This window comes from Bartonella sp. CL100XZDX (genome assembly GCF_042195375.1).
In the GTDB taxonomy this organism is placed as follows: Bacteria; Pseudomonadota; Alphaproteobacteria; order Rhizobiales; family Rhizobiaceae; genus Bartonella.
The window spans coordinates 1-57,592 of sequence record NZ_JBHIOH010000041.1 but is presented as its reverse complement, the minus strand read 5'-3'; the positions used below and the strand labels follow the sequence as shown (position 1 = coordinate 57,592).

Genomic DNA, 57,592 nt, shown 5'->3' with positions numbered 1-57,592 from the left:
GAGGTCTTCCCATGATCAACGTGACCAATCGTACCAATATTAACATGCGGTTTTGTTCGTTCAAACTTGCTCTTCGCCATTGCTATTAATCTCTTGTTTTATTCCCTATTTTTGTTAGCACCTAGGGTCAGTCCTGCAAAAATGAGTCTGACCAGACTGTAAACAGCCCAATAACCAAAACTCTTAGAGGCAAAACCCCACCCAATCTATAAATGGAATATCCTCCATCATACCTATTTGCCCAATCATCAACAACCATTTGGAGCGGGTAGCGGGAATCGAACCCGCATATTCAGCTTGGAAGGCTGCTGCTCTACCATTGAGCTATACCCGCATGACCCACTTACTAACTCTCCTTCGATGAATGGTGGAGGGGGTTGGATTCGAACCAACGTAGCATACGCAACGGATTTACAGTCCGCCCCCTTTAACCACTCGGGCACCCCTCCATTACACCGATAAAGTCACGCAATGAGACATCACGACAACCATCTTGAATACCCATTCAATTCAATCTGATTGCGAAGTGGTTATGACGATTACTATTGTATCTGTCAACAGAATAAATACAGTTCTGTACAAATTTCCTGCTCATAATTTTAAATCATAGATTTTTTTCTCTCTATTTTTCTTATTAACACGCTATAAAGAAGCTATGAAAGAAAAAACATCACAAAATTCTCATTATGCTCGTTTGCGTCGCCGATATCGCGATACAAAAGGCTCTCCTTCTCGATCTTTTACACACCCAAAGAAGAAAGCTGCTTCTTTACAGCAAGGGATCATCTATCTTTATGGTATTCATTCTGTTCAGGCTGCTTTAGAAAACCCAAAAAGAATTTTAAAATGTCTTTACGTTACACAAAATGCCTTAAAACGATTAAATATATCCGAATCAGATTATCCTTGCTCTGTTACATTATGCACCCCCAAATATCTTGATTCGCTTGTTGGAAGTGAGGCTGTTCATCAAGGTATTGTTCTGGAAACTCTCCCCCTCAAACCATGCAAACTGTCGGAACTAACCAATACTGATCTGGTCATTGTCATGGATCAAATTACCGATCCACATAATGTTGGCGCTATTATGCGCTCTGCAGTTGCATTGAAAGCTAAAGCACTTATTACAACTTGCCGTCACTCTCCCCACGAAAGCGGTGTTCTTGCGAAAGCGGCATCTGGAGCTCTGGAAATGATTCATTATATTACCGTACGAAACCTCGCTGAAGCTCTTCAAGAACTTCATCAAACAGGTTTTACAAGCTTTGGTCTCGATTCAGAAGGTGACCAACCTCTAGAAACAGCATTAACAGGGAATAAAATTGCTCTTGTTTTAGGAGCAGAAGGTAAAGGTTTACGTAAAAAAACACGCGAAACCGTTTGCGCTTTAACACGCCTTGATATGCCTGGAAATATTAAATCATTAAATGTTTCAAATGCAGCAACAATAGCACTTTATGTGGCACATCAATATCTTAGATCCTAGTTTTTAATTTTTTGTGAAACATCAAAAAAACCAACCAACAAAAAACCCGCAAAAAACCCGCCAATATGAGCTTCCCATGCTATTGAGATGCCATTTTCTTCAAACAAAATAGAAGAAATACCTATGATAAAATCAGTCGCTAGCCATACACTCATATAAACAAGCACCCCCTTAGAACACAGAGCTTTTTTGACAGACAATAAAGGTCCAAAAAGTTTTTCGTTCTGCGCATTGACAGCTAGATTCCCACTAGGAAAACCGTAACGTGCAATAGCACCCATCATTCCAGATACGGCACCTGACGCCCCAATAAGTGATATGGTACTTTCTTGATGAAATGTAAAATAAGTCAAAACAGAAATAACTGCCGTTAACACCCAAAAAATTAAAAAACGTAAAACACCAAAATGCCTTGCTAAAGGAGAGCCAAAAACCAAAAGCCAAACCATATTAAGAGCAACATGTTTAAAACTACTATGCATAAATGAATAACTCACCATGGTATAACAAAATGCTACAGGATCCCTCTTAAACAATGCTGGTATAAATGAAAAAAACTCAAGGCTTTCAACATAAAACTGATGAGAAAAAAAATACTGAGAAATGCAATAAAGACAAAAACAAAATGCTATCAAAACAACTATAATAAATGGAACATTCAATAAGGGTTCTTTAGGTTGTTTCGGCAATCGGGAAACATCATTATGGTGGTGACTAGAAACTTTCATTGTATAAAATCTCGTATTTTTCAGAAAATGGGTTATTCTTTATACAAAAGAAATATACCACTCCCAGTGAGGCAAAATCTTTTTAACGCCTCTTCGAGGCCTCTTTTAAAATTTTCAATAGCTCTACATGAAAACACGTGTATTTTATACAAAAGATTTTAAAAAACATGGATACCAAGAATATGATTTACAAACTTAATGGTATTCTGCTTACTTAAATGTGAAGTTATCATGCAATATACAAGAACTTACAAATAGACAAACTCACTTATGAGTGTGGTATATAATAAAAATATATAAACATTGTTTTCTTACTAGAAATATATTGATCACTGCATTTTTTAACCAAGCTATACTTCGATTGATAAACTTTAAATAATCTTAAATCTCAATTTTTCCATTAATAGAGATTGCATTGCTTCTACTCTTTGAATAAAAAACGACATCTCTATGAGAAAAAATACCAATACAGCGTTCTCTAGATATACTGATTGGTGTTTCATGATGAATTACTTACTTGATAGTCTGTTTCCCTCATAAATGCAAAAGCGTCAGTTCATCTCTTTAACAAATATAAACAAGCCTTTCATTTCAACCTTTTACAGATATAATTCAAGAACTGTCTCTTATGAAACACTGAAAAAATATGTTTATTCTAATGATGCATCTTTGAATTTAAACAGTTCATGACGGAGTTTTTTATTCCTTTCTTAGACAGTCTTATTTACACATCCGTCACTTTTAACGCGCAAGAGAATAGTTTGGATCAATTCAATATAAAAAATTTTAAATGAGGTAATCATAGGAATTTGAACCTCCTATTAAGTTGTAAAATGATAAATAACTATTATAAATCAATGTATTATAAATAGATAATACACTAATCATTGAAGAGGAAGATCTTGAGAATTCTGCTTGCAATCCTTTAACCATACATCATAAATAGGATGCTCAACAGCGTTCAAACCAGGACTATCTGCAAACATCCATCCTGTAAAAATACGCCGTATTTTTTTATCTAATGTCACTTCATTGACTTCAACAAAACCTGTTGTACGCGTGGGTTCATCTTTAGAGCTCGTATAACACGCACGTGGAGTTACCTGTAATGCACCGTACTGATAAATTTTACCAAGAGTAACTTCAAAACGTGTAGTCCGCCCCGTGATTTTGTCAAGACCCGCAAAAACAGCAATTCCATTGCTAATACGCTCAGCCCGCACTCCACTATTTAAGGATAAAAACACTAAAATTCCCATTAAAAAAATATAAAAAAAATGCCTCACCCCTAACAATAAAAAAAATCTCATCATATCAAAATCAATCGCACCTTAAAAAAATAATTCTTTTCATAACATAGAGTCAAATAAGACAAAAATACACACGCACATTAAAACATGTTATTTTTTAGGTGACCACGCATCATAATCTTCATGCACACAAGAACGCTCTCCATTGGAAGTGATAGCCCCCTTTGGTCGATAGTCCTCACTTGTTCCTGTCATATTTGCAACATGAGGCTTTTCCCATTCATAAGGATGATAATCCTCCTGTGTTGGTGGACACTCACAGCGATGATGAATCCAGCCGTGCCAACCTGGTGGAATAGTAGAGGCCTCAGAATAGTCTTTATAGATAACCCAACGGTGCGGATAACCATCCTTATGAAGTCCTCCTTCATAATATATATTTCCAAATTGATCTTCCCCTATCCGCTTACCTTTGCGCCATGTGAAAAAACGCGTACCAATGGTATTGCCATTCCACCATGTGAAGATTTGCTTAAAAAAACGAGCCATCTGCTATTCCATTCATTTAGTGCGCTCATGAAATTAATCGTTGGAATAAAATTATTAACGATTGAAATTATCGAAAAAGTTACTCGTAAATTCAACTACAATTCCAATTGATAGGTTAACGTGCTATCCTTTAATTTCAAGAAGATATCATATGTATGGCTTCTTCTCCACCCCATAAAAATTTAATCTATGCCAAGTTTCATCTTAACCAATTCATTAACAGCTTGGGGATTTGCCTTACCACCTGTTGCTTTCATTACCTGTCCAACAAACCAACCAGCTAAAGCAGGTTTGTGCTTTGCTTGCGCAACTTTATCAGAATTATTAGCAACGATCTCATCAACAGCTCTTTCAATAGCCTTTGTATCCGTTACCTGCTTCATATTTCGCTCTTCTACAATTTGGCGTGCATCACCCCCCTCATTCCAAATAATCTCAAAAAGATCTTTGGCAATTTTTCCAGAAATAACTCCTTCTTTTATGAGATCAATAATACTTCCCAATTGATTTGGCGATACTGGAGACTCTTCAATCTCACGATTATCTTTATTTAAAGCCCCTAAAAGGTCGTTAATCACCCAATTAGCAACTATTTTTCCATCACGCCCACGCGCTACCTCTTCAAAATAATCAGCAATAGCCTTTTCTGTCACAAGAATGGAAGCATCATACACTGTCAATCCCATTTCCTTAATAAAACGTGCTTTTATAGCGTCAGGCAATTCTGGTAAGTCTGCTGCCAAAGCATCCACAAATGCTTGATCAAATTCTAATGGTAAAAGATCAGGGTCAGGAAAATAACGATAGTCATGCGCTTCTTCCTTTGAGCGCATAGAACGCGTTTCACCTTTAGCGGCATCAAAAAGCCGAGTCTCTTGATCTATGACGCCTCCATCTTCTAAAATTGCGATCTGACGACGCGCTTCATACTCAATTGCTTGACCAATAAAGCGAATAGAATTAACATTTTTAATTTCACAGCGCGTTCCAAAATCTTCACCAGGACGACGAACAGATACATTGACATCTGCACGCATAGAACCTTCATCCATATTGCCATCGCAAGTGCCCAAATAACGAACAATCGTACGCAATTTTGTCATATAGGCTTTAGCTTCATCTGATGAGCGCATATCAGGTTTGGAAACAATTTCCATAAGAGCAACACCAGAACGATTAAGATCTACAAAAGACATCGTTGGATGTTGATCGTGCATCGATTTTCCAGCATCCTGTTCAAGATGCAACCTCTCAATTCCCACTTCAATATCCTCAAATTGGCCATTCGAATCTGGACCAACAGATATGATAATCTTTCCCTCTCCCACAATGGGATAGCGAAATTGAGAAATCTGATACCCCTGCGGTAAATCTGGATAAAAATAATTTTTGCGATCAAAAACAGACTTTAAATTAATATGCGCCTTTAATCCTAACCCCGTTCGAACCGCTTGACGAACACATTCTTGATTAAGAACAGGCAACATACCTGGCATGGCTGCATCAATAAGTGATACATGATTGTTCGGCTCTGCACCAAATTTTGTTGATGCTCCTGAAAAAAGTTTTGAATTTGATATGATTTGCGCATGAACTTCCATGCCAATGATGACTTCCCAATCACCTGTAACTCCAGAAATAAAACGCTTAGAATCAGGAGTACGCGTATCAATGATGCTCATTGCCAATCCACTACCAATATTTTAAAATATACTCATGGCTTATCTAAAACCATTCTCTCAGTGTAACCCCAGGATATAAATCTTACAACACAAGCCCGATTCTATCGGGCTTTTTCTGTTTGCATAAATATTAAGCTTTTTTAGGAGCTTTTTTCTTAGCTGATGTTTTCTCTGTAGACGTTTCTTTCACTGCAGATTTTTTCTTTGCCGGCTTTTCTTCAGGGACATCTGATTCGTCATATTCTTTCATTAACTCTTCAACCGTCACTTCTTTATCTGTAACTTTTATCTGTGTTAACAAATGATCAATGACCTTTTCTTCAAAAATTGGAGCACGTAGATTTTCAACAGCTTCCGGAGTCCTACGGAAAAAATCCATAATCTCTTTCTCTTGTCCAGGATACTGGCGAACCTGATCAAAAACGGCTGCTTTTAGCTCATCCTCACTAACTTTAACACCAACCTTCATTCCAATTTCAGAAAGCACCAAACCAAGACGCACACGACGTTGCGCAAGGACACGATATTCCTCCCGTGCCTTTTCTTCTGTAATACCTTCATCTTCAAAACTGCGCCCAGCCTTTTTCAAATCATCATTAACCTGAGCCCATATATTGTTAAACTCAATCTCTAAAAGTTCTTCAGGAATCTCAAAATTATAATCAGCATCTAAAGCATCAAGAATTTGACGCTTAACTTTTTGACGTGTCACTGAACCATACTGGCTTTCAATCTGCCCACGAACGACCTCACGTAAGCGATCTAGAGACTCTAAACCAACCTTTTGCGCTGCTTCATCATCAATTTTTAATTCATCTGGTTTAAAGACAGCTTTGACAGTAATATCAAACTCTGCTTCCCGTCCCGCCAAATGTGCCGCACTGTAATTATCAGGAAATTTAACAAAAATCGTTTTTGCATCCCCAGCTTTCACACCAACCAATTGCTCTTCAAAACCAGGAATAAATTGTTTTGACCCAAGAATCAGTTGTGCATCATTATCTGCCCCACCTTCAAATGGAACGCCTTCAAGCTTACCTTGATAATCTATGGTAATACGATCACCTTCTTCAGAAGCCCCCTCTTTTAGGGAATAATTACGCGTAGAAGAAAGGACGCGATTGATTTGATCATTAATATCCTGTTCAGGAATAATTGCAATTTCACGGATAACCTTAATATGTTCAAAATCTTTAATTTCAATTTTTGGTAAAACTTCATACTTTAAACTAAAAGTAAAATCAGCTTTGCCATCTAGAATTTTTTCATCTTCATCTATATCAATTTTTGGCTGCATCGCTGCACGTTCATTGCGATCTGCTAAAATAGATCGAGGTGCATCACTGAGTATCTCATTGAGAATCTCCGCCATAAAGGATTTACCATACATTTTTCGCAAATGCCCACTAGGCACTTTACCGGGACGAAAACCATTAAGCTTGATTTTTCCCTTGGTATCATCCAATCGTTCATTCAACTTTTCTTCTAAATCTTTCGCTGGAACCACGATCTTAATTTCGCGCTTCAGTCCTTCATTAAGCGTCTCGGTAACCTGCATTAAACACCTTCATTTTCCTAAGGAGAGGGATAAACCCACTCTAATAATCATTACATTCTAACACTTCGAGTGTTACATTTACCATGAAGCGGAATTTCAGACACGTAGAAATCCGTAGCACTTAAGGGATCGCTTTGGTGCGGATGGAGGGACTCGAACCCCCACGGTCTCCCGCCAGAACCTAAATCTGGTGCGTCTACCAATTTCGCCACATCCGCTCAAACTTACAAGCTAATAACCTTATACAAGCGGCGTCTCTATACCATTAATTACGAGAAAAAAGCAAACAAATATATTTAAAAAAACAAAATCTATGCTTTTCATACATAACTGCTTACGCTAAAAGTCAATTATGTTAAAGAGATTTGATATCCCAATTCATATCATCGGTGGCGGCCTTGCGGGGTGTGAAGCCAGCTGGCAAATCGCACAATCAGGAATTCCTGTTGTTTTGCATGAAATGCGACCCGAAAAAAAATCAGATGCCCATAAAACCGATAATTTGGCAGAACTGGTTTGTTCAAATTCATTCCGTTCTGATGATTCATTAACAAATGCCGTAGGGCTTTTACATGCTGAAATGCGATTAGCGAAATCGTTAATTATGAAAGCTGCTGATGCCAACAAAGTTCCCGCAGGTAGTGCCCTTGCTGTTGACCGTGATGGATTTTCAAAAACCGTTACGACAGCACTCGAAAACCACCCTCTTATAACAATCAAACGTGAAGAAGTTCAAGAAATTCCTAAAGCTTGGAAACATGTTGTCATTGCAACAGGCCCCCTTACATCGCCTGCACTTGCTCAAGAATTACAAGCAATAACCGGTATAAAAGCTCTTTCTTTTTTTGATGCGATTGCGCCTATTATACATACCGATAGTATTGATATCAACATTTGTTGGTATCAGTCTCGCTATGATAAAATTGGTCCTGAGGGAACAGGAAAAGATTATCTTAATTGTCCCCTCAGCAAAGAACAATATGAAACATTCGTTGAAGCGTTAAAAAATGCTGAAAAAACAGAGTTTCGTGACTTTGAAAAAACACCCTATTTTGATGGATGCCTCCCCATTGAAATTATGGCTGAGCGCGGACTTGAAACGTTAAGACACGGTCCTATGAAACCTATGGGCTTAACCAATGCCCATAACCCTACAGTTAAACCTTATGCTGTCGTTCAATTACGCCAAGATAATAAACTTGGAACGCTTTATAATATGGTCGGCTTTCAGACAAAACTGAAATATGGTGAACAAATTCGCATTTTTAGAATGATTCCCGGTCTTGAAAAAGCAGAGTTTGCGCGTCTTGGTGGTCTTCACCGCAATACTTACCTCAACTCACCAATTATTCTTGATCAAACCCTTCGTTTAAAACACAAAAAACAACTACGCTTTGCAGGGCAAATTACCGGATGTGAAGGTTATGTAGAATCAGCAGCAATAGGGCTTCTTTCTGGACGTTTTGCTGCTGCCGAATATCATTATATTTCCCCTTGCCTACCCCCGCAAACTACAGCATTTGGAGCTCTTTTGAATCATATTACAGGGGGACACATCATAGATGAAAAAGCAGAAACACAATCTTTTCAGCCAATGAATATCAATTTCGGACTCTTTCCCCCTATTGCTTCTATTAAACATTCAGGAAAACGCTTACCAAGTAAAGAAAAAAAACTAGTGAAAAAACAAGCCATAACAGCGAGAGCTCTCAATGATTGTACTCAGTGGTTAGCAGATAAAGAATCAAAGAGTCTCTGTTTATAAAAAACACACGATTCGCTTCTCATCTACTGATATGACTCTCGTGAAAAAATCATTTTAAAGCCTTTTAATGACTGTCTCCCCCAATCAATAAATACTACCTACGTTTCATCATTTATTCAATTATGTAAGTGCTGTAAAATAACTTTTGGCTATAAAAAACTTTTACCGCTATCAACAATTTAATATGATTTAATGATTAAAAATAAAACAATCATATAAATATAATTATGAATAATCAAAAAAATTAAATAGATGGAAAATACACAAGCAATACTGTATTATCTTCATTAATAATTTTTATCTTACGTAATGTATATTATTTTATAAGAGTAATTTTACTATTTTTTAACTTCCTCCCTCAAAATTTGTGACATTCTCTCATTTTAACTCTTGTGTGATGAAGAAAAAACGCTCGCTTGCATATCACAAGTAAAATAAAGATATGGAAAAAATATTTGTAGATAGAGCAGAATCTATCTCTCCCCTCTTAAATGCCAAAAAAATCATAACATTGAAAGCGAAGTCTGTATATCATAAGGTTCTTTCATTTCAGACCCTCTAATAAATCACTAAAAATTATCTTCTTGGTGCGTCACAAGCAAGGTTAGCGTATAAAAAGAATAAAACTATCCCTTATGCACTCGTCTTAGATATCGAGGGCTAGTAGTAACATTATAGGAACTAGAAAAATGATAGGACTGTGGCACAAACACGCGCTTTTATTAAGCGTAAATAGTGGTATATAATAACTTTTATAGACTTTACAGAGTTTTTTGCCTCATACTATTTACGGATCTTGTTTTAAAATAAACACCGTAAAACTTCAGCGTAATAAAAGTTAACATTACATTTAATAAGCCATGCGAATACTTCATTAATACAGCGCAATATTTTACTGAAAAGGCTAAAAACAATATATTTTAAGCTGACAGTATTTTATACAACACTTAAAATCATTTTCAAGAATACCAGCAATACATGAAAATAAAAAATACTGCAAAGATCTCAAAGTCTTATATGAAAAACGCGCATAATACATGTGTAAAAAAAAACCCGCTTATAAATAAATCGGGTTTTTTTTATGTCGCTTAAATTATTTTTTATTAACTGCTTCTTTAAGGTTTTTTCCTGCAGAAAATTTGGGTACAGAACGTGCTGGAATATCGATTTCAGCACCAGTTGAAGGATTACGCCCCTTTGTTGCAGCACGATGAGAAACTTCAAAAGTGCCAAAACCTGGAAGACGAACATCTCCCCCTGAAGCTAAAGCTTCTGTTACAGAAGCCATAAAAGCATCAACAACAGCACCAGCTTGCGCTTTCGAAACACCTGCCTTTTCAGCAACGGAGCTAACCAATTCACTTTTATTCATAAAATATTTCCTTTCCCTATATTACCTGAACATGACTTAATCATGTTATTGGTCAGTTTATTGAAAAGTACAGCAAACAGAAGTCTTATTTTTATCCAAAACATTGTTTTTTTAGCAATAATCACAGTTATTCACGGAATTTTTCACTTTTTCCAACAAAAAACAAAATAATAACCTCAACAACGCCTTCTGCCACCTAAAAAATGCCGTTATAAATGAGATAAGTGAATCAGTGCGCAATCTGTATTCCTTCACTATCACTGCTCTCTGACCGGATTGGGACAGCCACTGTAGAGGGTTCTTTCCATTCAATAGTATCTGGAAAACGAACCAAAGCGTGTTTCAAAACTTCACTCACATGATTTACCGGAATAATTTCCATATTATTTTTGACATCATCAGGAATATCAACCAAATCTTTTGCGTTTTCTTCAGGAATAAGTACTTTTTTTATCCCTCCTCGAAGAGCTGCTAAGAGTTTTTCTTTTAATCCACCTATTGGTAAAACGCGTCCACGTAAAGTAATTTCACCAGTCATTGCAATATCTTTATGCACAGCTACTCCTGTAAGGACCGACACAATTGCTGTCACCATTGCAATCCCAGCAGAGGGACCATCTTTTGGTGTCGCACCCTCTGGAACATGAACATGGATATCGCGTTTTTCAAAAAGTGGAGGTTCAATACCAAAATCAACAGCACGAGAACGTACATAAGATGCTGCCGCTGAAATGGACTCTTTCATAATATCACGTAAATTTCCAGTTACAGTCATCTTCCCTTTGCCGGGCATCATAACTCCTTCAATGGTCAATAACTCTCCACCGACTTCTGTCCACGCAAGACCTGTTACAACACCAACTTGATTTTCTCCTTCAATCTGATTGTAATGATAACGTTTAACACCCAAGAAATCATGAATATTACTTTCTGTAACTTTTACAGATTTTTGATGTGTTTTGAGAATTTTTGTAACGGATTTGCGGGAAATTTTCATGAGTTCACGTTCAAGGTTACGAACGCCTGCCTCACGTGTATAAAACTGAATAATTGACCTTAGTGCTCCATCAGAAATACTGAGTTCTTTTTTAGACAAACAGTGATCTTTTAGTGCCTTTGGTAAAAGATGCTGTTTAACAATTTCCATTTTCTCACATTCAGTATAACCAGCGATACGAATAATTTCCATACGATCCATTAACGGACCTGGAATATTAAGCGTATTGGCAGTTGTGATAAACATGACATCAGAAAGATCATATTCAACTTCCAAATAGTGATCAATGAATGTACCATTTTGTTCAGGATCAAGAACTTCTAATAAAGCGGATGAAGGATCACCACGAAAATCTTGGCCCATTTTATCAATTTCATCAAGCAAGAAAAGCGGATTAGATTTTTTTGCTTTTTTCATAGACTGGATAATTTTTCCAGGCATCGATCCAATATATGTTCGGCGATGTCCACGAATTTCTGCTTCATCTCGGACACCTCCCAATGAGATACGAACATACTCACGCCCCGTTGCCTTTGCAATAGAGCGCGCTAATGATGTTTTCCCAACACCTGGAGGACCTAACAAACAAATAATGGGGCCTTTTATCTTTGACGCGCGACTTTGTACGGCCAAATATTCAATAATTCGCTCCTTAACTTTTTCAAGACCAAAATGTTCATTATTCATGACCTTTTCAGCAAAATCTAAATTGTTTTTAATCTTAGATTTTTTCCCCCAAGGCATTGCTAATAACCAATCAAGATAGTTACGTACAACTGTCGCTTCTGCAGACATAGGAGACATATTCCGTAATTTTCTCAATTCTGCTCCAGCTTTTTCCTGCGCTTCCTTGGATAGTTTTGTATTCTTGATACGTTCTTCTAATTCAGAGAGTTCATCTCGGCTATCATCACCTGCTCCTAACTCTTTTTGAATAGCCTTCATCTGCTCATTAAGATAATATTCTCGTTGGTTTTTTTCCATTTGCCGTTTAACATGCGAACGAATACGTTTTTCAACCTGCAAAACAGAAATTTCTCCTTCCATGAAGGACAAAACACGTTCAAGACGGGCCCGCACAGGTAAGAGCTCTAATATTTCCTGCTTTTCTGCAAGTTTAATCATCAAATGAGAAGCAATCGTATCGGCAAGCTTAGAAGGATTATCAAGCTGGCCAATCGCATTCACAACTTCAGGAGAGATTTTTTTATTAAGCTTTACATAGTTTTCAAAATAAGCAATCACTGACCTTGAAAGAGCTTCAATCTCAACATCACTCTCTCTAGGTTCTTCTGTAACAGTTGCAAAAGCCTGATGATAACCTTCACTTAAAGCAAATTGACTAATTTTTGCACGTGCAGTTCCTTCAACCAAAACCTTTACAGTACCATCAGGAAGCTTTAAAAGTTGAAGAATATTAGCAAATGTACCAATATGATAAATATCCTCTGATTTTGGATCGTCATCAGAAGCATTTTTTTGTGTCACCAATAGTATTTGCTTATCAACCGCCATCGTTTCTTCAAGAGCACGAATTGATTTTTCGCGGCCCACAAAAAGTGGAACAATCATATGGGGGAAGACAACAATATCACGAAGAGGTAAAACAGCATAAACCCCATCTCTTACTTCATCTGTCTTTTCATCAATATATTGCATAACTCTCCTTTCTGGAGCCTATGAGCTATCTACAACAACCAGCCCACCTTTAGAAAACCTCAGCTCTTCACTGTACATGAAGTGGTAATTACTCATACATAAATCAAGCATTATAATGATATTATTAGAAACACCCATCAAATACCATTCATTACCACCTTTTATATTGTGCATCGCACAATGTCATGCTGATACATTTTCTTTATCTTCTGCACGTTCTGAGTAAATATAAAGAGGACGCGCTTTCCCATCAACGACATCACTCGAAATAACCACTTTTTGAACGCCTTCAAGAGCCGGTAGCTCAAACATCGTCTCAAGAAGGATCTTCTCCATAATTGAACGTAAACCACGAGCACCAGTTTTACGTTCAATTGCTTTCTTTGCAATAACACGTAAAGCATCTTCATGAAATGCTAACTCGACATTCTCCATTTCAAAAAGACGCTGATATTGCTTTACTAATGCATTTTTAGGTTGTGATAAAATTTGCATGAGGGCGTTAACATCTAAATCCTCTAAGGTAGCGACTATAGGAAGGCGTCCAATAAATTCTGGTATTAAACCAAATTTTATAAGATCTTCAGGCTCTAAATCACGAAAAATTTCACCGACACAACGCTCATCAGGAGCCTTAACGGTCGCAGAAAAACCAATAGAAGTTTTTTCACCACGCCCTGAAATAATCCGTTCTAAACCTGCAAAAGCTCCCCCACAAATGAATAAGATGTTTGTGGTGTCAACCTGAAGAAACTCTTGTTGCGGATGCTTACGTCCACCTTGAGGAGGAACAGAAGCAATCGTTCCTTCCATAATTTTTAATAACGCTTGCTGAACTCCTTCCCCCGAAACATCTCTTGTAATAGAAGGATTATCTGCTTTACGAGAAATCTTATCAACCTCATCGATATAAACAATACCACGCTGTGCACGTTCAACATTATAATCTGCTGCTTGAAGGAGCTTAAGAATAATATTTTCAACATCTTCCCCCACATAACCTGCTTCAGTCAAAGTGGTCGCATCCGCCATCGTAAAAGGTACATCAATAATACGTGCTAATGTTTGTGCGAGATAAGTTTTACCGCAGCCCGTTGGACCAACAAGAAGAATATTTGATTTTGCCAACTCAATATCATTGCTTTTAGACTGATGCGCCAACCGTTTATAATGATTATGCACAGCAACAGAAAGAACACGCTTCGCATGCTGCTGACCAATAACATAATCATCAAGAACTGTTATAATTTCCTGTGGCGTGGGAACACCATCACGCACCTTAACCCCAGAAGACTTATTTTCTTCCCGAATAATATCCATGCAAAGCTCTACACATTCATCACAGATAAATACAGTAGGCCCCGCAATGAGCTTACGCACCTCATGCTGACTCTTGCCGCAGAACGAGCAATAGAGAGTATTTTTTGATTCGTTCCCGCTATTGCTAATTTTGCTCATTTTTCTTTCCTTTCACCACGATATATGAACACTTTGCCTTTTCAAAGGAAGCTTTTCATCATGAAAACTAAAAGACATATAGAAAACCATGCATGTCTCAATATTTTTAGGTGTTTCTCTTATTTTGCGATATTTTTTATAAAACTCTTTGATTTAAAGTAGCTGTTTTTTCTATAAAAATTCTTAATCTTTTTCTTCTTTTTCAGTTTCTGCACGATATTGTATAACATCATCAACTAAGCCAAACGCTTTGGCTTCTTCTGCTGTCATAAAATGATCGCGATCGAGAGTTTTCTCTATAACCTCATAATCTTGACCCGTATGTTGGACATAAATTTCATTTAAACGCCGTTTCATCTTTATAATATCTTGCGCATGTCGCTCAATATCTGAAGCTTGACCTTGAAAACCTCCAGATGGTTGATGCACCATAATACGTGCGTTTGGCAATGTAAAACGATGACCTTTTGCTCCAGCTGTTAACAATAAAGACCCCATAGATGCCGCTTGCCCCATGCAAAGCGTAGAAACAGGAGGGCGAATAAACTGCATAGTATCATAAATAGCCATACCAGATGTTACGACACCACCTGGAGAATTAATATAAAGACTAATTTCTTTTTTAGGATTTTCCGCTTCCAAGAAAAGCAATTGTGCACAAACAAGCATTGCCATACCATCTTCAACAGGACCATTAATAAAAATAATCCGCTCCTTTAAAAGACGGGAAAAAATATCATAGGCCCGCTCACCACGATTGGTTTGTTCAATAACCATAGGAACAAGGCTTAATGCTGTTTTCATTGGATCACTCATATTTTTACTTTCCGTTCATATAACAACCGCTCTTTACACATTCAATGTTTTTATCCATATGCTAACATTACTCTCTTGTGCAAGCTACAATCAAGAGATGTATAAGATAGATTAAAATCTCAATAGTTAAAATAGCAATAATAACTCTACCTAAACAAATGATGAACATCAGGAATGCGAGATACCGCCCAATGGTAAAAACTTCCTTCCTGAGGTCTTTTCGTGGTCTTTGTCTTTCTGTGAATATGAAAGCCTATCAAGCGTGAATCTGTAAGCGGCTTTACGCCAAAAGCTGGTTCAAAAATACGTTCAGTTTTTCGCCCAGTCCAATAATAAAAAGTTTCCTTTTCCCTTGCTTCATGAAAAAAACCATATCGTTTTGCTAATCGTGAAATACCATCATTGCCAAATATTGTAACGCCAAGATTTCCCGGTAAAATCGGCATTTTTTTCCTCTTTAACCAGAACGGTCTCCAAACACGACGCTTAAACCCAAGCCAATGAGGAATAATTTCTGTGCCTGCCCAATAATCTTCAAATATTTTTATAACAGGGTTATTGGGCGGAAAATAAAGTGCAGAAACGCCCACTCTTGTATTATTTTCTCTTGCCAACCAAACCTTATCGGCATCTGGATGAAATTGTTTAACAAGGTAAACATCTGTATCTAACCAAACACCTTGTTGATATTTCATCAGCATAACACGAAAAAAATCCGAGAACTGAACAATTGTACACCCTAGTTTATCATCAGAAAAATCGGGATCAAGGCGATAAATTGCTGAGCGTGGTAAAATTGATTCGGCTTCATGCAGCTCAACACCAGCAGGGAGATTATCTATTTTTTTATCATAACTAAAAAGCTTAACGCGCTGTCCAGTTTTAACCATTGAAGACAAACAAAGCCTATCCACCAATCTTAATTGTCCACTATACCAAAAAGTACAAATATCCATAGATAATACATCAAAAATATTCTAAACTTACGCGAAAGAGTTGTTCAACATCACGAACTCTATCAGCAAGAGCAAAAATCACTATTCTATCACCAGACAAAATACGCGTATCTGCCGAAAGCTGTATTATTGTCTTATTGCGATAAATTGCACCAATTCTCAAACCATCTGATAAATTGAGCTCTGATAATGACTTACCAACTAATGAAGATGTTTGCATCACTTCAGCTTCAATAATTTCTGCTCGGCCATTAAAAACTGAATGAACAGAACGAATACGCCCACGGCGCATTTGTTGCAAAATTCTCGATATTGTAACGCTATGGGGATTAAGATATGCATCCACACCAACAGCACGACTAAATTCTTGATAGGCAACATTATTAATCAATACCATATTGGCTTTGCAGCCCAATCTTTTAGCAATAATAGCGCTTAAGAGATTAACCTGATCTTGATTTGTCAATGTAATCATTAAATCGGACTGATCAATTCCCGCATCTTGAAGAATTACTGGATCTAACACATTCCCGTATAAGACTGTCGTTTTTTCAAGCTGATCAGCAATTGTAAGAGCTCTTTCTCTATGCGATTCTATAATCTTCAATTTTAATTTATGGAAACGCTTTTCAATCGCCTGTGCAACATAAAGGCCAATGTGACCACCCCCTGCAATAATCATGCGGTGTGCATCTTGTTCTTTATGACCAAAAAGCCCAACAGCACGACGCATCTGTTCACGAGAAACAACAAGATAGGTTATATCACCAACGCGTAATTGCGTTTCTGAATGTGCAACCAATAATTCCGCGCCACGTTTAATAGCGGTAACCGTCGTATGAAGATCTGGAAAAAGCTCTGTTAATTGACGCAAAGGTGTATTAATAACTGGACAATCTTCCATACATTCCAAGGCTAGCGCAACAATATCATCATTACAAAAATAAAGAACATCTATTGCACCAGGTAAAGCAATACGGCGCAAAACCATTTCCCCAACTTCAACTTCTGGCGAAATAACCACATCAATGGGAATATTCTCTCTGGAAAAAAGCGTCTTATAACGTGGCTCTAAATAAGATTGTGAGCGAATACGAGCAATTTTTGTGGGCACATTAAATAATGAATGTGCTACTTGGCAAGCTACCATATTGACTTCATCAAACAAAGTAACAGCAATCAACATATCAGCTTTGTCTGCATCTGCTGCCAAAAGAACTTCAGGCCGTGAACCGTGACCAACAAAACCTCTCACATCCAATGTATCGCGAATCTTTTCAATTAATCTCGTTTCGATATCAATAACAGTAACATCATGATTTTCAGCAGCAAGACGCTCTGCTATCCCATAACCAACCTGTCCTGCTCCGCAAATAATAACACGCATCGCTTAAGAAACTCCAAGCGCTTTAAGTTTACGGTGCAAAGCTGAACGCTCCATGCCTATAAATTCAGCAGTACGTGATATATTTCCACCCAAACGCCCAATCTGCGCCACTAAATATCTCTTTTCAAACAATTCTCGAGCTTCACGTAACGGCAAATCCATTATACTTTCATCTGAATCCATTTGAAGGCGTGGCAAAGAATCACTTACTTCACTGGGAAGAAAGTCCGCTGTTATAGGACCATCACCATCCCGCACAAGAATAAGAAGACGCTCAATATTATTACGTAATTGCCGCACATTACCCGGCCAAGCGTGCGTTTGCAAAATAGCAATCACATCATCACTGATTGCACGCGGTTTAATCCCAACCTGCTGTGATATTGTTTTTACAAAATGATGTACAAGTTCTGGAATATCTTCACGACGCGCTGAAAGGGGCGGAACAACAATAGGAACAACGGAAAGACGGTGAAAAAGATCCTCCCTAAAGCGCCCATCAGAAATGAGGTTTTCAAGATTTTGCGCTGTCGAAGAAATGATACGGACATCCACCTTAACACGTTTTGTGCCGCCAATTCTCTCAAATGTTTGCCCCGTTAAAACCCGAAGAATCTTCCCTTGAGTCTCACGTGGCATGTCAGCAATTTCATCAAGATATAATATACCGCCATGAGCTTCCTCTAAGGCACCGATTTTACGCTCTCTTCCCTCCATTTCGCTGCCAAACAGCTCTATTTCCATTCTTTCCGGAGTAATCGTTGCAGCATTTATTGTAACAAATGGCCCATTCGAACGCGTTGAGAGCGCATGAATAGTTCGTGCAACAGTCTCTTTTCCTGCCCCTGAAGGACCTGTTATCATGATGCGACTATTGGTTGGTGCTACTTTTTCTATGATTTGACGCAAATTTTTTATAACTGTCGATTTTCCGAGCAACTCTAATGTCTCGTTCGAACGCTTTCGTAATTCTAAAAGCTCACGTTTTAAATTTGAATTTTCAAGTGTTCTCTCTGCAACCAATACAAGTCTATCAGCTTTAAAAGGTTTTTCAATGAAATCATATGCCCCTCGCTTTATAGCGGAAACAGCCGTCTCAATATTACCATGACCAGAGATCATAACGACCGGAAGAGCCGGATATTGTGTTTTAATTTCATCAAGCAGTGCTAAACCATCGAGACGACTACCCTGTAGCCAAATATCCAAAAAAATGAGCTTTGGAATACGCTCACTAATTTGAGCCAATGCTTCATCAGAGTTACAAGCAACGCGCGTTTCATAACCTTCATCCTCTAAAATACCAGCAACAAGCTCACGAATATCTGCTTCATCATCAACAATCAAGATATCTGATACCATACTATTCCCCTATCTTATGATTTATGGCTTGTATAATATTACCCTGCTTACCCCCATCCGCAGGAAATATCAAACGGATCATCGCACCACGACCTTCATAAAAACTCTCCGGTGCATCATGAAGCTCCATGAAACCACCGTGATCTTCAATAACTTTGCGCACAATGGCTAACCCCAGTCCTGTTCCTTTTTCCCGCGTTGTTATATAGGGTTCTAATAACTTTTGTCTTTGCTCTTTAGGAAGTCCTTTCCCGTTATCAACAACATCCACAACCACCCATTCTTTCTGTCGATAAGAACGGACAAGAATATGACCGTGAATATTTTCCTCTCGCATAACTGAATCTATGGATTCGCTCGCGTTTTTGATAACATTGCAGAAAGCCTGTACAATGAGACGGTTATCAAATGCACCCATAAGTGGTAGAGTTCCTAAATCTTGCTCAAAATGAATATCATGTCGCGTCACCTCTATCAAGAAACATGCTTCGCGCAACAATTCTCGTATATCTAAAATATGCATTTTGGGTTTGGGCATACGTGCAAAAGAGGAAAACTCATCAACCATACGCCCAATATCTCCAACCTGCCGAATAATCGTGTCAATACACCGCTCAAAAACCTCTCTATCTTGTGTAATAGCTTTGTTATAACGTTTACGAATGCGTTCAGCGGATAACTGAATAGGTGTAAGAGGATTTTTAATTTCGTGCGCAATACGCCGCGCAATATCCGCCCACGCTGCTGTACGTTGCGCTGCAACAAGGTCAGTAATATCATCAATTGTTAGAACCCAAGATTGCCCCTGTCCATCATCCTCCTCCATCGTAACTTGAACATTACAGACACGCTCTTTTCCTGCAACGTTTAAAGTGACCTGTTCACGATGGTTTTTACGATCTAATGAACGCACAAACTGAAAAACCTGCCAAATTTCAGCGCTTAAAGATAAAAGACTTTGTCCAACAACGTGCTCAGAGCGAATATCAAACATCGCTTCAATAGACCGATTGATAATGGTGATATCACCATTATCATCTATACCTGCTACTCCCGCTGTTACACCCGATAACACAGCTTCAGAAAAACGCCGTCTTTCATCAATTTGATCACGCACTGCAATCAACTCATTACGCCGACTTTTCAATTCACTGACCATGTAATTAAAAGTTTTGGATAATTGCCCAATATCTCCATCTTTTGCTCGTACTGGCACGAAAATTTCCATATTTCCAGAAGCAACATCATCGGCAGCACTAATGAGAAGACGAATAGGACGCACTAAACGATCAGCAACAGCAATAGCAGCCCAAATAGCTGATAAGAATAAACTAAAAAAAAGACACAAATAAAGCATACCAAATGCAATCTGTGTCAGCAGGCGATTTTCATTTAAATCACGATAACGATCTGTATTAACTTCTGTCAAACGCAAAGCAGATAAAACACCTTTATCAACGTCACGCACCAAATATAAAAATGTGTTTGGAATGTTGGTAAATTTTAAAATAATACCAAAATAATCATGAACGCCTGGTTGAAAAGAAAAAGGTCTCGCACTGGTTGCACGTTCAATAAGATGAGAAGGAGGAATTGGCAGTTTATCTTCATCACCAAGAGCACTCGATACAAAAATAGCTCCGCTAGAACTTAACAAAAATGCACCACGCAAATTGCGTCCTATAGCATGACGCGTCAATTGCATCCTATATTCAGCTGGATTACGTTCTAAGAGTTTTTTGTTATCAAGTGCAAATGCCATCGCGTAGGATAAATTTTTTAAATTTTGAAGCATTTCATCTGCATAAGCATTTGCTAAATCAATAGAAGAGCCCACAATTTGCCGCGTTGTTGTATCAAACCATCGATCAAGTCCCAAATTTAGTGCTGGACCCGATACAAGAGCTACAGCAACAGCTGGCATTGTCGCAACAAGTGCAAACAATGAAATAAGGCGCACATGAAGACGCGATCCTGCACGCCTTGAACGCCAAGCACGAATGATCGGAATCATCTCATAAAAAACGATGACGATAAGCCCTAAAACCCAAAAACTATTAATCCCTATAAGAATAAGGGTTACTGTTCTACTGGGAACAACAGGAGTTAATCCAATAAGAATAATAAACGAAACAGAGGCCGTAAGTAAAGCCAATACAATAATTGTAATCCCTAAAAAAATATATACCTTACTTAAACGATACAACTCATCGTTATAAGTATTTTTATCTATGTCTTGAAGATTCGTCACAGATGTTATATTCGTCATGAGCTTACATACCCTTATCCCATTATTCTCATATAACCTTTTGTAGCAAAAATTGACAATACTAATACTACATTTAAAATAGGGCAAATATAGTCAATGAGGAAAAGCTTCTATATTTTGCAAAATATCTTTAAAATAGACTGTGTTCGACGATACTTTACGAAGGAAATGAGATGCGATTAACAAAACAAACAAATTATGCTCTTCGAATGCTCATGTATTGTGCAGATAATCAGGGAACTCTCAGTCGTGTTCCAGAAATTGCTAAAGCATATGCCGTTTCAGAACTTTTTTTATTTAAAATCCTTCAGCTGCTTGTTCAAGCAGGTTTTATACAAACAGTGCGTGGACGCAATGGTGGAGTTAGATTGGCTAAACCCGCAGCAGAGATTTCAGTCGCTGATGTTGTGAAAGTAACAGAAGACAACTTTTCCCTAGCAGAATGTTTCGATACTGCAGAACCAACTTGCCCCTTGTTTGATTTTTGTGGTTTAAATACCGCACTTCAAAAAGCATTAAATGCTTTTTTTGAGGTGTTGTCCATGATATCCCTTGCTGATCTACAACAACCATCCTTTCAAAATCATTTTAAAATTAATGACAAAAAAGAAAACTAAGATTATAATACAAGGAGATTAAGTATTTCTATTGCAGCAATAATATTAGCCGCTGGACGGGGTGAAAGAGCAGGATCTCCCTATAAAATTCCAAAACAATATCGGCTTCTAGGACAAAAGCCGATTATTTATCATACCGTGCATTGTTTTTTGCAGCATCCAGCTATCACAACAATTATCCTTGTTATTCATCCAGAAGATCGTCAAATCTGTGAACAAGCTATTGGCGATTTTAAAGAGCGCCTTATTATCGTTGAAGGAGGCAATACACGTCAAATCTCTACCTTACATGGACTTCAGGCACTTAAAAAATTTTCCCCCCAATATGTGCATATTCATGATGGTGCACGCCCTTTTATTGAAAACAAGCTTTTTAATAACATTCACAACACTATCACGCCTCAAGAAGGTGTTCTTCCTGTTCTGCCCATCTCTGATACCCTTAAACGTATAAATAATCAGCATGTTTTAGAAACAATTCCCCGTACCCATCTTTATAGTGCACAAACTCCACAGTGTTTTCCCTTTGAACATATCTTAGCGGCCCATAAACAAGCAAAACAAGCTTGCAAACAAGAATTCACTGACGATTCTGCAATTGCCGAATGGTTTGGAATTCCTATGCGTACCGTTCCTGGGGATCCTAACAACATAAAAATTACATGGCATGAAGATTTTAATACTGCACATTTATATCTCCAAAAGAAAATGCAAATGTTTCCTGATATCCGTACCGGCAATGGTTATGATGTTCACTCTTTTGAAGATGGTGATTTTCTTATATTATGTGGTATAAAAATCCCTTTTCATAAAAAATTAAATGGACACTCCGATGCGGATGTTGCTCTTCATGCATTAACAGATGCCCTTCTTGCAACTCAAGGTGCTGGAGATATCGGTACACATTTTCCTCCCTCTGATCCTCAATGGAAAAATGTATCATCAGAAATTTTTCTCCGTCATGCTCTCGATATTATAAAACAAGCAGATGGTCGTATCGCCAATGTTGATATCACAATTATCGCTGAAAATCCTAAAATTGGTCCCTATCGTCATGCTATGACAGAAAATCTTATGACAATACTTGCAATGACACCTGATCGAATCTCTATCAAAGCAACAACAAATGAAAAGCTTGGATTTATTGGTCGTGGTGAGGGAATTGCTGCTCTTGCAACAGCGAGCGTTCTTTATTCAGGAGAAATTCCCCAATGACATATCTTTGTGAAAAACAAGCACATGAAGTCCTTAATACCTTTCGCCAAAAAGGTTTACTGTTAACAACTGTAGAGTCTTGTACAGGGGGACTCATTGCTGCAAGCCTCACAAATATTGCAGGATCGTCAGATGTTCTCGACTGTGGATTTGTTGTTTATTCAAATGAATCCAAAACACGCCTTGTTGGCGTTTGTGCTGAACTTATAAGAACCTATGGTGCCGTTTCAAAAGAAGTTGCTCTTGCAATGGCGGAGGGTGGATTAAAACATTCACAAGCTGACATTGCAGTTTCTGTAACAGGGATTGCTGGTCCAGGAGGTGCAAGTCTTGATAAACCTGTAGGACTTGTGCATTGCGCAGTAGCTTATAAAAATCACCCCCCCCTGCACAAAGAAATGCACTTTGCTCATCTTAATCGCAATGCTATCCGCCATGCAACTGTTGAAAATGTTTTTAAAATGATTCTGGAATTACTTCACTGAATTCCCCATACTAATTTCAAAATTCTCTATTCCACATTGAGTCTATAGTCGCCCACAACTTGAAAATGAAAGACCTGAATAGCGTAAAGTTATCTCACTTCAGCCCTGTGTAGGTTGAATTAATTAAATTTATTCACTTGCACGCCACAAGAGAAAAAAACTGTAGTAAATAAAATGATTAAAGAAAGGGACACTTGTACCTCTCTCTCAAGTGCTAAGAGCTGGCGCAACATCTTGAGAGATGGCAAATAAATGGTGCAGGCTGACTTGTTCATAAACGTACAGATGTGGAGTTTATATGCTTTTACGAAGGATCTATACTATTTATTATGAGCACTATTATGAAATGGGTATGACGCAAGCATGTTCTATTTGGGCGTTCTGTTTAACGGATGTGTATCCATTAAAAAAGAGAGAAACAAAAGAGTGAAGCTGTACATCATCTTCATCATTTAAAATGATGTTCCTTCAATATGCTTTTGAAAGCTGAATTAAAAACAAATAGTAAAGATGGAAACCGGTTTTCACCTTCACGCTGTTATAAGCAATACGTATTGTTAAAAAATAACAGAATAGACTATGTGACCGTAGAGCCATAAATCTGATGCGCACGCTTCTCAAAAGCCTCGGTAAATTTACGAAACGCAATATCAAACATTGAGCCCATCACTAATCCAAGCGTTTTACTTTTAAATTCATAATCAATAAAAAACTCTACATTACATGCATTGGTATTTTCAATATCATGAAAGGCCCAACGATTTTCAAGATATTTGAATGGACCATCAATATACTTAACTTCTATAAGACTTTTTTCCGGCTGAAGAAATACTTGAGTCGTAAAAGTTTCACGAATAATCTTATAGCCAACGGTCATATCCGCAAGAAGCAATATTTTTTTTCCATATTCTTTTCGAGAACGTATTATTAAAGACTCACACATTGGTAAAAATTCAGGATAACGCTCAATATCTGAAACCAGATCAAACATTTCACTGGCACTATGGGTGATCTGCCGATGTATTGTAAAAATCGGCATAATTATCTCTGTAAGGAAAATTTTTCATCACGCGCTTTTTGCAAAATGGCAAAATCATCTCCAGCGTGATGAGATGAACGCGTCAGAGGATTGGAAGCCACATGTAAAAATCCTTTTACTTTACCAATCTTGGCAAAAGACTCAAATTCTTCAGGAGGCACAAAACGAACAACTGGATGATGTTTTCGTGTAGGCTGCAAATATTGTCCAATTGTCATAAAGTCAACATCAGCAGCGCGCAAATCATCCATCAATTGCAAAATCTCATTTCGCTCCTCCCCAAGGCCAACCATAATTCCCGATTTTGTAAAAATTGTTGGATCAAGTTCTTTAACGCGTTGTAATAAACGAATTGAATGAAAATAACGCGCCCCTGGACGGACCTTCAAATATTTAGAAGGAACTGTTTCTAAGTTATGATTAAAAACATCAGGCTTAGCAGCAACAACAACTTCTAAAGCGCCATCCTTATGACGAAAATCAGGTGTAAGAACTTCAATTGTTGTTTTAGGAGTTTTTTGACGAATCGCATAAATAACTTTTGCAAAATGCTCAGCACCACCATCAGCAAGATCATCACGATCAACAGATGTAATGACAACATGTTTTAATTCCATCCGTGCAACAGCATCGGCGACACGTTCTGGCTCATTATCATCAACGGCAAGTGGAATACCTGTTGCAACGTTACAAAAAGCACAAGCACGCGTACATATTTCACCTAAAATCATAAAGCTAGCATGCCTCTGGCTCCAACATTCGCCAATATTAGGGCAACCAGCTTCTTCGCATACAGTCACTAACTTATGCGTACGTACAATACCATGTGTTTCCTTATAAATTGGTGATGTTGGCGCTTTTACACGAATCCAATCTGGCTTTTTTTGAACGCTTGTATCAGGACGATGTGCCTTTTCAGGATGACGCAAACGTCTATTTGTAACTCTATCAACAACCGTAACCATTTAAGCCTTTGCCTTATAAATACGAAGTAACAATCAAAAATATAAAATTTTTCATACAATCCAGTCATCAAGCGTTTAAAACTTGACCATAAGCATCTAATACACTTTCTTTCATCATTTCCGATAAGGTCGGATGTGGAAAGACAGTATGCATTAATTCTTCTTCTGTTGTTTCAAGATTCATAGCAATAACAAAACCCTGTATCAATTCTGTTACCTCAGCCCCTACCATATGGGCCCCGAGAAGCTGTCCTGTTTTTTTATCAAAAATCGTTTTTACTAACCCCTGATCTTCACCCAAAGCAATCGCCTTACCATTCGCAGCAAAAGAATAACGACCAATACGTATATCATAACCTGCTTCTTTTGCAGCCGCTTCTGAAAGCCCTACAGAGGCAACCTGCGGTGTACAATATGTACACCCTGGAATTTTTCTTTTATCAAGCGGATGAGCACTCTTCAAACCTGCAAGATGCTCAATACATATCACTCCTTCTTCTTCTGCTTTATGGGCCAACATAGGAGGACCTGCTACATCACCAATAGCATAAATGCCTTCCACCCCCGTCCAACTCCATTCATCAGTTACAATGCACCCGCGATCGGTTTTTATTCCCAAAACTTCTAAACCAAGATTCTCAATATTACCTTGCACCCCTACAGCGGAAATTAACCGGTCAACAGTCATTGTCTCTATTTTACCTTGAACATCAATATGTACAGTCACAGAATCGGAAGACTTTTCAACCTTTGTTACTTTTGCTTGACGAAGAATGCGTAAACCTCTTTTCTCTAACTGTTTACGAGCAAACGTTGAAATTTCAATATCTTCAGCAGGCATGATATGAGGCATCATTTCAACAACAGTTACTGTCGCCCCCATATCACGATAAAAAGAGGCAAATTCAATGCCAATAGCCCCAGACCCTATAACCAAAAGCGATTTTGGCATTGCTGGCGGTATCATAGCTTCAAAATAAGTCCAAATGAGTTTTCCATCTGGCTCAATACCAGGAAGGACACGAGGACGTGCACCTGTTGCAATAATGATATGTTTTGCTTGATAAGTTCCCTTCCCTAACGTCCCTTTAGGGACTGGATTTTGCGGTTGCATAATCGGTTTGGAGGATGAAGAAACCATAATTTCCGCAGGATGGCTTCCCTTTGCTTCTTTAGTAAGCTTTGCTTCACCCCAAATAATATCAATTTTGTTTTTTTTCATTAGAAAATCAACACCAGCATTTAAACGTGCTGAAACACCGCGTGAACGTGCCACAACATCTTTGATTTTTGCCTCAATTGAACCATTAATTTTTAGTCCATAATTTTTTGCATGTTCAGCAAAATGTTTCATTTCCGCTGAACGTAGAAGGGCCTTTGTGGGAATACATCCCCAATTTAAACAGATCCCTCCCAAATGTTCACGTTCAACAATCGCAGTCTTAAAGCCACATTGTGCTGCACGAATTGCGGTTACATATCCGCCTGGACCTGATCCAATCACAATTACATCATAAAGATTTGCCACAGTAATTCCTCCATGGATATATATAAAACGGATATGCACTTTTTGAACTTAAGTCTGTAAAATAACATGACAGAATTATCTTATGTCTTTTGCTTACGTAAATGCTTTACCCAAACCAGAAATAGCAATAACATTGCTCTTCAAACTCGTTAAATTTGCTTTTATTCTCTTAATACACTCTCTCACAATTTACGTGAAGAACTGTTAAACAGTTCAAACCAACATTGCTAATGGATTTTCAATCATCTTCTTAAAAGTCCGCGCGATCTCTGCTGCTAAAGCACCATCGACAGCACGATGATCAGCAGAAATCGTAACTGACATAACTGTCGCAACGACTAATGCATCATTTTTAACAACGGCACGCTGCTCCCCTGCACCAATCGCAAAAATCGTCGCATGCGGTGGATTAAGAATAGCAGAAAAACTTTTTATACCATACATCCCCATATTTGATACAGCTGTTGTTCCACCCTGATATTCTTCCATTTTTAACTTGCCCTCGCGCGCACGCTTTGCAAAATCCTTCATCTCTTTGGAAATAAGTGATAACGGCTTTTCCTCTGCATGGCGAATAATCGGTGTAATTAATCCATTGGGAATAGAAACAGCAACCCCAACATCACAATGTTTATGATGAATCATCCCACCTTCAAGCCAAGAGACATTCGCATCAGGAACCGCTTTCAAAGAAAGTGCGACAGCTTTGATCACCATATCATTAACAGAAAGCTTATAAGTAGGCTGAGTTTCTTCCTGCCTTTTAACCATTGGTGCAGCAGCATTCAGTTGTGTACGCAGTGCTAATAGCGCATCAAGTTCACAATCTACCGTTACATAGAAATGTGGGACTTTCTGTTTTGATTCCACCAAACGTGTCGCGATTGTTTTACGCATATTATTATGGGGAACGAAGCTATATTCATCCTCTTTGAAGAGTTTCAATATCTGTTTGTCTGAAGCACCTGTAGCTGTTAGCTCCCTTATCTGTGATGAATAAGACACTTTAGAAATATCGCTGCTCACAGCTTTTTCCACATCGCGCTTAATAATACGCCCATGCGGACCACTTCCAGAAATAAGGGATAAATCAAGACCTGCCTGAGATGCTAATCGCCGCGCTAAGGGAGAGGCAAAAAGACGAGCTTCTTTTTTATCTTGCTGTATTAATTGCCCAGTTGATGATTCATGAGACATTTTTATTCCCTTTGAGTCCGTCTGTTTCAGAGAATCTGTCTGTTTGATGCCCTCTGATTCTTGTCTTGTAGAAGAAGAGATTTCTTCTGTAACTTTTGCAGCTTCAGCTAAATCTTCACCTTCTTCTGCTAAAACAACAATTAAAGCATTTACTTTAACGCCTTGTGTTCCAGCAGGAACAACAATTTTAGCAACCCTACCTTCATCAACGGCTTCGACTTCCATTGTCGCTTTATCCGTCTCAATTTCAGCAATAACATCACCAGAGGAAACCTTATCTCCCTCCTTAATATTCCATTTTGTTAAATTTCCCTCTTCCATCGTAGGGGAAAGCGCTGGCATTGTAATTTTAATGGGCATTATGCTTTCCTCCGTTATGCTCTGTATGTCACAGCCTTAACGGCCTCAATAATTTCAGCAGTATTAGGCAAAGCCAACTTCTCAAGATTAGCGGCATAAGGCATCGGAACATCTTTGCCAGAAATCGTAGCAATTGGCGCATCAAGATAGTCAAAAGCCTGCTGCATAACACGCGTTGCTATTTCAGTTCCCACGGATGACTGAGGAAATCCCTCTTCAATTGTTACCAAACGACCTGTTTTTTTAACTGACGAAAGAATTGTTGGAAGATCCATAGGGCGAATGGTTCGTAAATCAATCAATTCAACATCAATACCAAGTTTTTCAATTTCTGGTAACGCTTGAACAGCATAATGCATCCCAATTCCACATGCAACAATCGTCACATCTTGTCCAGACTTATGAATACGCGCCTTACCAATAGGCAAAAGAAAATCATCCAGTTGAGGAACATCAAATTGATGCCCATACAAAATCTCATTTTCAAGGAAAATAACAGGATTATCATCACGAATAGCAGCTTTCAGCAAACCTTTTGCATCTGCAGCACTATAAGGCATGACAACTTTCAGACCTGGTACATGACTATACCATGCAGCATAACATTGAGAATGTTGAGCACCAACACGGGCAGCCGCACCATTGGGACCTCGGAAAACCATAGGAGCGGTCATTTGTCCACCAGACATATAACGTGTTTTGGCTGCTGAGTTAATAATTTGGTCCATCGCCTGCATCGCAAAATTAAAGGTCATAAACTCGACAATAGGACGTAACCCACCAAAAGCAGCCCCGACAGCCAGCCCAGCAAAGCCGTGCTCTGTAATTGGGGTATCAATAACTCGGCGTTCTCCGAATTCTTCCAACAAACCTTGACTAACTTTATAGGCACCTTGATATTGCGCGACTTCTTCCCCCATAAGAAAAACTGTTTCATCACGCCGCATTTCTTCAGCCAAAGCCTGATTAAGCGCTTCACGAACTGTCATTGTAACCATTTGTGTTCCCGCTGGAATATCAAAATTAAGAGATGTATCAAAAGTAGGAGCAGCCTGCGGAACTGACAATGGCAGAGAAAGAGCAGATTCCTTAGGTTTTTGTGCTATATCAGTAGGTTGCGAAATATCCTCAGCACGCTCACCTTCTTCTAACAAAATTGCAATAACAGTGTTAACCCTTACGCCTTCTGAACCTTCAGGCACAAAAATTTTACCAAGAGTACCTTCATCAACGGCCTCTACTTCCATTGTAGCCTTATCCGTTTCAATTTCAGCAATAACATCGCCAGAGCTAACCTTATCACCTTCTTTCTTGAGCCATTTAGACAGTTTACCTTCTTCCATAGTTGGTGAAAGCGCCGGCATCAAAATATCAATAGACATACTTGCTTCCCTCGCATCAAACTAAAATATCAGTATAGAGCTCAGAAGCATCTGGCTCTTGATCACTTTGTGCAAAATCTACCGCATCAGCAACAATTGCACGGACCTCTTTCTCAATAGATTTTAAATCGTCTTCGCTCGCCCAATCTTTTTTAAGAATCCGACTTTTTACTTGATCAATCGGATCGTGCTCCTCTTTTATTTTTTGGACTTCTTCCTTTGAACGATATTTTGCTGGGTCAGACATGGAATGACCACGATAGCGATAGGTCTGCATATCAAGAATGATCGGTCCTTTACCTGAGCGTGCCCAAGAAATTGCTTCATCAGCAGCTCCTTTTACTGATCGAACATCCATACCGTCAACAACAATACCTGGAATTTCAAAAGAAAGACCACGTCGGGAAAAATCAGTTTCTGCAGATGCACGTGAAACTGACGTTCCCATAGCATACTGATTGTTTTCAATAATATAAACAACGGGAAGCTTCCAAAGTGAAGCCATATTAAAACTCTCGTAAACCTGCCCCTGATTTGCAGCACCATCACCAAAATAAACCAATGTCACATTATCTTTACCAAGGTACTGATTCGAAAATGCCAAACCTGAACCAATGGGAACCTGCGCACCAACAATACCATGTCCCCCATAAAAGTTCTTTTCTTTAGAGAACATATGCATCGAGCCACCTTTCCCTTTGGAAAAGCCACCTTGGCGCCCCGTTAATTCTGCCATGACACCACGCGGACTCATCCCAACCGCTAACATATGACCATGATCACGGTAAGACGTAATAACCTGATCACCTTCTTTTGCCGCTTTCAGTGTTCCTATAACAACGGCTTCCTGACCAATATAAAGGTGACAAAATCCCCCAATAAGCCCCATACCATAAAGTTGTCCTGCTTTTTCTTCAAAACGGCGAATTAAAAGCATTTCACGATAAGCATCAATTTCTTCTTCTTTTGTAAAATCTGCTATTGGTGCTTTCTTTGTGGTGCTTGATAATGCAGTGCGCGCCGCCGACGCAGAATTTTTTTTAAGTCGTTCTGCCATATTAAACTCCCTTTTATGATTATTTAGGAATAACCTTTACGAACAAAAGTTACAAGCCTTATCAATCGGCTTAAACAATATCATTGCTGATTGTTGTTTAAATTAAGCGATTTTTCATTTACCTTTGGTATCATTTCAAGGTATTAAGATTGTCAATTCATTTGGCTTAGAAAAGTTCAAATTCTTTCGGACATACTCATCCAACATATCTTTTTCTATATGCCCATTGCGTAAAAGAGAAATACGCTTTTCCATGAATATCCGCTCAGCTTCTATTTTATGAAGCTCCTTTTCTAATTCGCTAATATGCTGATTAACTTCACTGCGTGAATACAATCCATACTCACCATGATAAATGTGATAACTGAAATAGCTTAAGACTCCCACCGTCATAAGAGGTAGTACAAAGCGTACTTTGATTGATCGACGTTTCTGCTTTGTCCACATAAAATAGCACAGTCTTTACAGCACAAATTTCTTGATATTTTGCCCAACTATGCATGATTTTGATTAATACCTCATTACCAAATCTACACCAAAATAATTTGTTATTTCAATTTATCCCCCCTTAATACGATCAAAGTAAGCTGAATGCCCCCACTTTTTATATTATAAATATTGGATATCCTCTAAGTTGTGATTTTACACCCATCTTTGTCCTTAAAACTTCCTGTTAAAATGACTGTAAAATCAATCAATACCCAAGGTGTAATTATCAAAAAAATTCCTATAAGCCCTACCGGCATAAATATTACACTTATTATACTTATTACACTTATTATATTTATAAGAAGCATTGCAATGCCCGTTCCAACTTTACCAACCATAAAACGATGAAGTCCTAGTCCACCTAGAAAAAAACAAACGACCGCTAACGTCACTTTTGATTGCTGTGACTGACCTTCAGTCAAGATAGGGAAAATAGATTTAATGGTATCCCCTTCACACACAAAATCAACGACGTCACCAACTTTCGGCGGCGTTTTTCCTGACCAATCCCAATTCGCAAACTGATAGCGCTTACCATCAGCCCCTGAAATGAAATAATCTCCTTGATCATGACCAATAATCTTACCTTTCATCTTAACCACCTATAAAATTGTTATTCATAAAGAAGCTTTTCTTCTAATATGATAATATGTTGAATAAACCTCACTGCATGAATACAATCTGTATTCACCGTGATATATGACAATTTAAAAAGCTAAAAATTCCCTAACAACTTAAAATTCCCGCAATCACAAGTGGTAATACAAAGCACGCTGTTCGATTTGCACCTTTGCTTTTTTTCATATGAAATAGTACAGTCTTTTTCAATAGTTTTATTTAAATATTCATAATTTTCTTTAATATTTCACATTTAAAGACATATATTAAAATAATTTACATTATTAAATTAATATATTGACAACATTAAAAGTAAAGAAAGTGCCTCACTCTTTACTTTTTATATTATTCTAAAATTTCTACCAATTTATAATTTTATCCCCATTTTCATCCCTAAAATATCCGGATAAAATAACTATAAAATCAATGAATGACCAAGGACCAGTTACTAAAAGTATCCCTACCCCAAAAGTAAATGGTATACTTAGTAGGCTTATAAGAAGCATTACAATACCCATTCCAACTTTACCTGCCATAAAGCGATGAATTCCCAACCATCCAAAAAACCAACAAACAAGTGCTATCGCCAATCTTGATTTTTCTGACTGAGTTTTACTCACGAGAGGGAGAACAGATTTAACAACATTATCTTCATATACAAAATCAACGGTATCACCCACTTTTGGTGTTTTTTTTCCTAACCAATCCCAACTCGTAAATTGATAACGCTTACCGTCAGCCCCTGAAACAAAATAATCTCCTTGATCCTGACCAATAATCTTACCTTTTATTCTTGCCCACCTATAAAGCTGCTCCTCATGTGTTATTCATAAAGAGATTATTTCTAATTCGATAATATGCGGATTAACCTCACGGTGTAAATACAATTCGTACTCACCATGATAAACATGAAATTAAAATAGTTCGTAACTCCCCAATAATCTAATATTTCCCCCTGCTATAAGCAGTAACAAAAAACATGCTTTAGTTGATTTATATCTTTGCTTTACCCATATAAAATAGCATTGTCTTTTTCAATACGTTTACTTAGCTGTACATGTTTTTTAATATCTCATATTAAATAAATGTAGTACAATAATTTCGCATGATGCAACTTAATATATTTATAAAAATAAAAAGCGAGCTAAATTACTTTTTTTATTATAAGATTTTCACAAATCTGTAATCTGATTTCCATCTTTATCCGTAAATCTTCCACCAAGAATGACTATAAAATCAACAATTGCCCAAATGCCGGTAATTATCAATCCAAACAATGATAAAGATAGAACTAGCATTAAAGCACCAGTCCTAACTTTACCAACCATAAAGCGATGGACACCAAAGATACCTGCAACCCAACAAAGCAGTGCGAACATTATCTTTGTGTTCTCTGTACCTGATCTCAACAATGGAAAAACAGAACTGACCCCCCCCCCTTCACAGACAAAATCAACAGCATTACCAATCCTTGGTGGATTCTTTCCCAACCAATCCCAAGTCGCAAACTGATAACGTTTACCATCATCACCAGCAACGAGATAAGTTCCTTGATCTTGACTAATAATTATACCTCTCATCTTAATCCCTATAAATTTAAACACTTAAAAATTATTGCGTATATGCCTTTGATAAGAAATCTCAATTTCATAATCTAAATGATCTTATACTTTCATATTTTGTGCTCAGAACTATACACTAAATCACCAGCATAACGCGCTTGGGCTCCTAGCATTTCTTCAATACGAATAAGTTGATTGTATTTGGCTAATCTATCCGAACGTGCAAGAGAACCTGTTTTAATTTGTCCACAATTCGTTGCAACCGCAAGATCTGCAATGAAAGAATCCTCTGTTTCGCCTGAACGATGAGATATAATAGCACGATAACCTGCTTTATGTGCTACTTCTACAGCATCAAGTGTTTCACTCAATGTACCAATTTGATTAACTTTTATGAGAATAGAATTGCCTACCCCCATTTTGATACCATCACGCAAACGTGCTGAATTCGTTACAAACAAATCATCGCCAACAAGCTGACATTTTTCTCCAATTGTGTCAGTGAGTAACTTCCAACCTTCCCAATCATCCTCTGCCATTCCATCTTCAATTGTAATAATAGGATAATTTTTCACAAGATGTGCTAAATAATCTACCTGCTCTTGGATGTCTCGGCATTTCCCCTCACCTTTATAAAAATACGAACCATTTTTATAAAATTCGGTTGAAGCACAGTCTAAACCAATGGCAATTTGTTCACCTGGTTTATAGCCACATATCATGATAGATTCCATAATAAAACCAATTGCTTGATCAGCACTTTTAAATTGAGGTGCAAAACCACCTTCATCACCAACATTGGTATTATAACCCGCATCTTTTAAACGCTTTTTCAATGCATGGAAAATCTCAGCGCCATAACGGATAGCTTCTTTTACAGTAGGAGCTCCTATAGGGATAATCATAAACTCTTGAAAATCAATCAAATTATCAGCATGAACGCCACCATTAATAATATTCATCATGGGGGTTGGAAGAATATGCGCTTGTGTACCACCAATATAACGATACAAAGGTAAATTTAATGAATCCGCAGCTGCTTTTGCAACAGCTAATGAAACACCAAGAAGTGCATTGGCACCAAGACGGGCTTTGTTTGGCGTTCCATCCAAAGCAATCATTGCTTGATCAATAGCAATTTGATTTGTTGCATCCCGCCCACCAAGTTCTTCAAGAATTTCGCCATTAACTGCAGCAACCGCTTTTTCAACACCTTTCCCTTGATAGCGCAAACCACCATCACGAAGCTCTATAGCCTCGTGTGCTCCTGTTGAAGCTCCCGAAGGAACCAGAGCGCGACCAAAAGCTCCATTCTCCAAATGAACATCAACTTCTACCGTTGGATTACCACGGCTATCAAGAACTTCACGCCCAATGATATCGACAATTATAGTCATATGTGTTTCCTTATCCAATAAAAGTCTCGATTCATTTATAATGCCCTATTAATGAAATATTTTTTCTCTTCTCAACTCAACTTTTTTGACAGATAATCAAATTCCATTAAAGTCTCAAGCAATCTTTGTAAATCATCAACTTTAACCATATTGGGTCCATCAGAAGGTGCATTATCTGGATCTTGATGTGTTTCTAAAAAAATGCCAGCTACCCCAACAGAGACAGCTGCACGCGCTAAAATTTCAACAAATTGACGCTGCCCACCAGATGAAGCCCCCTGCCCCCCAGGTTCTTGAACAGAATGCGTTGCATCAAAAATAACAGGAGCACCAAATGAACGTAAAATAGGCAACGAACGCATATCAGAAATAAGTCGGTTGTAACCAAATGACGTGCCTCGCTCACAAAGCATAACATTCGGATTACCACTGTAAACAACCTTTTTTAAAACATTCTCCATGTCCCACGGCGCTAAAAACTGACCTTTTTTAATGTTAATAACACATTCTGTTTTGGCTGCTGCTACCAAAAGATCTGTTTGACGACATAAAAAAGCCGGTATTTGTAAAATATCCACTGTAGAAGAAACAATTGTACATTGCTCTTCTGTATGCACATCAGTTAATATGGGACAACTAAACTCTTTTTTTAAATCAGAAAAAATGGACATTGCTTTTTCAAGACCAATACCACGTGCCGCCCCCAAAGAGGTTCTGTTGGCTTTATCGTAACTTGATTTATAAACAAACCCGATACCAAGCTGATCGGTAATTGTTTTAATACGACCAGCCATTTCAAAAGCATGATCACGACTTTCCATCTGACACGGCCCTGCAATTAATGAAAGAGGCATTTCATTTGAAAAAATCATATTTCCAACTTTCACACGGGCATTTGGTTTAGTCATTTTTCCCTCAAAAGTAAAGTAACCCAATTTATGCATTAAACTAATCGACTTTGTTCTACAGCAGCTTCAATAAAAGAAGAAAAAAGCGGATGTGGATCAAAAGGACGGGATTTTAATTCTGGATGATATTGAACACCAATAAACCATGGATGATCTACATATTCTATCGTTTCTGGTAAAATACCATCAGGAGACATCCCAGAAAAAATCAAACCGCACTGTTCTAACTTATCCTTATAATCAATATTGACCTCATAACGATGACGATGTCGCTCGACAATCTTGGTCATCCCATAAATTTGAGCAATATGACTCTCTTCTTTTAATTCAGCAGCAAAAGCACCAAGGCGCATCGAACCGCCGAGATCACCATTTCTTGTACGTTTTTCAAGGACGTCTCCTTTAAGCCATTCTGTCATTAAACCTACAATTGGATTGTCTGTTTCGCAAAACTCACTCGATGAAGCATTCTCAATCTGTGCAATATTGCGCGCAGCTTCTATACAAGCTAATTGCATCCCAAAACAAATCCCTAAAAATGGAACTTTACGCTCTCGTGCAAATTGAATTGCTCGAATCTTCCCTTCTGCCCCACGTGCCCCAAAAGCACCTGGAACCAAAATTCCATGGGCTTTTTGTAAAGCTGAAACAGAATCTTCTTTTTCAAAAAGTTCCGAATCAATCCACTCAATATTAACTTTCACTCTATTCGCTAAACCACCATGCGCAATCGCTTCAATAAGAGATTTATAAGCATCCTTTAAGCCCGTATATTTTCCTACAATAGCAATCGTGACTTCTCCTTCAGGATTGTGAATACGATGCGTAATATCCTCCCAACGATCCATCTTGGGGGAAGGTGCCGAATCAATTCCAAAAGCGCAAAGAACTTCAGAGTCCAAACCTTCCTTATGGTATGCCATAGGAACATCATAAATCGTTGGCATATCTAATGCCTGAATGACTGCATTGGAGCGAACATTGCAAAAAAGTGATAATTTGCACCGTTCTGTTTCTGGAATAGATCGATCTGCACGTACAAGCAAAATATCAGGAGAAATACCAACTGCTTGCAATTCTTTGACAGAATGTTGTGTTGGTTTCGTTTTTAATTCACCTGCTGAAGGAATATAAGGCATTAATGTGAGATGGACATAAACGACATTTTGTCTCGGTAGCTCATTGCGAAGCTGACGAATCGCTTCTAGAAAAGGCATTGCTTCAATATCACCAACCGTTCCACCTATCTCACATAAAACAAAATCAAATTCTTCATTTCCCATCGTAATGAATCTCTTAATTTCATCCGTAACATGAGGAATAACTTGGACTGTTGCCCCCAAATAATCACCACGCCGCTCTCGTTCAATGATATTGCGATAAATACGCCCTGTTGTAATACTATCTTGGCTATTTGCAGAACGCCCAGTAAAACGCTCATAATGACCAAGATCAAGATCCGTTTCTGCACCATCATCGGTCACAAATACTTCACCATGTTGATAAGGTGACATCGTACCTGGATCAACATTTAAATAAGGATCAAGTTTGCGAAGACGTACGCGATAACCACGAGCCTGTAATAACGCTGCTAACGCCGCCGCTGCGATGCCTTTTCCAAGGGAAGAAACCACACCACCAGTAATAAAAACATAACGTGCCATGGGCTTATGGTGATAAGCAATTTATAATGATTTTTCCAGCAAAAAATGCAAAAAGAAACAATTTTTCTTCTAAAATAAAAAAGGTGAAAAAATCACCTTTTTAAAAAGTCTATATTTTCTTAAAAAACTATTTTGTACTGTTATCCGGAACTGTGTTTTCAAGAACCTGTGGAACTGGACTTTCTGCTTCAGGATTTGTGGACTGTTTCTGTTCCTGCGGAGAATTCGAAGTGCCTCCTAGCTGTTCAAGAACAGAAGGGGAAGACTCATCATTTGATGATGGAACTGAGCCTGAGCCTTTATCGGTAGAATTCTGTTCTGAATTAACCGGTATACGCTTTAAGATATCAGAACTAGAATTTGATATATTACCCACCACGGTAAGTCCAATAGACACAACAAAAAAACAACAGGCTAAAATAGCAGTCAAACGTGTTAAAGGGTTTCGAGATCCACGAGTTTTCATCAACCCTGAGCTATTACTCACACCTAGCCCACCACCTTCTGAAGGTTGAATCAATATAACACCAACCAAAGTAATCACAATCAAAAAATGAATAACTATAAGTACTGTTTGCATAAACCCTGCTCTTCAAATAACTCTTTAATAGCTATTTACACATAAATAACGCACAATCCAAGGGGAAACTCAAATTTCTCTGCTATAGTTTACGACAAACATCGCAAATAGTTAAAAAATCAATCGCTTTTAAGCTTGCTCCACCTATCAAAGCACCATTAACATGAGCAATGCTTAAAAGCTCAAATGCATTGGATGGCTTTACGGATCCACCATAAAGCAAACGAATCTTATTGCCTTCATCACCAAAACGAGAGCGCACCTTATCACGAATGAAATGATGTACTTTTGCAATATCTTCTGGAGTCGCTGTATTGCCGGTGCCTATCGCCCAAACTGGTTCATAAGCGATAATGGTATTCTCTTCTGTTGCATCATCTGGTAAAGATTCTTCAAGCTGCTGCGTGAGAATATCCAGCACTTTATTATTCTTACGCTCCTCCAATGTTTCACCAATACACACAAGAGCCACAAGACCTGCTCGCCACGCAGCTTGTACTTTGGCACAGACAATCGCATCATTTTCTTGGTACACTGTACGACGTTCTGAATGCCCAATAATAACATGACTTGCTCCCGCTTCTTTAAGCATAAAAGCTGAAATATCTCCAGTATAAGGACCATGATCATCAAAGTGACAATTTTGTCCTCCTAAAAGGAGATTTTCACCATTCAGCGTATTAGAAGCACGCGATAAAAGCGTTGCTGGAACACAAATAAGCGCCTCAAAAAGATGACCTAGATCAGAGCTAACGCCTGTAGCAATAGCACGCAACTCTCCAAGCGATTCACTCGTTCCATTCATTTTCCAATTTCCAGCAAGAAAAGGCCGAATATTTTGAGACATATTTTCACCTCAAGAGCTCTTACAATACATTGTTTATCTGTAGTTACCAAATTATAAAATGAAAGCAAGTCTTTAAAGCTTGCATCTTTTATCTCTTTATTGCAAATTCCATTACAGCTTTGATAATAACTCACATTAAAAATGGACCTGAACAATGCTTGACATCATAAGAAATGCTACAAATTCTTGGATTTTTAGAATTTTCCTTGCTATTTTACTCTTATGCTTCATTCTTTTATGGGGGGTACCGCAGTTACACAAAAAAAGTGAAAGAGATCTTATTACTTCTGGAAAATCCACAGTAACTGTCGATGATTATCGTCTTGCACTCGCCGATCAAAGCGCACGTTTAGCATATGCAGCTCATCTTGGACGAATGTTTACAGCAAATGAAATGCAGCAATACCAAATTCCTGCTTTTGTATTTAATCAATTACAACAAAATGTACTTCTTGATGAACAAGCACGTAAAATGAAAATAAGTCTTTCAAAAGATACAATAGCTCATACGATTGGTTCTGATAAGATGTTCCAGGTAAATGGCACTTTTGATAAAAACTTGTTTTATAACTATCTTCAGCATTTACGTATTAGTGAAAGTGCTTTTCTTAATTATTACACCAAACAAGAAAAGCGTAATCAGCTTATTGCTGCTTTACTTTCTGATATGAAGGCACCAAATCTCTTTTATAAAGCACTTGCTCTTTATCAAGAAGAAATGCGTATTGCTGATTATCTTGTTATTGATCTAAAAGAAAAGAAAACAATTGCTGATCCTGATTACGCAACATTACAAAAATGGTTTGAAACACATCAAAGTCAATTTCGTGCTCCAGAATACCGCACTGTCTCTTTGCTATCTATGGAACTTAATGATTTTGTAAAACCTCAAGATATCTCAACAGATGAGGCGAAAGCCTATTATACACAAAATGCTTCACGTTTTGTAACGCCTGAAAAGCGTACATTCGAAGAACTGCGATTCCCCTCACGCGAAGAAGCCGATAATGCAGCAAAAAAAATAGCTGATGGATTGAGTTTTGATGAACTGGTAAAAGCTGAAAAAAAGACTCTTAATGAAATAAAAAAAGGGCCTCTCGCAGAAAATGAACTTCCTAATCATCTGACATCTGAAATTTTTGAACTTCAACAAGGCCAAGTCAGTTCTGTGATAAATGACTTACAAGGACCTGTTATCATTCGCGTCACGCATATTGAACCCTCAAGCTCTCTTCCTTTTGAAAGTGTAGAAGAAAATATTCGCCAAACACTTGCCAAAAATCGTGCTACTGATGATATCCGTAACAATTATGCAGCCATTGAAAATGCTCGTTTTGAGGGTGCTTCTCTCAAAGAGTTAGCTGACCAATACAAGTTATCTTTGCGCACAATTACCATTGATAAAACAGGAAAAACGCTTGAAGGTGCAATACTCACGGATTTACCTCAAAAAGATATTTTACTGAATGCCATCTATCAATCAAACGAAGGAGTCGATCTTGATCCTCTCTCTTTTCAAAATGGTGGATATCTCTGGTACAAGGTCGATAAAATTATTCCTGCCCGTGATAAGACACTTGAAGAGGCTAAGCTAGATGTTCTTTCTCAATGGAAAAATGAGGAAATCCAACGTCTTCTTGATGAAAAAGCCCAAAATGCTCTCAAACAGCTCACGGAAGGAAAAAGTCTTGTTGCTCTTGCTCATACCCTTGGTGTTACAAAACAAACAACACCAACCCTCCGGCGTCAAGACTCATCTGAAACCCTTGGCGTTGAAGGCATTAAAGCATTATTTTCCGCTCCCAAAGGTCATTATGGCATCATAAAAGGTCCGGTTGCAACAAACCGTATCATTTATCAAATAAAGACTGTAACCATGCCTAAAGATATCACGTCTCATACTCTTTCAACTGAAGTCCGCACCAATATAGATATGATGATAAGAGAAGATCTCAAGCTAGAAATGCTACAAGTTGCCAATAAAGAACATCCTTTGGAAATTAATAGCACAAATTATAATCAGATCTTTAACGCTCTCCAATAAAAAGATTTTACATAATTTAAAGAACTTATTTGATAAAGTTTCCGTCAGCTCTTCGTCTATAGTTGAAGAGGTAAGATAGATCTCTTGTTTGCATATCTTAGGATCAAACATTTGTATAATGATTCATTCTCTCGCAAATCAGTGCATGTATGGATTTGCGAGAAAATAGTCAATGGAATGTAGAGTCGTTTTTGCAACGCATTAAAAAATATTATTCATCCAAAGGTTGTAAAGGTTGTCGCCCATTAAGCTATAAATATCATCCCTATCGTCACTCATTTATAGCGCATCATATTACTACTCTTAATATCATTCATAAGGAGCATATTGCTTCTTCCTTAAATGATTTCATTTACACACCAAACTTATAATATACAAAAAAACTATTTTTAAAATTCATTATAAAAATGGAGAAATCTTTTTCTATTCAAGACTCTCATTCAATATGAGAAAAAACAAATTATCATTATAAATCAATATATTCATAAATCATAACAGTCATCAATTATGATGTTATAATTTCTCAAAAATAAGAGTTTTTTATAGACTTATAGACTGCTAAGATAACTTCTCTCATAAAATAGAAATTTTATTTCATTTGCAAATGAGCTACAATCAATACATTCAGAGTACTTAAAAGTTCTTCATCAAACAAACCAATGTATTAAGATTTATCTCATGTTTTTCTTTCTCTGCATCTCACCCATCCAATACACTGTATAAAACATATTAATGATGAAGAAATACACTGTATTTTTAAGATCATAAAATTTCTTATTCTTTTGCGTTCATAACAACCAAAACATCAACATTTTTTATAACAAAAAAATGGTTTGGAATCACAATGGCTCCTTTTATCTTCATATGAGAAAATCAGTCTCCATGTTACGCATTCCAACGTAGTAATATTCTTTTACAGTATCTTTGGAAAATTGCCGCTTATTGCTGCCCTTGTTATCAACCAATAACGATATATCAATGGCAAAGTTGCACTCTCTTGAAAAATTGCTGCCCCCAGCTGTATAGCTTTTTGAAGAGAAGCCGGTACAATGACCAATGGAAGAAAAGCTGGCTTAAGAATTCTAGGTAAAGTACAAGAATACTCGTAAAATTGGGTATAATGATCGCGTGATAATGCTACCATAGCTTCAACAATACGACCCTTTTGTTGATCACTGAGACGATGAGATTCCAAATCTTCCCTATTCACTCCTACAGCCTTTAATATATCAGTAGGTAAATAATATTGATATCGTGATTGCATGAATGATAAAAGACGCAATACACCGCTTAATCCTTGAGAAATCCCTCCATGTTCATAGATATCTGTAAACTCTTGTGCAGTTTCAGGATCTAATATCTGACAAGAAAGCTGTAAAATTATGCCTGCTGTCTCACCACAATAATGCTCTAGATCATGAAGTGTTTCTATTGGATTGTGATAAAGATCTAAAATTTGCGCATCACAATAACGTAAAAAAGCTGTCTTAGGTAAATTAAAAAGAGTCATTGCTTTTAATAAATCATTCAAAATCGGATTGTTTCCACTCGTTTGCATTTCACCATGAGCAATAGCATCATACCACCAACGTAACCGTATTTCTCCTATGAGTGGATCATGTACACTTTCGCGAATACGAGAAATTTCAGCATTAAATACATAAAGAGCAGCCAATGCTTGGCGCTGTTTTTTAGGCGCAAATAAAACCGATATATAGCGATCACGATCTATGGTACGTAAAATATCAAGACAATAAGAAAGAGAGCCTATCATTCTATGAACCTATTAACGTCCCTTTTTTAGCAATTAAATTAATATCCTCTTTTTATTCATATTAAAAAATGAAGGATAAGCAAATACAGTTCAGAAAATAAGATTTTTAAATGTGTCTCTTAACTGTATTGTGAATTAAAGTTTCTTTTCTAGTCACTTTTCGTTTTAGAAAGAAAAAAATTAAATAAATAATTTTTCTGATAAAACTTATCTTATAGGACTTCAAGTTTTCATTTGCAGTAAAAAAGCTAAAAAACAATCGTAACATGCATAGTAAAACTTGAACAACAAACAACGAAAAACACTTTTTCAGTGGATAGATGACAATGTTATTTTATAAAAAATACACTGATCACAAAAACTTCATCAACTCATTGACCTCCTCCCCATCCTAAAAGACAAAGGTTCTTACCAATACCAATTTGTAAAAAGTCCAATTGCTCTCGGTGAGTTTCTGTTACTATCAATACATTTATTTATAATCATAATTTGTTGTTTTGTATGTTAAATTAATAAAAACCATTCCCTTGCACGTCCCAAGCGTAACTGGCTTGTAGGTAACAACTGTATAAGAAAGAATTAAAAATGCCTCTTATGAACTGTCTCAAGTGCCAAGAGTTGATCACTCATGTGATTCATTAGGAACGACGAGCAAGCTTTGTCCTAAATACTTGCCGCTGTATTTAAAAACACTTTAATATGTTAAGTTATGTATATTCTATACCCTTATATCACCGCCTTAAACGACGGTACTTTACGGCGCAGAAAAATAATCGCACAAGTCTTTCATACTAGACGAGAGCATTTGTTTTATTAAACAATACTCTATTCTACCGCAAATAATAACGCCGCAACAGCGCGATCTTCAGCCAATAAAACATTAAATGTACGCACCGCCGCTCCCGTACTCATTGTATCTGATGAAATACGTTTTTCCCCTAAAAGCACCCGTAACTCTTCAGGTAATCGTAATAATTCAATTCCAGTACCTATTAATAAAACTTCGATTTCAGAAGCTTCTTCTAAAATACGATATATATCCCCTTGAGTGGGAATAGGCCCTGCCATGTCAATGCCATAAATACCTGATGGTACACAAATAATAGAACCTCTATGAGACATATCAGCAAAACGAAACCCACCATTTCCATAAGCATCAATAGGTGCGCGACTTGGAAAATGTGCTTCACGAATTTGAATTGCATCGAACATGAATAAGCACCTTTTATTTTTGAATAATCCAATTGTCTTTGCTACTTCTCACCATAAAAATTAAAGTAAGGCTGATATAAACATTGATATGTTAACCATAACCTAGTACTGAAGTGAAAATTTTTATATAATACCCTAATCTTCTCATACAACAAATATAGGAAAATTTGGTAATAAATCGCGATAAATTGCTATACCTGCTTCAATAAATCTATCTTTTAAAAAGTTTCCTCAGCTTATTTACTCACAAATTTCCTTTTATAAAAACAATGATCTTATTTAAAAAACAGAAAAAAATTGCGTAATATTCTACAAATAAAGCAACTATTTTAATAATCTAAAGAAAACAAAAACTCCATTTTCTGTAGCCACTATAAAAGCCCCTTTTCCAATGAAATTGTCTTGATCTTGCCAAGCTTTTTACAAAAATGCTTAAAAAATGTAATAAACTGCCATTACACCTTAAGATGCATTTTCCTTTGATATAGCTTTTTTCTCTTCAGAGATACTCATATCTTCTTTCGTTGTCGTTTTAGATTTAGACTTTTGTGGTGTTTTTGCTTTAGCATTAAGTTTTGATTTTTTTTCTGCAATCGGCTCACCTTTAACGCGCACATCAGCTAATGTTGAGCGAATAACACGAATATTTATACTCTCACCAATTTCAACCTCTAACTCACCACTCTCGTCGTGAACCTTCGTAACCTTGCCGATAATACCACCACCCGTTATAACTGTATCACCACGACGTACTGCATTAAGCATTTCTTGGCGTTTTTTCATTTGGGCACGCTGTGGACGAATGATAAAAAAATACATAATTGCAAAAATTAAAATGAATGGGACAGCGTTAGCAAATGAAATTCCACCGGAAACATCGCCTGCAACTTGAGCATAAGCGTTCGTAATAAACATTTTTATCTCCTATAGTTAAACCTCAGGTATTTCCCACTCTATTAAAATGAAATTCCGATACAGAAAAAATTCCTAAAGAATTTATCATAAAAAGCAATAACTACATAATCTAATCACAGCTTTACAAAAATACAATAAATCCTTAAGAGGCAGAATACCAAAATACAATGAGAAAAATCTTAAAAAATAGATTCACTTTCCCCTATTGTATATCCTACAATATAAATCTTTTCACTAACTCAATAAATTATACAAGATAATTTTTCTAATGAACAAACTTTAATTTATATAGATAATTTATCGTTTTTGATATCGAACGACAGATCTAAATACAATAAAACGCTCTTATTTCAAACCTTCTGAATTAATCAAAACGATTTTCTTGCACGTCACACATATGAAATGAGCCTGTAGATAAAAACTTTTTAAGAAAGGCGTGAAATATTTTTTTCATGCTTCTCTCAAATGCAAGAGCAATTGGAACACTCAAAGCTGACAAATAGTATGATACTATTGTCTTACACTTTCATAAATACAAAGATAGTGATATCTAACGCCCCCACGAACTACTCTCCTGAAACCAATGATTTTTTGCTGCAATGTTATTGATTTAAGAAAATCAATTGTTTTTCATGAATTTTCTATAAACTGTAAGACTATTCAAATGTAAAAGTCATCAATAAATTAGTTTTCTAAATATTTAAGGGGATCAACAGGTAATGAATTCTTACGCATCTCAAAATAGACACGTGGCGTTTTAACATTTCCTGAAACACCAGATTTAGCAATCTCATCACCGCGCCTTATCCTTTGTCCTTTGTTAACAACAAGCTTACTATTACATCCATAAATAGTGATAATATCATGTTCATGTCGAATCATCACAACATTACCAAGCTCTTTTAATCCATCTCCCGCGTAAATAACCACACCATTTTCTGCCGCCTTTACCGAAGACCCTTCAGGCACTGCAATATCTATTCCTCGATTCATTACTGTTCCCTTTTTTTGACCGAACTGGCTTAATAAACGCCCTCGTACTGGCCAACGCATCTTAGAAATTCCTGTGGCTTGCGGAGTCGTCATATTATCTGTATTCGTAACAGTACTTGACAAACCAGTCTCATGTTTCAATTGCGTCATCTGTTTAGAAAAATTTTTCTCAGAACTTGATTTGTTCATCTTTGCAGAGGGTGGCGTTGTTACAGGAGCTTTATATATAGGAGAGGACTTCTTGTTTTTTATAGAGGACATCACTTGAGATTGGGATGTAGATTCTGTAGTTGACACTGCCCAATCGTTATTATTGTGTGCATTTGAAGCTGCTAATGTACGCCTGCTTGGAACAACCAGTACCTGACCGATATAAATGGAATTGCTGTTTATACCATTTGCTAATTTTAATGCCTCAACACTAACCCCTACTTGTCGTGCAATACTGAGCAGTGTATCTCCACTCTGGACAATATAAGAATTCCGCCGAAAAATAGGAGATTTATCCTTTTGTGAACGAGAAAGTGTTCCAAGATTACGTGGAGGGGAGCCCATAACGCGACCATCAGAAGAAGTTATCCTATCTTGATGTGGAAAATTATAGGGAGAATTGTCATCTCCCCACGAATCATCACCTGATTCCACAGGTGGCAATTCAGTGCTTTGTATCATACCACTACCGTATGATAGCATTCGCGGGTCTGTATACATAGTGCTTGATATATTTGATTGAGATGATACCGTACGATGAGAGAACGTATTGGAAAAACGCTGTGTACCAGAACTACAACCAGCAACAATAGTTACCACCGCTAACAAAGTTATTCTCTGAAAATTATGCTGGAAAATATTATCCAAAGCTTTTAGATACATCGTTTTGCTCACTCATCAATAATCAACTCACTCCATTAAAGCTTTTTTAAATTACCGAAGAGTTAAAATGAGATGTTTTATTCATAAATATCTTTATATAAGATCAAAATGAATTTAACGTAGACAATTTGCAGAAACTTCTTAGCTTTTAAAAATTAAAGTATCTCCGCAATGCCTTTAATAAAAGGTTGGTAACGCACTTGGAACAGTTCTAAACACTCAAATCGACTACCAATTTTTGTATAGCGCGTCACCGTTTGTACCCCTTCGTCAGGTCCTATCGCCTGAATGAGAATTCCATTTTCAGCTAAAAGTTCTAAAAATTCCTTTGGTTCATCAAAACGTGATGGCCAAATAAGAATGCGATCAAATGATCCTAAGCCTGTCACACTATGACTTCCATCAATCTGCCTTATAACAATATTTTCAATTCCTAAAGTTTGAAATTTTTGGCGTGCTAAATCAACAAGCGTTTTATAACGATCAATCGTTGTCACGCGGTCACTCAGACATGCCATAAGAGCAGTACAAAAACCAGATCCTGTACCAATTTCTAAGACACGATGCCTTTTTTTCAACGATAATGCCGAAAGAATTAAGAGTTGTTCTTCCAAACGTTCCATATATTCACCACACTCAAGGGGAATAACTTTATTATCATAAGCACTATTGAACCAAGGAGCAGCAACAAACTGTTGACGCGGAATTTTCTCTAATGCCGAAAAAAATCGCACGTCATCAATGCCTTTGCTACGCATTTTCAGTACAAGAGCGGCTAACTCCTCACGAAATTGTAAAATACCCTTTTGCCCCATAGTATCATTCAATCTCCAATGGAGGTACACTTTTATCATACTGACAAACTGCTTCTTTTAAAATGGCAAAAACTTGCGTCTGTGTATCATCACCTCTTGGCAATAAACGCATATTGTCTCTCCTTTCGTAAAATTAAGCAGTAATACAGCGCATGCCTCCCATATAAGGTTGTAAAACATCTGGAATAATAATTGATCCATCAGCCTGTTGATAATTTTCAAGTACGGCAATAAGACAACGTCCAACAGCCGTACCAGAACCATTAAGGCTATGAACAAAATGCAATTTTTTATCGCCTTCTTTACGATAGCGCGCATTCATACGACGACCTTGAAAATCTCCACAAACTGAACAGCTAGAAATTTCACGATAACATTCTTGACCAGGAAGCCAAACCTCGATGTCATAGGTTTTACGCGCTGCAAACCCCATATCACCCGTAGAAAGAACCACTGTGCGAAAAGGCAAACCAAGCCGCTTTAATATATCTTCTGCACATTCCGTCATACGTTCTAATTCAATTAAAGACTGCTCTTCACTGGTAATCGAGACCATTTCAACTTTCCAAAATTGATGCTGACGCAACATACCGCGCGTATCACGACCGGCTGCTCCCGCCTCTGAACGAAAACAGGGAGATAAAGAAGAAAATCGCAGTGGTAAATCTGATATTTCAAGAATTTCATCGTTGACCAAATTGGTTAATGGCACTTCTGCTGTGGAAATAAGCCATCGACCATCTGTTGTACGAAAAAGGTCTTCAGCAAATTTCGGTAATTGTGCTGCTCCGTAAACAATTTCATCACGAACAAGAAGAGGTATTGAGACTTCTGTGTAACCATTCTCATTGACATGCACATCAAGCATAAACTGGCCTAATGCTCGTTCTAGCCGTGCTAATGCCCCTGAAAGTACTGTAAAACGTGTTCCAGACAAACGACTAGCTCGTTCAAAATTCATCTGCTTGAGATCTTGACCAAGATCAAAATGTTCCTTTGGTGTAAAATTAAATGTTGGAGGTGTACCAAAATGTCGAATGACGACATTATCACTTTCATCTTTACCTTCTGGAACATCATCTAATGGAATATTTGGAAGTGCTGAAAGAATTTTCTCAAGACTCTCCGTCAGCTGTTTTTCTTCCACTGTTGCAGAGGAAAGAAAAGCTTTAATCTCTTCAACTTCAGCTCTAAGACGTTCAGCCATTTGCTGATCCGATACCGCTAAAGCCTGTCCTATTTCCTTTGAAACAGCATTGCGACGTTCCTGCGCCAATTGCACCTTAGCAATATGCGACCGACGTGCAAGATCAAGTTGTATTAACCTTTCAGCTTGTGGCTCAAGACCTCTACTTACGAGTGCTTTATCTAATTTCTCAGGATTGTCACGAATCCACTTAATATCAAGCATAAAAATTCCTCATTTATATTGTTTTATTCATTCCTTATCGCATAAGATTATACACTTTTCTTAAGCGGATTTTCTTCTCTTTTCTATACTGTAAGCAATTAAAATTGAAATCTCGTAAAGTGCTATCGTTGGTAAAGCCACTGCAAACATCGTAAAAAAATCCGACGGCGTTATGATTGCCGCAATAATAAAAGAGAGCAAAATAGCCCATTTTCGTTTAGACGCCAAATCATAAGACGTTAAAAATCCAATTTTTGTTAAAAGACTGATGACAAGAGGTAATTGAAAAATCAAACCAAAAATTAGGATAAACGATGTCATAAAGCCCAAATAATCAGAAATACGCACTATAAACTCTATTTTTAAATGAACATCTGGAAGAAATTGTTGAGAAAGGCTAAACCATAGTATTATTGGCGCTAATAGACTATAAACAAACGCTCCCCCAATACAAAATAAAATAGGCCCCCCAATGAGAAATGGTAAAAAAGCCATCCGCTCATTTTTATAAAGCCCTGGTGCAATAAAACTATAAAACTGAAAAGCCGTATAGGGAAAAGATAAAATAATTCCCCCAAAAGCAGAAAGCTTCATCTTCGTTAAAAAAGTTTCCCATACTTGCGTTGATTGCAAACGAATACCCTCAGGATTACCCCCTGCTATTTTCATTGCCCACTGATATGGCCATAGTAAAAAATTTAAGATATAATCTTTAACAAGAAAACACATCATAAAAGCGATCATAAATGCAACCAAGGCAGCAATAATTCGCTGACGAAGTTCAATTAAATGTTCTAAAAGTGGTGCCATATGGGCATCAACTTCATCTTTCTTAACATTCATGACATATCTTCTTTATCTTTAGAAGCAATAGATACTGTCGTATCTTTATTGGTTACGTTTTGATCGCATTCCAAAATTTCTTTATCTTTTTTTGATTTATGGTGTGTTGCCTTAACATCCAAATTATCGTGGATATCTTCTAATATATTTTGAGTGGGATCAAAAGTTTCTGCCAACTTCTTGCTTGAATCGCTAATATCCGAACATACTTTTTGCAAATCATCGCGCTCGATTTGTTTTATTACATCATCAAACTGATGACGAAGTTCATTTGCTGTTGAATACACATACGCTCTTATCTTTGCTACTGTCTTTAATATTTTAGGTAAATCTTTCGGTCCAACGACAATGATGAGAACAAGTAAGATTACGATAAACTCTGGTCCGTCAATCCCAAACATCTCTTAATTCGACTTTCTCATCAAAAAATAATGCACAATGATGATTGCGTTTTTGTTACTGTTTTTTAGCAACAGATGTTTTGCTTTTTTTAGAAGCAGAAGAAACCTTTCTGCGCGCTGTTGCATGTTTTACCGATAACGGCTGAGATTGTTGAGATTCTACATCAATTATTTGGGAAGTAGGAGCCATTTCAACTTTATCCTCAATGCTGTCATCTCCTTCCTTCATATTTTTTTTGAAGGCTTTAATTCCCTTAGCAACATCGCCCATTAATTCAGAAATTTTACCGCGACCGAAAAGCACAAAGATAATCAATAAAATTATAATTAAATGCGTTGGTGAAAAAATATTACCCATTACTCTCTCTAACTTATGCTTTTNCTTATGCTTTTAAATTTGATTTCATTTATTCATGCTTCCTCTGAAGAATGTATCAAAATAATATCTTACTTGTATATTTTCTTCTTAACTTAAAAACAATTACACGCTTTTATTGCAAAAGAACTTTTTATCCTCTCATCCCTTTTTAGCGTACTATAACACAAACCATTCAACAATGATAAACCGCCTCATACAAAATTCAAAACACTTAAAAACTTTTCTAAAATAACTTCATCTGATCTCCTAGGTTACTCATCTTCCTGTAAATACTATAGCTAATGTCTCTCCTTTTACACAATGTTTTACGTATCATTACAAACATTTCCGTCAAATTATCCTTTACTGATAAAGATCATAACATGTTGTAAAACACTTTACGTATTCAATTAAAAAATTCAGAAAGAAAAATCTCTAAAAAACTTTCTTAACACATCATCAGTCTCTTCAAAAACTATCATCTTACGCACAACATTTATTCTTTGCGTTGGGGTAGGAATTTTATCATTCATTATTCTATGTACAATACGAAATATGAGCCATCATCGCGTTCAGTTAAATATCTGGCGTGTAAATAAAAACTATTAGCGGAAAGAGTAAAAATGCACTTTATGAACTAACTCAAGTGCCAAGAGGTATGGCAATACTGCTAAAAAATAAAAAAGGTACCAGCTTGCACCTTTATTCAGAAAATACCTCCATATAACTAGCTCTCTAAGCCACTGTATGCTCTAACTATTACACGTCTCCGGATTCTGGGCATGCGTTCTCATAATATCATGTGTTTAACCTATCTCAGTATTGAAAACAGAATGGGCATGGATAGAAAATTACATTCAATCAAAAGCATGGTATCGAAGCATAATCCATATAAAAAGAATTTCTTATCCTAGCCTTTTTTATAAGATTACCTCATAAAGCCGCTCGATAATATAGTGTTAGAGATAGATAAACCTATTTACTTTAGTTTAAAATTCCTCATTTTTATTGAGATCGCTTGCAGAGCACATATCAATTTTCAAAAGTTTTATTTTAGCATCATACACAATAACCTAGCTATTTAGCGTGTATAATGTAAAGCTTTGGCTCTGCTTAAAGCAATGAGATTCATTCACACTTTTACAAAAATCTATCACTATAACACCAGCACTTTATTGCTCTATCCATAATTTTACGCTCGCTAAAAAAACTTATAAATGTAACAATGTTTTTATCAAGCATTTGAAATTCTTTAATCTTTAAACAAGAAAATTTATGAATGAATTTGAAAGATACCCTTCAATTTTTCAAAAAACTTCACTAATATTCTCGTTAATTGAGTGTTTTTTATAGTCTTCCTGGAAGAGTCCGCGATCATAAAGAAAAATCTCTTACAACATAAATATCTCTATTGAAATGTTTGATCTCTTCTTGTCTATCTTTCATATAAAAAATTTAAAATTTTAACGATTAATCTCATAATATAAAAATAGCCTTGTGAATAAATGCTCCGATGACATTAATATTTTTTCTGTAGTGTATAATGTGGGAGTGAGGGTATTGTTTGATTTCTATAAGAATATTTTTATGGATATCAATTCTATTATTCTATGCTAATAATCCGGTACAGTTATACATATGATAGAGTTTACTCCATGAATTATCGGCATATTTATCATGCTGGCAATTTTGCTGATGTTTTTAAACACATTATTGTCACTCGCATTGTAGAATATCTCAAACGCAAAGAAAAAGCTTTTCGCGTTATAGATACGCATGCTGGAATCGGTATTTATGACCTTTCTTCTTTAGAAGCACATAAAACAGGAGAGTGTCGCGAAGGTGTCCAACGACTTTTTTCAACTCCTATCCCAGAAGATTTAAGAACACTCCTTTGTCCATGGTGTGATATCATTGATGCCCTCAATAAAGGGGAAAAAGAAATTGTATTTTATCCTGGATCTCCTGTTCTTATTCGTCAATTATTACGGAAACAAGATCGCCTCACCGCAATAGAATTGCACAATGAAGATTATCATATTTTAGCAAAAAACTTTGCAGGAGATTATCAGACAAAAGTTCTGCATTTAGATGGTTGGCTTTCCTTAAATGCTCATGTACCACCAAAAGAAAAACGTGGGTTTATCCTTGTTGACCCTCCCTTTGAAAAAACTGGAGAGTTTTCCCGCCTTATTGATGGATTAACGAAAGCCTATCGTCGCTTTTCTGGAGGAATCTACGCTTTATGGTATCCTGTTAAATATGACAAAGAAATTGAAAGTTTTCTTCACGCGCTTTATCAAACCGGAATTCCTAAGATTCTACAGCTTGAAATGCGTATCCGAAAAAGTTCAAGTCCACCGACAATGAATGGAAGTGGTATGATTATTATTAACCCTCCCTACCTTTTGGAAGAAGAAATGAAAAAACTCAGCCCCTTTCTTATCAACCGTCTTGGACAAGATGAAAATGCCCAAATAACGCATAAGTGGCTTCAAAAAGAACATCTATTATGTTAGACTTTTCTCTATATTTTTTCTAAATCAAATATCATGTTGTAAAATACAAAGGCATTAAATGATAAAGTTCTTTGATTCTTTGGATAATACCAACATATTATAATGGTAAGCTAATAACGATCAGCGTGAATTAATTTTTTTCCTTTTAGAAAGTCTATCCTCTTAATCATCACGGATTTCCTATTCCAATCATTTTAATGGATAAATTAGGCAAATTCATAAAGCTGTCTTAGAATAACAACTCTCATATTTTTTATGAAAGATCGGCTCTCTAAAATCATACTCTTATGCTATAAGATATTATTTATAGAAAAAAATTATAAAGACATAAATAATCATTATTTAATAAAAAAGAATATTTCATATATTAAACAAACAACATATTTGTAATAAACGGAATGGTCCTGAAAAATAATACAAATTGTCCGCAAAATGAACGGGAAAAACTTTCTTTTCTCTCTAATATTACATGGCATAATGCTAATCAAAGCTATGAGAAAAATCAATTCCAAGGTATCAAGTTCATACAAGAGTTTGTTAGACACCTTCCGCATAAGCCAGGGGTTTACCGGATGATTGGTGAAAATGGTGATATTCTCTATGTTGGAAAAGCTCGTAATCTCAAAAAACGTGTTTCAAACTATACACGTGAACAAGGACACAATAATCGTATTACCCGCATGATTCGTGCAACATATCATATGGAGTTTATCGTCACCCATACAGAAACAGAAGCACTCCTTTTAGAAGCCAATCTCATCAAAAGATTGCATCCACATTTTAATGTACTCCTACGTGATGATAAAAGTTTTCCTTATATTATGATTACAGATGATCATCGAGTGCCTGCACTTTACAAACATCGTGGTGCTCGAATACGAAAAGCTCACTATTTTGGTCCTTTTGCTTCTGCTGGTGCAGTGACACAAACAGTTCATGTTTTACAACGCGTCTTTTTATTACGAACCTGTACTGATTCAGTTTTTGAAAACCGTACACGCCCCTGCTTGCTTTATCAAATTAAGCGATGTTCTGCACCTTGTACTCATGAAATTAGTGACAGTGATTATAAAGAACTGGTGAAAGGAGCAAAAGCATTCCTTTCGGGAAAAGATCAATCTATTAAAAGCGATATGGTTCAAGCTATGCATAAAGCCGCTGAAAATCTCGATTTTGAACAAGCAGCTTCCTATCGTGACCGCTTATCAGCCCTTTCTCACATACAAAGCCATCAAGGTATTAATCCTCAAACGATAAAAGAAGCGGATGTATTTGCAATTGCGCAAAAAGAAGGAATGACCTGTATTCAAGTGTTCTTTTTTCGCATGGGGCAAAATTGGGGAAACCGTGCCTATTTCCCTAAAGCAGATCCCTCTTTTTCCCGCACTGAAATTTTAGCGAGTTTTCTTGCCCAATTTTACGATGATAAACCACTTCCTAAAAGCATCCTTTTATCTGAAGAAATTGAAGAAAAGACACTTCTTACAGAGGCATTTAGTCTCAAAGCAAATCACAAAGTGTCCCTCTCTTTACCTAAACAAGGTGAACGAAAAACTCTTGTTAATCGTGCCTATCTCAATGCTCATGAAGCACTTGAACATAAGCTTTCTGAAACAGCCACCCATACAAAATTGCTTCAAGGTCTTGCTAAAACATTCCAACTACCTGTTCCTCCACGCCGGATAGAAGTCTATGACAATTCTCATATCATGGGAACAAATGCTGTAGGGGCTATGATTGTTGCTGGTCAAATGGGATTTATTAAAAATCAATATCGAAAATTCAACATTCGCTCAACAGATATCACGCCTGGCGATGATTTTGGCATGATGAAAGAAGTGATTAAACGAAGATTTTCACGCCTTATCAAAGAGTATGATCTGCCAAATAGAAGTCATGACATAAAAGATGATGATCTTTTTCCCATTTGGCCTGACCTTATCTTAATCGATGGTGGTGAAGGACAAATCAACAGCGTACATGCAATACTTGCTGAATTACAATTAAATGATCTCTTCACAGTTGTTGGAATCGCCAAAGGTGTTGACCGTCATGCGGGACGTGAACGATTTTTTATAAAAGGTATCCCCCCCTTTACACTTCCTCCACGTGATCCTATCCTCTATTTTTTGCAACGTCTGCGTGATGAAGCACACCGTTTTGCGATTGGAACTCATAGGATAAAACGAAAAAAAGCAACATTCAAAAACCCACTTGATGAAATCGAAAATATCGGTCCGACAAGAAAGCGTGCATTGCTTCATCATTTTGGAAGTGCCAAAGCTGTTGCTAGTGCCTCATTTGAAGATTTAAAAAAAGTTACGGGAATTTCTATGACAATTGCACAAAAAATTCATAACCATTTTCATGAAAAATAGGCTTGTTTCATAACCTTCGACTTGTTACGTTAAGGAAATATATTCTCTTTCACAAGAATTAAAAATGGCTCCATGAAAAATCATACTTTTTCTTTTCCAAATATTTTAACTTATGCACGAATTGTTGCAGTCCCAATGGTTGTTGCATGCTTTTTTTTAGAAGGGCGACTACAATCAAGTGATATCACTCGCTGGATTGCTGTTTCCATTTTTATCGTTGCATCCATTACTGACTTTCTTGACGGTTACCTTGCTCGTATTTGGGAACAAACATCCAATATTGGTCGCATGTTAGATCCAATTGCCGATAAACTTCTCGTCTCTGCTTGTTTGCTCTTGCTTGCCGCAGACAGTACCATCGCTGGGTGGACACTATGGGCAGCTATTATCATTCTTTGCAGAGAAATTCTTGTATCAGGATTACGTGAATATTTGGCTGAGTTAAAAGTTAGTGTTCCTGTCTCTCGTCTTGCAAAATGGAAAACTTTTGTACAAATGATCGCTATTGTATTTCTTTTAGCTGGACCAGCCGGTAATAAAATTTTCCCTTACACAGTAGAGTTTGGCATTACTATGCTGTGGATTTCTGCCCTCCTTACATTGTGGACAGGGTGGGATTATTTTCGTGCAGGTTTAAAACACGTTATCCTATGAAGAGTATGGAGATTTATAATGATAATTTATCTTTTTGTACTTAAATAAGAGATAAGAACAGCATAAGATTGATTTATTTTTATTAATGATAAACCAATCAAGCACTTTTTGCACATTACAAGTAAGGGTGGTATATAGATAAAAGCTCTTCAAAAAAGAGTAAATAGGCTTTATATTTTCGTAAAAGCAGCTGTAATATTAAAAGCTAAAAAACAATTAATGCTCCATATGCTTTCAAAAAAGTCTATAATCTTATAAGCAAAAAACCGAAATATAGTGTTTCGGATTTTTGCTTCTTATATACGCTTTATTATTATAAACGCTTTATTAACCAACAATTTCTATCTCAGAAAACCAAAAGGCGATTTCTGTTTTTGCCGTTTCAGCACTATCGGATCCATGGACAGAATTTTCGCCAATCGATAAAGCATGAACCTTACGAATTGTCCCTTCTTCTGCATCACTAGGATTCGTAGCCCCCATTACTTCACGGTTTTTAGCTATTGCATTTTCGCCTTCCAAAACTTGTACAACGGTTGGACCAGAAGACATGAATTCAACCAATTCACTAAAAAAAGGGCGTTCTTTATGAATAGCATAAAATTTTTCAGCCTCACGTTTGCTCATCCAAACACGTTTAGACGCAATAACACGTAGCTCCGCATCCTCAAGCATTTTAGTAATTGCGCCAGTCAAATTACGACGGGTTGCATCTGGTTTAATCATCGAAAAAGTACGCTCTAAAGCCATTTACTCACCTTTATTTCATTTATAACATTCTCTGACTGTTTCTATAGCGAGCAAGGAGCCCTTTGCCAAGTGACTCTGCAAAAATCTACACAAATTCTCAAAATATAGAATGAATTATAAAGAAAACTTTAATAAAAATACCTGCAACCGCTCATCCCATCATAAAGATGCGCTACCGACTCTCAATAAATATTGAACCTTCTTTCATAATCTTAAATGCTTCCCATCAAAATTATCATTTAAGCAATAAAAAGTCATAAGAAAAAACTCACATGCAAAAAATATATCTTTTTGAAAGCCTTCTTCTTTAAAGAGGACGAACCTAGACACTTGGTTTGAAAATCCTTCTACACACATTGAGATCAATTAAAAAATAACCATATACTTAGAAACTATAGCGTACACCTATAATTCCCTGAAGGGACTGTTTTGTTTTACGCCCTTTAAT

General features: G+C 37.0%; 47 protein-coding genes, 3 tRNA genes and 1 pseudogene. 9 read left to right on the top strand and 42 right to left on the bottom strand.

All coding sequences use genetic code 11. The features are described from left to right. The 3 genes and pseudogenes from ACFILU_RS04090 to ACFILU_RS04080 form a co-directional block, all read right to left on the bottom strand. Positions 1–80: pseudogene (locus ACFILU_RS04090) on the bottom strand (elongation factor Tu); the annotation flags it as partial. Between the two features lie 180 nt (positions 81–260). Then, positions 261–334 (bottom strand) — tRNA-Gly (locus ACFILU_RS04085). A 31-nt stretch (positions 335–365) separates the two neighbouring features. After that, positions 366–449, bottom strand: a tRNA-Tyr gene (locus ACFILU_RS04080). Positions 450–655: 206 nt separating this feature from the next. Between ACFILU_RS04080 and ACFILU_RS04075 the strand changes: the two genes are divergently transcribed. Next, positions 656–1,486 (top strand): RNA methyltransferase, encoded by an 831-nt coding sequence (locus tag ACFILU_RS04075; protein ID WP_273791163.1) that lies wholly within the window; start codon positions 656–658, stop codon positions 1,484–1,486. On the opposite strand, the gene ACFILU_RS04070 is transcribed toward ACFILU_RS04075, so the two are convergent. From ACFILU_RS04070 to ACFILU_RS04045, 6 genes are all read right to left on the bottom strand, one after another. Then, positions 1,483–2,214 carry a rhomboid family intramembrane serine protease gene (locus ACFILU_RS04070; protein ID WP_375674857.1) on the bottom strand — a complete coding sequence of 244 codons (732 nt, stop codon included), beginning with the start codon at positions 2,212–2,214 and terminating at the stop codon, positions 1,483–1,485. The two genes, ACFILU_RS04075 and ACFILU_RS04070, sit on opposite strands and share 4 nt — an antisense overlap. 884 nt (positions 2,215–3,098) lie before the next feature. After that, the gene (locus ACFILU_RS04065) at positions 3,099–3,524 is read right to left on the bottom strand and encodes a DUF2155 domain-containing protein (protein WP_273791166.1); all 426 of its coding nucleotides are present in this window, start codon (positions 3,522–3,524) and stop codon (positions 3,099–3,101) included. A gap of 90 nt (positions 3,525–3,614) precedes the next feature. Further along, on the bottom strand, positions 3,615–4,013 hold the full coding sequence (locus ACFILU_RS04060; RefSeq protein ID WP_012755018.1) for an NADH:ubiquinone oxidoreductase subunit NDUFA12: 399 nt from the start codon (positions 4,011–4,013) through the stop codon (positions 3,615–3,617). A 182-nt stretch (positions 4,014–4,195) separates the two neighbouring features. Beyond that, on the bottom strand, positions 4,196–5,695 hold the full coding sequence (gatB, locus tag ACFILU_RS04055) for an Asp-tRNA(Asn)/Glu-tRNA(Gln) amidotransferase subunit GatB (protein WP_273791161.1): 1,500 nt from the start codon (positions 5,693–5,695) through the stop codon (positions 4,196–4,198). A 130-nt stretch (positions 5,696–5,825) separates the two neighbouring features. Next, entirely contained in the window at positions 5,826–7,253 is a 1,428-nt protein-coding gene (tig, locus tag ACFILU_RS04050; RefSeq protein ID WP_375674855.1) for a trigger factor, read from the bottom strand. A gap of 135 nt (positions 7,254–7,388) precedes the next feature. After that, positions 7,389–7,471 (bottom strand) — tRNA-Leu (locus ACFILU_RS04045). Positions 7,472–7,605: 134 nt separating this feature from the next. Between ACFILU_RS04045 and trmFO the strand changes: the two genes are divergently transcribed. Further along, positions 7,606–9,018 (top strand): methylenetetrahydrofolate--tRNA-(uracil(54)-C(5))-methyltransferase (FADH(2)-oxidizing) TrmFO, encoded by a 1,413-nt coding sequence (gene trmFO / locus ACFILU_RS04040; RefSeq protein WP_375674853.1) that lies wholly within the window; start codon positions 7,606–7,608, stop codon positions 9,016–9,018. A gap of 1,093 nt (positions 9,019–10,111) precedes the next feature. Here trmFO and ACFILU_RS04035 read toward each other — a convergent pair. From ACFILU_RS04035 to ACFILU_RS04000, 8 genes are all read right to left on the bottom strand, one after another. Next, complete coding sequence (locus ACFILU_RS04035) at positions 10,112–10,390, bottom strand: HU family DNA-binding protein (protein WP_375674851.1); 279 nt, start codon at positions 10,388–10,390, stop codon at positions 10,112–10,114. A gap of 229 nt (positions 10,391–10,619) precedes the next feature. Beyond that, positions 10,620–13,046, bottom strand: coding sequence for an endopeptidase La (lon, locus tag ACFILU_RS04030; protein ID WP_375659952.1), 2,427 nt, complete (start codon positions 13,044–13,046; stop codon positions 10,620–10,622). Positions 13,047–13,229: 183 nt separating this feature from the next. Beyond that, positions 13,230–14,504 carry an ATP-dependent Clp protease ATP-binding subunit ClpX gene (clpX, locus tag ACFILU_RS04025; protein WP_273723371.1) on the bottom strand — a complete coding sequence of 425 codons (1,275 nt, stop codon included), beginning with the start codon at positions 14,502–14,504 and terminating at the stop codon, positions 13,230–13,232. 183 nt (positions 14,505–14,687) lie between these two features. Beyond that, complete coding sequence (gene clpP / locus ACFILU_RS04020; protein ID WP_273791156.1) at positions 14,688–15,320, bottom strand: ATP-dependent Clp endopeptidase proteolytic subunit ClpP; 633 nt, start codon at positions 15,318–15,320, stop codon at positions 14,688–14,690. A 146-nt stretch (positions 15,321–15,466) separates the two neighbouring features. Beyond that, on the bottom strand, positions 15,467–16,276 hold the full coding sequence (locus tag ACFILU_RS04015) for a hypothetical protein (protein WP_375643072.1): 810 nt from the start codon (positions 16,274–16,276) through the stop codon (positions 15,467–15,469). 10 nt (positions 16,277–16,286) lie between these two features. Further along, positions 16,287–17,663 carry a Trk system potassium transporter TrkA gene (gene trkA / locus ACFILU_RS04010; protein ID WP_273791154.1) on the bottom strand — a complete coding sequence of 459 codons (1,377 nt, stop codon included), beginning with the start codon at positions 17,661–17,663 and terminating at the stop codon, positions 16,287–16,289. A gap of 3 nt (positions 17,664–17,666) precedes the next feature. Continuing rightward, positions 17,667–19,025: a sigma-54 dependent transcriptional regulator gene (locus ACFILU_RS04005; RefSeq protein ID WP_273791153.1), complete on the bottom strand. Its 1,359-nt coding sequence runs from the start codon at positions 19,023–19,025 to the stop codon at positions 17,667–17,669. Between the two features lies 1 nt (position 19,026). Next, positions 19,027–21,294 carry a PAS domain-containing sensor histidine kinase gene (locus ACFILU_RS04000; RefSeq protein ID WP_273791152.1) on the bottom strand — a complete coding sequence of 756 codons (2,268 nt, stop codon included), beginning with the start codon at positions 21,292–21,294 and terminating at the stop codon, positions 19,027–19,029. Positions 21,295–21,467: 173 nt separating this feature from the next. Between ACFILU_RS04000 and rirA the strand changes: the two genes are divergently transcribed. From rirA to ACFILU_RS03985, 3 genes are read left to right on the top strand one after another with little or no spacing between them, the layout of a single operon-like run. After that, positions 21,468–21,911: an iron-responsive transcriptional regulator RirA gene (gene rirA / locus ACFILU_RS03995; RefSeq protein WP_273791151.1), complete on the top strand. Its 444-nt coding sequence runs from the start codon at positions 21,468–21,470 to the stop codon at positions 21,909–21,911. Between the two features lie 24 nt (positions 21,912–21,935). After that, positions 21,936–23,126, top strand: coding sequence for a bifunctional 2-C-methyl-D-erythritol 4-phosphate cytidylyltransferase/2-C-methyl-D-erythritol 2,4-cyclodiphosphate synthase (locus tag ACFILU_RS03990; RefSeq protein WP_273791165.1), 1,191 nt, complete (start codon positions 21,936–21,938; stop codon positions 23,124–23,126). Next, positions 23,123–23,611, top strand: a complete 489-nt coding sequence (locus ACFILU_RS03985) for a CinA family protein (protein WP_375631353.1) — start codon at positions 23,123–23,125, stop codon at positions 23,609–23,611. Before ACFILU_RS03990 ends, ACFILU_RS03985 begins: the two co-directional genes overlap by 4 nt. Before the next feature lie 577 nt (positions 23,612–24,188). Here the strand turns inward: ACFILU_RS03985 and ACFILU_RS03980 are convergent. The 15 genes from ACFILU_RS03980 to tpiA all read right to left on the bottom strand — a co-directional run bounded on the left by ACFILU_RS03980 (position 24,189) and on the right by tpiA (position 39,204). Further along, positions 24,189–24,650, bottom strand: a complete 462-nt coding sequence (locus tag ACFILU_RS03980) for a type II toxin-antitoxin system RatA family toxin (protein WP_273791149.1) — start codon at positions 24,648–24,650, stop codon at positions 24,189–24,191. A 2-nt stretch (positions 24,651–24,652) separates the two neighbouring features. Next, positions 24,653–25,615: a lipoyl synthase gene (gene lipA, locus ACFILU_RS03975; protein ID WP_375674849.1), complete on the bottom strand. Its 963-nt coding sequence runs from the start codon at positions 25,613–25,615 to the stop codon at positions 24,653–24,655. Positions 25,616–25,682: 67 nt separating this feature from the next. Next, positions 25,683–27,143, bottom strand: coding sequence for a dihydrolipoyl dehydrogenase (lpdA, locus tag ACFILU_RS03970; protein ID WP_375674848.1), 1,461 nt, complete (start codon positions 27,141–27,143; stop codon positions 25,683–25,685). A gap of 213 nt (positions 27,144–27,356) precedes the next feature. After that, positions 27,357–28,700 carry a pyruvate dehydrogenase complex dihydrolipoamide acetyltransferase gene (locus tag ACFILU_RS03965; RefSeq protein WP_375674846.1) on the bottom strand — a complete coding sequence of 448 codons (1,344 nt, stop codon included), beginning with the start codon at positions 28,698–28,700 and terminating at the stop codon, positions 27,357–27,359. Positions 28,701–28,714: 14 nt separating this feature from the next. Then, complete coding sequence (locus ACFILU_RS03960) at positions 28,715–30,082, bottom strand: pyruvate dehydrogenase complex E1 component subunit beta (RefSeq protein WP_375662772.1); 1,368 nt, start codon at positions 30,080–30,082, stop codon at positions 28,715–28,717. A gap of 16 nt (positions 30,083–30,098) precedes the next feature. After that, positions 30,099–31,139, bottom strand: a complete 1,041-nt coding sequence (gene pdhA, locus ACFILU_RS03955) for a pyruvate dehydrogenase (acetyl-transferring) E1 component subunit alpha (protein ID WP_375674844.1) — start codon at positions 31,137–31,139, stop codon at positions 30,099–30,101. Between the two features lie 135 nt (positions 31,140–31,274). Further along, positions 31,275–31,586 (bottom strand): septum formation initiator family protein, encoded by a 312-nt coding sequence (locus tag ACFILU_RS03950; protein WP_012754998.1) that lies wholly within the window; start codon positions 31,584–31,586, stop codon positions 31,275–31,277. A gap of 182 nt (positions 31,587–31,768) precedes the next feature. Continuing rightward, positions 31,769–32,221, bottom strand: coding sequence for a TM2 domain-containing protein (locus ACFILU_RS03945; protein ID WP_375674843.1), 453 nt, complete (start codon positions 32,219–32,221; stop codon positions 31,769–31,771). A gap of 384 nt (positions 32,222–32,605) precedes the next feature. Then, a complete protein-coding gene (locus ACFILU_RS03940) occupies positions 32,606–33,037 on the bottom strand; it encodes a TM2 domain-containing protein (protein WP_375674859.1) in 432 nt (143 codons plus the stop codon). Positions 33,038–33,418: 381 nt separating this feature from the next. After that, positions 33,419–33,826, bottom strand: coding sequence for a TM2 domain-containing protein (locus tag ACFILU_RS03935; protein ID WP_375674841.1), 408 nt, complete (start codon positions 33,824–33,826; stop codon positions 33,419–33,421). Positions 33,827–33,918: 92 nt separating this feature from the next. Further along, on the bottom strand, positions 33,919–35,205 hold the full coding sequence (gene eno, locus ACFILU_RS03930) for a phosphopyruvate hydratase (RefSeq protein ID WP_375674839.1): 1,287 nt from the start codon (positions 35,203–35,205) through the stop codon (positions 33,919–33,921). A 71-nt stretch (positions 35,206–35,276) separates the two neighbouring features. After that, complete coding sequence (gene kdsA / locus ACFILU_RS03925; RefSeq protein ID WP_375674838.1) at positions 35,277–36,113, bottom strand: 3-deoxy-8-phosphooctulonate synthase; 837 nt, start codon at positions 36,111–36,113, stop codon at positions 35,277–35,279. Positions 36,114–36,148: 35 nt separating this feature from the next. Continuing rightward, positions 36,149–37,777 (bottom strand): CTP synthase, encoded by a 1,629-nt coding sequence (locus tag ACFILU_RS03920; RefSeq protein WP_273791140.1) that lies wholly within the window; start codon positions 37,775–37,777, stop codon positions 36,149–36,151. Positions 37,778–37,904: 127 nt separating this feature from the next. Beyond that, positions 37,905–38,357, bottom strand: a complete 453-nt coding sequence (secG, locus tag ACFILU_RS03915; protein ID WP_273791139.1) for a preprotein translocase subunit SecG — start codon at positions 38,355–38,357, stop codon at positions 37,905–37,907. An 82-nt stretch (positions 38,358–38,439) separates the two neighbouring features. After that, the gene (gene tpiA, locus ACFILU_RS03910; RefSeq protein ID WP_375631362.1) at positions 38,440–39,204 is read right to left on the bottom strand and encodes a triose-phosphate isomerase; all 765 of its coding nucleotides are present in this window, start codon (positions 39,202–39,204) and stop codon (positions 38,440–38,442) included. Between the two features lie 154 nt (positions 39,205–39,358). On the opposite strand from tpiA, the gene ACFILU_RS03905 reads away from it, so the two are divergent. Then, positions 39,359–41,248 (top strand): peptidyl-prolyl cis-trans isomerase, encoded by a 1,890-nt coding sequence (locus tag ACFILU_RS03905; protein WP_375674837.1) that lies wholly within the window; start codon positions 39,359–39,361, stop codon positions 41,246–41,248. Between the two features lie 913 nt (positions 41,249–42,161). Here ACFILU_RS03905 and ACFILU_RS03900 read toward each other — a convergent pair. From ACFILU_RS03900 to tatA, 9 genes are all read right to left on the bottom strand, one after another. After that, complete coding sequence (locus tag ACFILU_RS03900) at positions 42,162–43,022, bottom strand: phytoene/squalene synthase family protein (RefSeq protein WP_375674835.1); 861 nt, start codon at positions 43,020–43,022, stop codon at positions 42,162–42,164. Positions 43,023–43,847: 825 nt separating this feature from the next. After that, a complete protein-coding gene (locus ACFILU_RS03895; protein ID WP_375674833.1) occupies positions 43,848–44,234 on the bottom strand; it encodes an Mth938-like domain-containing protein in 387 nt (128 codons plus the stop codon). Positions 44,235–44,696: 462 nt separating this feature from the next. Continuing rightward, positions 44,697–45,149 (bottom strand): preprotein translocase subunit YajC, encoded by a 453-nt coding sequence (gene yajC, locus ACFILU_RS03890; protein WP_273791134.1) that lies wholly within the window; start codon positions 45,147–45,149, stop codon positions 44,697–44,699. 684 nt (positions 45,150–45,833) lie between these two features. Continuing rightward, a complete protein-coding gene (locus ACFILU_RS03885; RefSeq protein WP_375674831.1) occupies positions 45,834–47,015 on the bottom strand; it encodes a peptidoglycan DD-metalloendopeptidase family protein in 1,182 nt (393 codons plus the stop codon). 155 nt (positions 47,016–47,170) lie between these two features. Further along, positions 47,171–47,830: a protein-L-isoaspartate(D-aspartate) O-methyltransferase gene (locus ACFILU_RS03880; RefSeq protein ID WP_273791164.1), complete on the bottom strand. Its 660-nt coding sequence runs from the start codon at positions 47,828–47,830 to the stop codon at positions 47,171–47,173. 133 nt (positions 47,831–47,963) lie between these two features. Next, the gene (gene serS, locus ACFILU_RS03875; protein ID WP_375631757.1) at positions 47,964–49,241 is read right to left on the bottom strand and encodes a serine--tRNA ligase; all 1,278 of its coding nucleotides are present in this window, start codon (positions 49,239–49,241) and stop codon (positions 47,964–47,966) included. Positions 49,242–49,301: 60 nt separating this feature from the next. After that, positions 49,302–50,084, bottom strand: a complete 783-nt coding sequence (gene tatC / locus ACFILU_RS03870; RefSeq protein WP_375674829.1) for a twin-arginine translocase subunit TatC — start codon at positions 50,082–50,084, stop codon at positions 49,302–49,304. Continuing rightward, on the bottom strand, positions 50,081–50,485 hold the full coding sequence (locus tag ACFILU_RS03865) for a twin-arginine translocase subunit TatB (protein ID WP_375674827.1): 405 nt from the start codon (positions 50,483–50,485) through the stop codon (positions 50,081–50,083). The genes tatC and ACFILU_RS03865 overlap by 4 nt, the downstream gene beginning before the upstream one ends. A gap of 55 nt (positions 50,486–50,540) precedes the next feature. Further along, positions 50,541–50,843, bottom strand: a complete 303-nt coding sequence (tatA, locus tag ACFILU_RS03860; RefSeq protein WP_375674825.1) for a twin-arginine translocase TatA/TatE family subunit — start codon at positions 50,841–50,843, stop codon at positions 50,541–50,543. Positions 50,844–52,498: 1,655 nt separating this feature from the next. On the opposite strand from tatA, the gene ACFILU_RS03855 reads away from it, so the two are divergent. The 3 genes from ACFILU_RS03855 (at position 52,499) to pgsA (ending at position 56,394) form a co-directional block, all read left to right on the top strand. Then, positions 52,499–53,362: a 23S rRNA (adenine(2030)-N(6))-methyltransferase RlmJ gene (locus tag ACFILU_RS03855; RefSeq protein WP_375612916.1), complete on the top strand. Its 864-nt coding sequence runs from the start codon at positions 52,499–52,501 to the stop codon at positions 53,360–53,362. 398 nt (positions 53,363–53,760) lie between these two features. Further along, a complete protein-coding gene (gene uvrC / locus ACFILU_RS03850) occupies positions 53,761–55,740 on the top strand; it encodes an excinuclease ABC subunit UvrC (RefSeq protein ID WP_375664873.1) in 1,980 nt (659 codons plus the stop codon). A gap of 72 nt (positions 55,741–55,812) precedes the next feature. After that, positions 55,813–56,394, top strand: coding sequence for a CDP-diacylglycerol--glycerol-3-phosphate 3-phosphatidyltransferase (pgsA, locus tag ACFILU_RS03845; RefSeq protein WP_273723320.1), 582 nt, complete (start codon positions 55,813–55,815; stop codon positions 56,392–56,394). A gap of 327 nt (positions 56,395–56,721) precedes the next feature. Here pgsA and ndk read toward each other — a convergent pair whose 3' ends face one another. Beyond that, positions 56,722–57,144 carry a nucleoside-diphosphate kinase gene (gene ndk / locus ACFILU_RS03840; RefSeq protein WP_375631370.1) on the bottom strand — a complete coding sequence of 141 codons (423 nt, stop codon included), beginning with the start codon at positions 57,142–57,144 and terminating at the stop codon, positions 56,722–56,724. Positions 57,145–57,592: the final 448 nt, after the last annotated feature.

Coding starts and splice junctions, on each gene's coding strand:
- secG (WP_273791139.1), bottom strand. CDS start 38,357: ATGCAAACAGTACTTATAGTTATTCATTTTTTGATTGTGATTACTTTG.
- trmFO (WP_375674853.1), top strand. CDS start 7,606: ATGTTAAAGAGATTTGATATCCCAATTCATATCATCGGTGGCGGCCTT.
- trkA (WP_273791154.1), bottom strand. CDS start 17,663: ATGCGTGTTATTATTTGCGGAGCAGGACAGGTTGGTTATGGGATAGCA.
- ACFILU_RS03900 (WP_375674835.1), bottom strand. CDS start 43,022: ATGATAGGCTCTCTTTCTTATTGTCTTGATATTTTACGTACCATAGAT.
- ACFILU_RS03935 (WP_375674841.1), bottom strand. CDS start 33,826: ATGAGAGGTATAATTATTAGTCAAGATCAAGGAACTTATCTCGTTGCT.
- tatC (WP_375674829.1), bottom strand. CDS start 50,084: ATGAATGTTAAGAAAGATGAAGTTGATGCCCATATGGCACCACTTTTA.
- ACFILU_RS04035 (WP_375674851.1), bottom strand. CDS start 10,390: ATGAATAAAAGTGAATTGGTTAGCTCCGTTGCTGAAAAGGCAGGTGTT.
- clpX (WP_273723371.1), bottom strand. CDS start 14,504: ATGAGCAAAATTAGCAATAGCGGGAACGAATCAAAAAATACTCTCTAT.
- ACFILU_RS04070 (WP_375674857.1), bottom strand. CDS start 2,214: ATGAAAGTTTCTAGTCACCACCATAATGATGTTTCCCGATTGCCGAAA.
- ACFILU_RS03985 (WP_375631353.1), top strand. CDS start 23,123: ATGACATATCTTTGTGAAAAACAAGCACATGAAGTCCTTAATACCTTT.
- ACFILU_RS03865 (WP_375674827.1), bottom strand. CDS start 50,485: ATGTTTGGGATTGACGGACCAGAGTTTATCGTAATCTTACTTGTTCTC.
- ACFILU_RS03920 (WP_273791140.1), bottom strand. CDS start 37,777: ATGGCACGTTATGTTTTTATTACTGGTGGTGTGGTTTCTTCCCTTGGA.
- pdhA (WP_375674844.1), bottom strand. CDS start 31,139: ATGGCAGAACGACTTAAAAAAAATTCTGCGTCGGCGGCGCGCACTGCA.
- eno (WP_375674839.1), bottom strand. CDS start 35,205: ATGACTATAATTGTCGATATCATTGGGCGTGAAGTTCTTGATAGCCGT.
- ACFILU_RS03945 (WP_375674843.1), bottom strand. CDS start 32,221: ATGAAAGGTAAGATTATTGGTCATGATCAAGGAGATTATTTCATTTCA.
- serS (WP_375631757.1), bottom strand. CDS start 49,241: ATGCTTGATATTAAGTGGATTCGTGACAATCCTGAGAAATTAGATAAA.
- ACFILU_RS04065 (WP_273791166.1), bottom strand. CDS start 3,524: ATGAGATTTTTTTTATTGTTAGGGGTGAGGCATTTTTTTTATATTTTT.
- tatA (WP_375674825.1), bottom strand. CDS start 50,843: ATGGGTAATATTTTTTCACCAACGCATTTAATTATAATTTTATTGATT.
- uvrC (WP_375664873.1), top strand. CDS start 53,761: ATGGTCCTGAAAAATAATACAAATTGTCCGCAAAATGAACGGGAAAAA.
- tig (WP_375674855.1), bottom strand. CDS start 7,253: ATGCAGGTTACCGAGACGCTTAATGAAGGACTGAAGCGCGAAATTAAG.
- ACFILU_RS04060 (WP_012755018.1), bottom strand. CDS start 4,013: ATGGCTCGTTTTTTTAAGCAAATCTTCACATGGTGGAATGGCAATACC.
- ACFILU_RS03895 (WP_375674833.1), bottom strand. CDS start 44,234: ATGTTCGATGCAATTCAAATTCGTGAAGCACATTTTCCAAGTCGCGCA.
- ACFILU_RS04015 (WP_375643072.1), bottom strand. CDS start 16,276: ATGGATATTTGTACTTTTTGGTATAGTGGACAATTAAGATTGGTGGAT.
- tpiA (WP_375631362.1), bottom strand. CDS start 39,204: ATGTCTCAAAATATTCGGCCTTTTCTTGCTGGAAATTGGAAAATGAAT.
- ACFILU_RS03885 (WP_375674831.1), bottom strand. CDS start 47,015: ATGTATCTAAAAGCTTTGGATAATATTTTCCAGCATAATTTTCAGAGA.
- lipA (WP_375674849.1), bottom strand. CDS start 25,615: ATGGTTACGGTTGTTGATAGAGTTACAAATAGACGTTTGCGTCATCCT.
- ACFILU_RS03980 (WP_273791149.1), bottom strand. CDS start 24,650: ATGCCGATTTTTACAATACATCGGCAGATCACCCATAGTGCCAGTGAA.
- gatB (WP_273791161.1), bottom strand. CDS start 5,695: ATGAGCATCATTGATACGCGTACTCCTGATTCTAAGCGTTTTATTTCT.
- rirA (WP_273791151.1), top strand. CDS start 21,468: ATGCGATTAACAAAACAAACAAATTATGCTCTTCGAATGCTCATGTAT.
- lon (WP_375659952.1), bottom strand. CDS start 13,046: ATGCAATATATTGATGAAAAGACAGATGAAGTAAGAGATGGGGTTTAT.
- ACFILU_RS03905 (WP_375674837.1), top strand. CDS start 39,359: ATGCTTGACATCATAAGAAATGCTACAAATTCTTGGATTTTTAGAATT.
- ACFILU_RS03880 (WP_273791164.1), bottom strand. CDS start 47,830: ATGGGGCAAAAGGGTATTTTACAATTTCGTGAGGAGTTAGCCGCTCTT.
- ACFILU_RS03965 (WP_375674846.1), bottom strand. CDS start 28,700: ATGCCCATTAAAATTACAATGCCAGCGCTTTCCCCTACGATGGAAGAG.
- yajC (WP_273791134.1), bottom strand. CDS start 45,149: ATGTTTATTACGAACGCTTATGCTCAAGTTGCAGGCGATGTTTCCGGT.
- ACFILU_RS04000 (WP_273791152.1), bottom strand. CDS start 21,294: ATGACGAATATAACATCTGTGACGAATCTTCAAGACATAGATAAAAAT.
- clpP (WP_273791156.1), bottom strand. CDS start 15,320: ATGAGTGATCCAATGAAAACAGCATTAAGCCTTGTTCCTATGGTTATT.
- ndk (WP_375631370.1), bottom strand. CDS start 57,144: ATGGCTTTAGAGCGTACTTTTTCGATGATTAAACCAGATGCAACCCGT.
- ACFILU_RS03950 (WP_012754998.1), bottom strand. CDS start 31,586: ATGTGGACAAAGCAGAAACGTCGATCAATCAAAGTACGCTTTGTACTA.
- ACFILU_RS03960 (WP_375662772.1), bottom strand. CDS start 30,082: ATGTCTATTGATATTTTGATGCCGGCGCTTTCACCAACTATGGAAGAA.
- ACFILU_RS04075 (WP_273791163.1), top strand. CDS start 656: ATGAAAGAAAAAACATCACAAAATTCTCATTATGCTCGTTTGCGTCGC.
- kdsA (WP_375674838.1), bottom strand. CDS start 36,113: ATGACTAAACCAAATGCCCGTGTGAAAGTTGGAAATATGATTTTTTCA.
- ACFILU_RS03855 (WP_375612916.1), top strand. CDS start 52,499: ATGAATTATCGGCATATTTATCATGCTGGCAATTTTGCTGATGTTTTT.
- pgsA (WP_273723320.1), top strand. CDS start 55,813: ATGAAAAATCATACTTTTTCTTTTCCAAATATTTTAACTTATGCACGA.
- ACFILU_RS04005 (WP_273791153.1), bottom strand. CDS start 19,025: ATGGTATCAGATATCTTGATTGTTGATGATGAAGCAGATATTCGTGAG.